At 37.4% G+C, this 57,671-nt stretch carries 36 protein-coding genes (1 of these 36 running past the window's edge); 22 read left to right on the top strand and 14 right to left on the bottom strand.

Annotated elements, in window-relative coordinates; genetic code table 11:
• On the top strand, window positions 1-1,946 hold the 3' portion of the coding sequence (locus tag BM084_RS05135; RefSeq protein WP_093303519.1) for a carboxy terminal-processing peptidase. Its footprint begins 190 nt before the window's first position; the window shows 1,946 of its 2,136 coding nt (coding positions 191-2,136); its start codon lies beyond the left edge, outside the window; its stop codon occupies window positions 1,944-1,946.
• Window positions 1,947-2,137: 191 nt separating this feature from the next.
• Here the strand turns inward: BM084_RS05135 and rodA are convergent, their stop codons facing one another.
• The 5 genes from rodA to purH all read right to left on the bottom strand — a co-directional run bounded on the left by rodA (window position 2,138) and on the right by purH (window position 9,187).
• A complete protein-coding gene (rodA, locus tag BM084_RS05130) occupies window positions 2,138-3,388 on the bottom strand; it encodes a rod shape-determining protein RodA (protein ID WP_075325852.1) in 1,251 nt (416 codons plus the stop codon).
• A complete protein-coding gene (gene mrdA, locus BM084_RS05125) occupies window positions 3,389-5,257 on the bottom strand; it encodes a penicillin-binding protein 2 (protein WP_075325853.1) in 1,869 nt (622 codons plus the stop codon).
• Between the two features lie 492 nt (window positions 5,258-5,749).
• Window positions 5,750-6,574 (bottom strand): rod shape-determining protein MreC, encoded by an 825-nt coding sequence (mreC, locus tag BM084_RS05115; protein ID WP_075325855.1) that lies wholly within the window; start codon window positions 6,572-6,574, stop codon window positions 5,750-5,752.
• A 13-nt stretch (window positions 6,575-6,587) separates the two neighbouring features.
• Entirely contained in the window at window positions 6,588-7,616 is a 1,029-nt protein-coding gene (locus BM084_RS05110) for a rod shape-determining protein (protein ID WP_057482684.1), read from the bottom strand.
• 38 nt (window positions 7,617-7,654) lie between these two features.
• Entirely contained in the window at window positions 7,655-9,187 is a 1,533-nt protein-coding gene (purH, locus tag BM084_RS05105; protein ID WP_075325856.1) for a bifunctional phosphoribosylaminoimidazolecarboxamide formyltransferase/IMP cyclohydrolase, read from the bottom strand.
• 237 nt (window positions 9,188-9,424) lie between these two features.
• On the opposite strand from purH, the gene BM084_RS05100 reads away from it, so the two are divergent.
• Complete coding sequence (locus tag BM084_RS05100; protein ID WP_093303359.1) at window positions 9,425-10,678, top strand: ABC transporter permease; 1,254 nt, start codon at window positions 9,425-9,427, stop codon at window positions 10,676-10,678.
• A 10-nt stretch (window positions 10,679-10,688) separates the two neighbouring features.
• Window positions 10,689-11,222 carry a hypothetical protein gene (locus BM084_RS05095; RefSeq protein WP_093303356.1) on the top strand — a complete coding sequence of 178 codons (534 nt, stop codon included), beginning with the start codon at window positions 10,689-10,691 and terminating at the stop codon, window positions 11,220-11,222.
• 3 nt (window positions 11,223-11,225) lie between these two features.
• Here BM084_RS05095 and BM084_RS05090 read toward each other — a convergent pair whose 3' ends face one another.
• Window positions 11,226-11,684, bottom strand: coding sequence for a GAF domain-containing protein (locus BM084_RS05090; RefSeq protein ID WP_075325859.1), 459 nt, complete (start codon window positions 11,682-11,684; stop codon window positions 11,226-11,228).
• A gap of 87 nt (window positions 11,685-11,771) precedes the next feature.
• Here BM084_RS05090 and xrtF point away from each other — a divergent pair, with 87 nt between their 5' ends.
• From xrtF to BM084_RS05040, 10 genes are all read left to right on the top strand, one after another.
• Complete coding sequence (xrtF, locus tag BM084_RS05085; protein WP_093303354.1) at window positions 11,772-12,317, top strand: exosortase family protein XrtF; 546 nt, start codon at window positions 11,772-11,774, stop codon at window positions 12,315-12,317.
• The gene (locus tag BM084_RS05080; protein ID WP_075325861.1) at window positions 12,314-12,757 is read left to right on the top strand and encodes an exosortase F system-associated membrane protein; all 444 of its coding nucleotides are present in this window, start codon (window positions 12,314-12,316) and stop codon (window positions 12,755-12,757) included. Before xrtF ends, BM084_RS05080 begins: the two co-directional genes overlap by 4 nt.
• 66 nt (window positions 12,758-12,823) lie before the next feature.
• Entirely contained in the window at window positions 12,824-13,216 is a 393-nt protein-coding gene (locus BM084_RS05075) for an HYC_CC_PP family protein (protein ID WP_075325862.1), read from the top strand.
• Between the two features lie 194 nt (window positions 13,217-13,410).
• Window positions 13,411-17,259 (top strand): efflux RND transporter permease subunit, encoded by a 3,849-nt coding sequence (locus tag BM084_RS05070; protein WP_093303350.1) that lies wholly within the window; start codon window positions 13,411-13,413, stop codon window positions 17,257-17,259.
• Between the two features lie 28 nt (window positions 17,260-17,287).
• A complete protein-coding gene (locus tag BM084_RS05065) occupies window positions 17,288-18,556 on the top strand; it encodes a TolC family protein (RefSeq protein ID WP_093303346.1) in 1,269 nt (422 codons plus the stop codon).
• Window positions 18,543-20,264: an efflux RND transporter periplasmic adaptor subunit gene (locus tag BM084_RS05060; protein WP_075325864.1), complete on the top strand. Its 1,722-nt coding sequence runs from the start codon at window positions 18,543-18,545 to the stop codon at window positions 20,262-20,264. The genes BM084_RS05065 and BM084_RS05060 overlap by 14 nt, the downstream gene beginning before the upstream one ends.
• Window positions 20,265-20,386: 122 nt before the next feature.
• Window positions 20,387-20,956: a DUF3347 domain-containing protein gene (locus tag BM084_RS05055; protein ID WP_075325865.1), complete on the top strand. Its 570-nt coding sequence runs from the start codon at window positions 20,387-20,389 to the stop codon at window positions 20,954-20,956.
• 136 nt (window positions 20,957-21,092) lie between these two features.
• Window positions 21,093-23,240, top strand: coding sequence for a thioredoxin domain-containing protein (locus BM084_RS05050; RefSeq protein WP_093303344.1), 2,148 nt, complete (start codon window positions 21,093-21,095; stop codon window positions 23,238-23,240).
• A gap of 357 nt (window positions 23,241-23,597) precedes the next feature.
• Entirely contained in the window at window positions 23,598-26,123 is a 2,526-nt protein-coding gene (locus tag BM084_RS05045; protein ID WP_093303341.1) for a glycoside hydrolase family 9 protein, read from the top strand.
• 382 nt (window positions 26,124-26,505) lie between these two features.
• Window positions 26,506-27,546, top strand: coding sequence for an IS5 family transposase (locus tag BM084_RS05040; RefSeq protein WP_093303339.1), 1,041 nt, complete (start codon window positions 26,506-26,508; stop codon window positions 27,544-27,546).
• Between the two features lie 385 nt (window positions 27,547-27,931).
• Here BM084_RS05040 and BM084_RS05035 read toward each other — a convergent pair whose 3' ends face one another.
• The 4 genes from BM084_RS05035 to BM084_RS05020 form a co-directional block, all read right to left on the bottom strand.
• A complete protein-coding gene (locus BM084_RS05035) occupies window positions 27,932-29,398 on the bottom strand; it encodes a RagB/SusD family nutrient uptake outer membrane protein (RefSeq protein ID WP_075325866.1) in 1,467 nt (488 codons plus the stop codon).
• A gap of 12 nt (window positions 29,399-29,410) precedes the next feature.
• Window positions 29,411-32,431: a SusC/RagA family TonB-linked outer membrane protein gene (locus BM084_RS05030; RefSeq protein ID WP_093303337.1), complete on the bottom strand. Its 3,021-nt coding sequence runs from the start codon at window positions 32,429-32,431 to the stop codon at window positions 29,411-29,413.
• A gap of 157 nt (window positions 32,432-32,588) precedes the next feature.
• Window positions 32,589-35,924, bottom strand: coding sequence for a CRTAC1 family protein (locus tag BM084_RS05025; protein ID WP_093303335.1), 3,336 nt, complete (start codon window positions 35,922-35,924; stop codon window positions 32,589-32,591).
• A 71-nt stretch (window positions 35,925-35,995) separates the two neighbouring features.
• On the bottom strand, window positions 35,996-37,465 hold the full coding sequence (locus BM084_RS05020) for a vanadium-dependent haloperoxidase (RefSeq protein WP_093303514.1): 1,470 nt from the start codon (window positions 37,463-37,465) through the stop codon (window positions 35,996-35,998).
• Between the two features lie 419 nt (window positions 37,466-37,884).
• Here BM084_RS05020 and BM084_RS05015 point away from each other — a divergent pair, with 419 nt between their 5' ends.
• The 4 genes from BM084_RS05015 to BM084_RS05000 all read left to right on the top strand — a co-directional run bounded on the left by BM084_RS05015 (window position 37,885) and on the right by BM084_RS05000 (window position 43,046).
• Entirely contained in the window at window positions 37,885-38,448 is a 564-nt protein-coding gene (locus BM084_RS05015; RefSeq protein ID WP_075325868.1) for a helix-turn-helix transcriptional regulator, read from the top strand.
• Between the two features lie 158 nt (window positions 38,449-38,606).
• Window positions 38,607-38,927 (top strand): four-helix bundle copper-binding protein, encoded by a 321-nt coding sequence (locus tag BM084_RS05010; RefSeq protein ID WP_075325869.1) that lies wholly within the window; start codon window positions 38,607-38,609, stop codon window positions 38,925-38,927.
• 169 nt (window positions 38,928-39,096) lie between these two features.
• Window positions 39,097-41,799, top strand: coding sequence for a heavy metal translocating P-type ATPase (locus tag BM084_RS05005; protein WP_075325870.1), 2,703 nt, complete (start codon window positions 39,097-39,099; stop codon window positions 41,797-41,799).
• A gap of 26 nt (window positions 41,800-41,825) precedes the next feature.
• On the top strand, window positions 41,826-43,046 hold the full coding sequence (locus tag BM084_RS05000; RefSeq protein ID WP_075325871.1) for a permease: 1,221 nt from the start codon (window positions 41,826-41,828) through the stop codon (window positions 43,044-43,046).
• A gap of 284 nt (window positions 43,047-43,330) precedes the next feature.
• Here the strand turns inward: BM084_RS05000 and BM084_RS04995 are convergent, their stop codons facing one another.
• Window positions 43,331-45,820 (bottom strand): zinc-dependent metalloprotease, encoded by a 2,490-nt coding sequence (locus BM084_RS04995; protein WP_075325872.1) that lies wholly within the window; start codon window positions 45,818-45,820, stop codon window positions 43,331-43,333.
• 186 nt (window positions 45,821-46,006) lie between these two features.
• The gene (gene lysS / locus BM084_RS04990) at window positions 46,007-47,698 is read right to left on the bottom strand and encodes a lysine--tRNA ligase (RefSeq protein WP_093303333.1); all 1,692 of its coding nucleotides are present in this window, start codon (window positions 47,696-47,698) and stop codon (window positions 46,007-46,009) included.
• A gap of 192 nt (window positions 47,699-47,890) precedes the next feature.
• Between lysS and BM084_RS04985 the strand changes: the two genes are divergently transcribed.
• Window positions 47,891-48,055, top strand: a complete 165-nt coding sequence (locus tag BM084_RS04985) for a YqaE/Pmp3 family membrane protein (RefSeq protein WP_075327910.1) — start codon at window positions 47,891-47,893, stop codon at window positions 48,053-48,055.
• Window positions 48,052-48,750: a lipoyl(octanoyl) transferase LipB gene (gene lipB / locus BM084_RS04980; protein WP_093303330.1), complete on the top strand. Its 699-nt coding sequence runs from the start codon at window positions 48,052-48,054 to the stop codon at window positions 48,748-48,750. Before BM084_RS04985 ends, lipB begins: the two co-directional genes overlap by 4 nt.
• Here lipB and BM084_RS04975 read toward each other — a convergent pair.
• Together BM084_RS04975 and BM084_RS04970 are read right to left on the bottom strand one after the other, a co-directional pair.
• Window positions 48,747-51,200 carry a hypothetical protein gene (locus BM084_RS04975; protein ID WP_093303328.1) on the bottom strand — a complete coding sequence of 818 codons (2,454 nt, stop codon included), beginning with the start codon at window positions 51,198-51,200 and terminating at the stop codon, window positions 48,747-48,749. The genes lipB and BM084_RS04975 overlap by 4 nt on opposite strands.
• 30 nt (window positions 51,201-51,230) lie before the next feature.
• Entirely contained in the window at window positions 51,231-51,827 is a 597-nt protein-coding gene (locus BM084_RS04970; RefSeq protein WP_093303326.1) for a ribonuclease HII, read from the bottom strand.
• 343 nt (window positions 51,828-52,170) lie between these two features.
• Between BM084_RS04970 and BM084_RS04965 the strand changes: the two genes are divergently transcribed.
• The 3 genes from BM084_RS04965 to BM084_RS04955 all read left to right on the top strand — a co-directional run bounded on the left by BM084_RS04965 (window position 52,171) and on the right by BM084_RS04955 (window position 57,637).
• Window positions 52,171-55,422, top strand: a complete 3,252-nt coding sequence (locus BM084_RS04965) for a SusC/RagA family TonB-linked outer membrane protein (RefSeq protein WP_093303323.1) — start codon at window positions 52,171-52,173, stop codon at window positions 55,420-55,422.
• Between the two features lie 14 nt (window positions 55,423-55,436).
• Window positions 55,437-56,936 carry a RagB/SusD family nutrient uptake outer membrane protein gene (locus BM084_RS04960; RefSeq protein ID WP_245764336.1) on the top strand — a complete coding sequence of 500 codons (1,500 nt, stop codon included), beginning with the start codon at window positions 55,437-55,439 and terminating at the stop codon, window positions 56,934-56,936.
• Window positions 56,937-57,025: 89 nt separating this feature from the next.
• Complete coding sequence (locus BM084_RS04955) at window positions 57,026-57,637, top strand: transposase (protein WP_143083624.1); 612 nt, start codon at window positions 57,026-57,028, stop codon at window positions 57,635-57,637.
• The last annotated feature ends 34 nt before the right edge of the window (window positions 57,638-57,671 follow it).

The raw sequence follows: 57,671 nt of genomic DNA, 5'->3' as shown, positions 1-57,671 counted from the left end.
AGTACCTTGGTGGCCTGGATGGTTCTAAGCGCTTCTTCTATGCCAGTGATGTTGAAGAGTTTAATGAATACAGGGATAAAATAGACGACCAGATTAAGAAAAAGGAAATTGGCTTTTTTGATCTTACTTATAATAGACTTCAAAAACGGTCTGAAGAGGCACGAAAAATCTACAAAGAAATCCTTGAAAAACCTTTCGATTTTTCTGAAGCTGAAGATATAAATACAGACTTTTCTGAAGCTGAGTATGTATCTTCAAAAAAAGAACTAAAGGAGCGTTGGAGAAAACAACTTAAATTTTCTACTCTTATCACTTATCACGATAAAGTTGAGGAAGAGGAAATGAAAAAAGAAGAAGACTCTGAATATGAAATGAAATCTAAAGAAGAACTTGAAAAAGAAGCCAGGGAGGTGACTTTAAGTTCTTTAGACGAATATTACGATTTCACAGATGATTTGGAGCGTAAAGATTACTTTTCAGTTTATTTAAATGCTATTGTAGAATCTTTTGATCCTCATACACTATATTTCGCACCACAGGATAAGGACAGGTTTGATATTGCAATGTCTGGAAAACTGGAAGGAATTGGCGCCCGTCTTCAAAAGAAAAGCGACAATATTACCGTAACCGAAGTTATATCTGGTGGTCCTGCCTGGAGAAGTGAAGAACTTTCTGAAGGAGATGAGATATTAAAAGTACAGCAGGAAGATGAAGAAGACCCTGTGAGTATTGTAGGAATGCGCCTGGAAGATGCGGTGGATCTGATTAAAGGCCCAAAAGATTCTAAAGTTACCCTAACAGTTCGTAAAAAGTTAATGGGTAATATTGAAGAAATCACTTTAACGCGTGACATTGTTGAAATTGAAGAAACCTATGCTAAAACTGCTATGGTTGAGCAGGAAGGGAAGAATTTTGGGATAATAAATTTGCCGAAATTCTACTTTAATATGGAAGATTATGAAGAGCGAAATGCTGCTTCAGATATCAAAAAGGATATCATTCGTTTAAAAGAAAAAAATATGGACGGCCTTGTGCTGGACCTTAGAAATAACGGTGGAGGCTCTTTAAAAACAGTAGTAGATATTGCCGGACTTTTTATTGAAGAAGGGCCAATTGTTCAGGTTAAATCTAACGGACAGAGAAAAGATGTACTTTCAGATGAAGATCCGTCTGTACTGTGGGATGGTCCTTTAGTTATTCTTGTAAACGAACTTTCAGCTTCGGCTTCAGAAATTCTGGCGGCTGCAATGCAAGACTATAAGCGTGCAATTATTATAGGAAGTAAACAAACCTATGGTAAGGGAACCGTACAAAATGTGATAGATCTTAACCGTTGGTTAAGAAGTAATGAATTTGGAGATGTTGGTGCACTTAAACTTACTACTCAAAAGTTTTATAGAGTTAATGGTGGTTCTACCCAGTTAGAAGGGGTGAAAAGTGATGTGGTGGTGCCAGATCGTTATAGTTTTGTAGATATTGGCGAGAAAGACCAGGATAATCCATTACCGTGGGATAAAATAGATCCTGCTAAATATGAAGTTTGGGATGGTTATGTAGATTTTGAAAAAACTATTGCAAACAGTAAAGACCGAATGAACGCTAATGAGCAGTTAAAGCGTATTGAACAACATGCTAAATGGATTAAAGACCAAAGTGAAAATAGTGCACATTCCCTTAATTTTGAAGAATACGCGGCAACCGCTGAAAGAAATCAGGAAATGGCAAAAAGCTTTGATTCTATAAATGATTATAAAACCAATCTGACATTTACTTCTTTACCCTATGAAGAAAAGATGTTTGAAAACGATACTATTCTAAAAGAAAAGAGAGATCGTTGGCATAAGAATTTAAGTAGGGATGTTTACGTTGAAGAAGCAATTCACGTACTATCTGATATGCGAAAAAATAATATTAGAGAAGATAAATTAGCGAAAGTAAGAGACTAGTTTTCTTCTAAAAAGGTAAAAGCGCTTCAGCAATGAGGCGCTTTTTTTATGTGATAATTAATTAACTGAAGAAATCTGAGTAAGCTTTATTACCAAAAAGTTTAAATTTGCTGTATGCTGAAAAGAAAATATATTTATCCGCTAATCATTCTGGCAGTTGCCGCTGCTTTATTGTTAGCAGAGCGATGTAATTAGAAAGACATCCTGTCTGAATCCAGTTTGACAAAAATAAATAGGAGAATTGTAAATGCCCAAAGTCCTGAACCTCCATAACTTAAAAATGGTAAGGGAATTCCAACTGTAGGAAAAATGCCTATAACCATGCCAATATTTACAAGGAAGTGCATAAAGATTATTCCTATTACCCCATAACCGTAAACCCGGTTAAAAGTTGAACGCTGTCGCTCTGCCATATAAAGTAGACGCAACATAAGCAGTATAAACAGGGCAAGAATAAACGTGCTTCCTAAAAAGCCCCATTCTTCACCTACCGTGCTAAAAATATAATCGGTATGTTGTTCAGGCACAAAATGACCTTTGGTTTGAGTTCCTTCTGTCCAGCCTTTTCCGAATAATCCGCCGCTGCCTATTGCAATTTCACTTTGGTTAGTATTATAACCAATACCACGAGAATCTACTTCTTTGCCTAATACAATATTAAATCTATCCCGGTGATGCTGTTTAAAAACATTCTCAAATACATAATTTACTGAAAGCGAAAATCCAACTGCAACCGCTGCAAAAAATAAATATTTTAAAATGTTAGGTCTTCTTTTTCGGTTTTTAAGATAAACCAGTATTGCAATTAGTAATATTCCGCCAATTACCCACAAGGGGCCGAATGCCAGTGTGGCTACAAAAAGAATAGCAGCGAAAAACCCGAGTAACAAATAAGCAAAATGCAGTCCCTCCCTGTACAGTGCAAATGCAAATGAAAAATAGACCATTGCACTACCTGCATCGGGCTGTAAGAGCACTAAGATCATTGGCAGGGCAATAATTAAAAATACTCGTAATTGATGCTTAAAATCTTTAATATTGGTTTGTATACCACTTAGATATTTTGCTACGGCCAAAGCGGTGGCTGCTTTTGCAAATTCTGCAGGTTGAATACTAACTGAGCCAATTTGGTACCATGCAGTCTGCCCGGCAATGGTGCTTCCAAAAACAAATAATCCTGCTAAGCTTAAAAGGCTTGTGGCATAAATTACACTAGAAAACCGCTGGTAAAATTTTGCTTCAATTGAAAGGATTAGAATAATAAGGAAGATGCTTAATGCTATAAAAAGGGCCTGCCTGCTATAAGGAGCGTCCATATTAAAAAAATCAATAGGGCTGCCGGAGCCCAGAGACGCCGAGTAAATATTGGCCCATCCAAAGCCTACTAATAAAAGGTAAATTAATATAGTAATCCAATCAAATCCTGCTACGCTTTTACTCATTTACCTATTTATTATAAAAGGTTCTCCACTTAATGGTTTTGCGTACTCTTCTTCAAGACTGTGGCTTAAAATCCAGTCTTCCATATCTGTTCTGGTAATTTCTTTTTTAATATATTTTTCAACCATTAAGCTAGCAATTCTTCCGGCATAACGGCTTCCCCAATATCCGTTTTCCACAAATACTGCAATAGCTATCTTTGGATTGTCTACCGGTGCAAAAGCTACAAAAATAGAGTGGTCTGTAAGTTGGGTGCGTTTCCCATCAATTTTTGTAAAGTTTTCTGCGGTACCTGTTTTACCAGCGATTTCAATTCCGGGGATTTGCAGACTTCTAGCAGTACCATTTTTGTAAACCTGGTGCATACCTTCAACTACAGGGTCGAAATGTTTGGAGTCTACCGTTGTGATGTTTTTTACTGTAAATTTCTCTTCTTTTATAGGATCACCTTCTACAGCTTTTAAAATATGGGGAGTGTAGTACCATCCACGGTTTGCAATAGTAGCCGTCATATTTGCGAGTTGAATGGGCGTCATTAAAACTTCTCCCTGGCCAATGGCATTAGATATTGTTGCCGTAGAATACCATTTGTATGTTGGGTAATTATAAATTCGGTTATAATAATCGGCATCAGGAATTTTACCCGGTCTCCCTGTACTAAGATCATTTCCCATAAACTGACCAAGGCCAAAACTTTTTAAATGTGCATTCCAGGTATCAATCCCTTCTTGTGGGGTGGGAAATTTTTCTATTGTTTTTCTATAAACCTGTGCGAAATAAGAATTACAGGAGTTTGCGATACCCGGCACTAGATCCAGGGGGCTGGGATGAGCATGGCAACCCAAAGGACGCCTGGCTCCGTAATTATAACCGTTGTTGCATGAAAACCTGTCTTCGGTATCTATTACCCCTTCCTGCAGCCCAATTAAACCGGTTAAAGCTTTAAAAGGAGATCCGGGAGGGTATTCTGCCAAAAGTCCGCGATCATAAAGTGGTTGTGCAATAGAATCATAATATAGCCTGGTGTAATTTGGAGATCTTTTTCGGCCAACTAATAAAGCAGGGTCGTAATTAGGCGCAGTTACCAGGGAAAGAATTTCGCCACTTGCCGGCTCTATAGCTACAATTCCACCTCGTTTGTTTTCCATTAGTTTTTCGCCATACGCCTGTAATTCGGCATCTAAAGTGATATGTATATCTTTTCCTTTAGTGGGAAGCGTATCGTAAATACCGTCTTTATAAGGGCCAATGTCCCTGTTAAACCTATCTTTTTGAATGTATTTTACACCCTTTTCCCCACGCAGTAATTCTTCGTAAACTTTTTCTACGCCGCTTCTTCCAATAAGGTCACCAGAAATATAATACGGATCTTCATTAACTTTTTTCTGATTCACCTGCGCGATATAGCCTAAAACATTGGCACTATGATCTACCTGGTAATCTCTTAACGAACGTTTTTGAATATAAAAACCTTCATATTTTCGCATTTTTTCCTGTAAATAAGCGTATTCCGATTTTGTTAATTGCGGAATAATTACTGACGGAAGAATAGGAGAGTAGATTTTGGCCTTATCTAAACGGCGCCCTAATTCCTTTGGATCTATACTTAGAATTTCGCAGAATTCAGTAGTATCAAAAGGTTTAAGATTGCGTGGAATGGCCATCACATCGTAAGATGGTTGGTTAGAAACCATCAACTTCCCATTTCGGTCTGAAATATAACCTCGCTGCGGATAATCGTACACCACTTCAATAGCATTATCCTGAGATCTTACCGCAAAAGAATCGTCCATTATTTGCAAATAGAACAACCGGGCAAGAAAAATAATGCCGGTGGTAAGAATAATAATGTAAAGAAGTAATTTTCTCATCTATATTTTTTACTGAAAACAATAAGGCTTAGCATAATAGTAATAACACTGAAGATCCCTGAAAATAACGTTTTTTTGAGGACTATTATTATATGACTAAAGCTGAACATTTCCAAGAAAAACAAGATAAAATGATGAATTATAATACTGATAAAAATATAGCTTAATCTGGCTCCAAAAGGTGTTGTGGAAAGCCTTAAATTTTGATGATCATAGCTTATTCCAAAAGAAAATCGAAGCAAATTTGGCCTAATAAAAGCAATAACCACACAAGCTGCCGCATGAACGCCGCCGCTGTCTTCAAAAAGATCTATACTAAAGCCTAATAAAAAAGACAGTATTAAAAATAAACTCTGATTTGCATTAAATGGATAAAGTAAAATAAATAATACATAAAGGTAAGGATTTATATAGCCCAGGAAATTAATATTGTTAAGTATTAGTACCTGTATAAATACTAATCCTACAAACCTGATTATATTTTTTAAAATACTATTGTTCATCTTCCTTCTCTAATTCCAGTATTTCTTCCCGGTCCAGGTTTTCAATTACATATACATAACCAATGTTGGTCATATCATTAAAAAGCCTAACATTAATATTGTAATAACTCTGGCTTTGGTCCAGTTTAAAATTTTCTACACTACCAATGGGAATCCCTTCAGGAAAAATTAAAGATTTTCCCCCAGTGACTATGGTATCTCCTTCTTTTACGGGTGCCTGTCGTGGCACATCTACCAGCTGAACGATATTAGGATTTTTACCATCCCAGATTAAACTCCCAAAATGATTGGTTTTATTTAACTGTGCGTTAATTTGAGAATCTGAATTTAATATGGAAATTACTCGCGAGAATCTGCTGTTCACACGGTCTACAATTCCAATTACTCCCTTACTTGTTATAACCCCGAACTCAGATTTTATACCGGCTTCTTTTCCCTGGTTTAAGGTTAGAAAATTGTTGGGTTTGGCATAGTTGTTATTAATAACCCTCGCGGTTCTAAAATAGTACGTGCCATCAAAACTGGTGGTATCGGTATAATTTTCTACCGAAATGGTATCGTTTAAATTGGTCAATACGTTACGCAGCTGCTTATTTTCTTCCATTAAGCGCTCGTTGTACTCGTCTAAATGCATGTACTTGTCAAAATCGTTGGCCCAGGAATAGATGCCGCCGGTAAGTACGTTTGCCGAGCTTATAAAACTACTTTTATGAAAAGAATGGGTTTGAATGGTAAAGAATACAGCTAATGCAAGCAGAAACAGGAATAGGATATTATTCTTATTCCGAATAAGAAAATTAAAAATTTGCTGCATAAAACTACTTCTCCTACTTTATCAAAATTCCCTTATAACGATTAAGGGTCTTTAAGCATATTCCGGTTCCTCTTACTACGGCTCTTAATGGATCTTCGGCGATATAAACCGGAAGATCGGTTTTTTGAGATAGCCTTTTATCCAATCCTCTAAGCATAGATCCACCACCGGCAAGATAAATACCGGTATTGTAAATATCGGCTGCAAGCTCTGGAGGGGTTTGAGATAAGGTTTCCATTACCGCGTCTTCAATCCTTAAAATAGACTTATCTAAGGCTTTGGCAATTTCACGATAAGAAATGTTTACCTGCTTGGGTTTTCCTGTTAAAAGGTCACGTCCCTGCACGCTCATTTCTTCTGGCGGAACTTCTAAATCTTCAGTCGCTGCACCAATCTGTATTTTTATTTTTTCAGCAGTACGCTCTCCAACATATAAGTTGTGCTGCGTACGCATATAATAAACAATATCATTAGTAAATACATCACCGGCAATTTTAACCGATTTATCACAAACAATTCCACCAAGGGCAATTACCGCGATTTCAGTAGTACCACCACCTATATCTACGATCATATTTCCTTTAGGCTGCATAATATCTACGCCAATACCAATGGCAGCAGCCATAGGCTCGTGAATAAGGTAAACCTCTTTCCCATTCACACGCTCTGCACTTTCTTTTACCGCACGCATTTCAACTTCTGTAATTCCAGATGGAATACAAATCACCATTCTAAGGGCCGGTGTGAACATTTTCTTTTTAAGCGCCGGAATTTCTTTAATGAACATAGTGAGCATTTTCTCACTGGCATCAAAATCTGCAATTACCCCATCTTTTAATGGGCGAATGGTTTTTATGTTTTCATGGGTTTTTCCCTGCATCATTGCAGCTTCTTTCCCTACTGCGGTTATTTTTCCCGTAGTACGGTCTCGTGCAACAATAGAGGGGCTGTCTACCACCACTTTATCATTATGAATAATAAGGGTGTTGGCAGTTCCTAAATCTATCGCTATTTCTTCAATGAGAAAGTCAAAAAATCCCATGCTTTGTTTGGTATTGAGGTTTGGTAAATGTAATAAAATTAATGTTTAAAATGGCGTGTTCCCGTCATCACCATAGCTATATTATTTTCGTTGCAATAATCTATACTTAACTGATCTTTTATAGATCCCCCGGGCTGGATTACTGCTGAAATTCCTGCGTTACCTGCAATCTCTACACAATCTGGAAACGGGAAAAACGCGTCGCTAGCCATAACCGCTCCCTTTAAATCGAATTTAAAAGATCTCGCTTTCTCTATGCTGTGTGTTAAAGCATCCACACGAGAAGTTTGCCCGGTGCCGCTGGCGCATAATTGTTTGTTTTTTGCTAAAACGATGGTATTCGATTTTGTATGCTTGCAAATTTTTGAAGCAAACAACAAGTCAGATAACTCGGCATCTGTTGGTTTATTGTTTGTAGCCTCTTTTAAATCTTCAAGCGCATCAGTTTTGTTGTCTTTATCCTGTACCAAAACACCGTTCAAACAAGTTCTAACCTGTTTCTGCGGAAGTTCAGTTTCTTTCTGAGTCAATAAAATCCTGTTCTTTTTTCCTTTCAGAATTTCTTCGGCCTCCTTAGAGAAAGAAGGGGCGATAACCACTTCACAGAATAATTTATGAATTTCTTCAGCTGTAGTTTTATCAATTTCAACATTGCTAATTAAAACTCCTCCAAAAGCAGAAACAGGATCACCCGCCAACGCATCTACATAAGCCTGGTGAACCGTGTCGCGTTGAGCTAGACCACAAGCATTATTGTGCTTTAAAATCGCAAAAGTTGGTGCTTCGCCTTTAAATTCGTTGATGAGGTTTACCGCAGCATCAACATCTAATAAGTTGTTGTAAGAGAGTTCTTTTCCGTGCAGTTTTTCAAACATCGCATCAAAATCTCCGTAAAAAGTTCCCTGCTGATGTGGGTTTTCACCATAGCGTAATTCTTTTCCGGTTTGGATACTTGTTTTATAAGCTTTTACTTCGCCTTCAGCATTAAAATAGTTGAAGATTGCCGTATCATAGTGTGAGGAAATATTAAAAGCTTTTCCGGCAAAAAGTTTACGATCTGCAAGGCTGGTATCTCCATTTTTTTCGTCCAGTAAATTTTCAAAATCCTTATAATCTTCTACCGAAGAAACACAAAGCACATCTTTAAAGTTCTTTGCAGCGGCGCGAATAAGCGAAATGCCGCCAATATCTATTTTTTCAATAATATCCTGTTCTGAAGCTCCCGAAGCAACGGTTTTTTCAAATGGATAAAGGTCTACAATCACAATGTCTATCTGCGGAATTTCGTATTCTGCAAGTTCTTTTACGTCACCTTCATTATCCTGCCTGTTCAAAATTCCTCCAAAAACTTTTGGGTGGAGCGTTTTTACCCTTCCGCCTAAAATTGAAGGATAAGAAGTTACATCTTCTACAGGTACAACTTCAATTCCAAGATCTTTTATAAATTTTTCGGTGCCACCAGTAGAGTAAATGGTGATTCCCAGGTTGTTAAGTTTTTTTACAATAGGTTCCAGGCCTTCTTTGCTGAATACAGATATTAAAGCAGATTTTGCTTTTTTTAAGTCGCTCATTGTGTTGTGTTTGTTAAAGTGGCAAAAGTAAGTATTTAACCCAAAAACATAAAAGGCATTTACTTTATTTATCCAGAAATTTTGTAACGAAATTTAAACCCGGGCGTCATACCACTAAGCACATAAAAATCCGGGCTTTATTTACTCGATATCCTGGTATTTATATGTGCCCGGCTGGCAGAATGTTTTAATTTACAATTTAATGCTCCGTGGTTCTGTCCCCGAGCTTTATTTATTATGCTGATATATCTACGCGTACTTAGGGAAAGTTTTAATTTTGCGATAAACGCGCTAAAAAATAATAAGCTAAGAACATTTCTTTCTTTGCTGGGGGTTACTATTGGAATTTTTTCCATTATAGGCGTTCTTGCTGCAGTAGATTCTTTAGAACGTGAAATTAAAGGAAGTTTAAGCGCTTTAGATAACAGCACCATTGTGGTAATGCGTTTTTCTTTTGGCCCCACCGATGTGCCGCAATGGAAACGCCAGCAGTTTCCAGATGTTTCTTACGATGAATATCAATACCTGAAACGAAATCTTCCCAATACCGAATCTATAAGTTTTACAATTGGCGTTCCCGATGAATCTATAAAATATCAGGATGTTACCAGTACCGGTGTTGGAGTTGGCGCTATTACCCACGAATATTACGATATTGAAGCCCTGGAACTGGAAGAAGGTAGGTTTTTTAACGAATCTGAGTCAGTAAGTGGTTCTCCGGTAATTGTGTTAGGGCACGAAATAGCAAATAATCTTTTTGGTGGACTTAATCCTCTTGGTAAGGAAGTGCGTTTATATGGCAGAAAGCTTACCGTTATTGGTGTGCTTAAAAAGCAAGGAGCTAGCTTATTTGGTGGCTCCAGGGATGGCCAGGTGTTCGTTCCTGCAAATATTGTGAGAAGAGTTTATGGAGATAATAATAAGGGTGTTTTCCCGCAATTAATTTTAAAGCCAGAAGATGATGTTGATAATGCCGAATATATGGCAGTCTTAGAACAACAGCTTAGAAATTACCGCGGAATAAAACCTGGCGATATCAATAACTTTTTTATAAATCAACTTCAGGGTTTTGCCGATTTAATAGATAATATTACCGGTCAGCTGAATTTTATAGGATTAATAATTAGCGGATTTTCATTACTCGTGGGCGGTTTTGGAATAGCCAATATTATGTTTGTAAGCGTAAAAGAGCGAACCAATTTAATTGGAATTCAGAAATCTTTGGGAGCCAAAAATAAATTTATTCTCTTTCAATTTTTATTTGAAGCGGTAATCCTGGCTGTTATTGGCGGTCTGGTAGGATTGGGATTGGTTTGGTTGGTTTCTATCGCGGCTTCGCAATTTACCGGCGACTTTGAGTTTGTGCTTTCTTCCTGGAATATGTTTGTTGGCTTTGCAGTCTCAGCAGTAATCGGGTTAATTTCGGGAATAATTCCGGCAATTTCGGCTTCAAAATTAGATCCGGTAGAAGCTATTAGAACAGGAATGTAAAATTCAAGAAATGAAATTAAAATTTAAAGTATTCTATGTTTTAATCTGTCTTTTTACCGCATCAGTTGCCGTTGCCCAAGACGGTTTGATTCTTACTGCTGAAGAAAATAAGGAATGGATAGAAAGTCTTAAAGCTGAAGAAAAACTCAAACAACAATTAAATTCCTTGCAAAAGCGAATAATGGCAGATACAGCCGTAAACTCATCCTCGCATTTTATATGCTTCACAGGCCTTTCTTCCGAAAGGCGAAAAGAAATAGAAGCTAAAACAAAAGCTGAAAAACCAGGTAAAGACTTACATTCTCGTCACCGGCCTATATATCAATTCGTCAATAACGAAGAAGTAATTTATCTTAGCTCCATAAAAGGAAAAACAGCAGAAAATCTGCAAGAATTTCTTACAACCAAAAAGGTTTCTGCTTTGGAAATATATTATGATCAGCCCGAGAACGTTCTATATGGCGTGCGCGGTGAAAGTGGGGCGATTTTAATTAAAATAAAAGAGCAAAAAACTTTTGATTGTTTACAACAATTACTGCTTTAAGTTTTAACTTAAAACTTCAGCCACTTTCTCATTAACCCATTCCAAAAATTCTTCATCTTCCTTAGAAAATGGATCTGGAGTGTGAGAATCTATATCAATCTGGCCAATGTTCTCGCCGTTTAAGAAAAGCGGGACAACAATTTCAGCTTTCACGTTAATGCTACAGGCTATATAATTAGTTTGTGCTTTTACATCTGGCACTACAAAGTTTTCATTAGAAACCGCTACCTGCCCGCAAATCCCTTTTCCAAAAGGAATAATAGTATGGTCTGTAGGTTCGCCTGCGAAAGAACGCAATTTCAATTCGTCTTTATCGCCATTTTTAAAATAAAAACCTACCCAATCATAATATGGGATATTTTCTTTTAAAACCTCACAAACCTGCGATAATCGGTGGTCTACCGATAGATTATCGTTTTCAAGAATAGTTTTAATTTCTGGTTTTAATTTCTGAAATGGCATAGTTGATATTTTGGTGCAAAAGTATTCAAAAATTATAGCAAGCACAGGCTCTTATTTATATAAATTTGTTAAAAACACTCTCTAAAATTGATCAGGTTATTTATTAAATATAAATCGGTTCTTCGTTTCATTTTTATGTTTTTGGGAAGTTACCTGGTGCTCACCCTTATTTATAATCTTTATTTAGAATTCTTTAGGTCGCCTATTTATTTTCCAGATTACATTACTCATCTTGTGGCAAAACAAAGTGAAATCTTAATTAGTAGTTTTGGTTATAACGCGCAAATTTTACCGCACCAGTCAGAACTTTCAATGAAGCTTATTGTTAATGAGGTCTATTTGGCCAGAATCGTGGAAGGCTGCAATGCAGTTAGTATCATTATTTTATTTATCGCTTTTGTACTTTCCTTTTTTGGCCGATTGAAACTCACACTACTTTATCTTTTAGCGGGTAGTGTAATAATTTATGCAATGAATATTATTAGAATTGGTATTCTCGCTGTGGGAATTTACGAGTATCCGCAACATACCGAATTTCTACACAGCATTATATTCCCATTAATTATCTACGGCACCGTATTTTTACTGTGGGTTATCTGGGTGCGTATTTATAGCCAAAAACAGAAATTATGAAACAATTTTTAAGGCTATCAGGCATTGGGGTTTTAGTTATTTTGCTGATTTTGGTGAGGTTTTTTGAGCATCAGTTATTTTACGATCCGCTAATAGATTTTTACCGTTATGGCGGTTATTTAGCAATGGAAGTACCCGAAATTAATTTCCCTAAATTATTGCTTAACCTTAGTTTACGCTACTGGCTAAATACTGCTATTTCCCTGGTAATCCTTTTTGTTAGTTTTCGCGATAAAAATATTGTGAAATTTGCCGCCTTGCTTTTTACCTTACTTTTTGGAATTGGTCTGGCAACATTCAGTGTACTTTATTTTAATTTGAATTTAGAAAATGTAATGGGTTTATTTTATGTACGCCGATTTTTAATTCACCCAGTATTTATCCTTATTTTATTGCCTGCTTTTTATTATTACAGATTAAAAAAACGGGAAAACCTATAATATTGAAAGTTATTCCCAAAAATCTGGAAAGACTTTATTTCAAAATTTTACCTATTTTTGTAGCTGATGAAAAAAGCTTTTCAACATAGCATTTCTATAGCAATGGCATTTTTAGTGCTGTTTTCAACCTTTTCTTTTACGGTTGATAAACATTTCTGCGGAAGCTTTTTAGTAGATAAAGCAATTTTTTCTGAAGCCAAAACCTGCGGGATGGAAATGGAAACTTCAACTGAAGATTCCTGCTGTACCAATGAAAAAGTTGCGGTAGAAGGCCAGGACGAGTTAAAACACCAGTTTGATTCGCTAGATCTAAATCAACAGCTTTTCCTCACAGGCTTTGCTTATTCCTACATTTTTATTTTTGAAGATTTTTCAAAAGAAAATATTCCTTTTAAAGATTATTCTCCACCACTTCTGGTCAAAGACATACATCTCGAAGACCAGGTTTTCCTTATTTGATATACATTTTTGTAAATGTCATCCTGTTTCAAAATGATAAAATCGTCATTGCGAAGCACGACGCGATCTGTTAATATCAGCAGATTACTTCTCCCGATAAACATCGGTATCATAATGACGTTTACAGTTTCATTTTGAGCTATTTCTCATTTGTTTATAGCGCTTAGTTGTTTTATTAATGTATATCCACATTCATGTTTAATAAGATTATAAAATATTTTCTTTATAACCGACTGGTTTCTGTCCTGCTGTTAGTATTTCTAATCGGCTGGGGATTGGTAACTGCGCCTTTTAATTGGGACACCGGGTTCTTGCCAAGTGATCCAGTTCCTGTAGATGCCATTCCAGATATTGGAGAAAATCAGCAAATTGTTTTTACCGATTGGCCCGGGCGTTCTCCCCAGGATATAGAAGATCAAATTACTTATCCGCTTACCAGTTCACTTTTGGGAATTCCGGGAGTGAAATCTATTCGTAGTTCTTCCATGTTTGGTTTTTCCAGTATTTATATCATTTTTGAAGAAGATGTAGAGTTTTACTGGTCAAGAAGCCGGGTGTTAGAAAAGTTGAATTCTCTTCCTGCAGGTTTATTACCCGATGATGTTCAACCAACATTGGGTCCTGATGCTACAGGTTTAGGCCAGGTTTTTTGGTACACTTTAGAAGGTCGGGATAAAGACGGAAATGTAACCGGTGGCTGGGACCTTCACGAATTGCGTAAAGTTCAGGATTATTATGTGAAACTTGGACTAAGCGGCGCAAAAGGAGTTTCAGAAGTAGCTTCTATTGGTGGTTTTGTACAGGAATATCAAATTGATGTAAACCCCGATGCGCTTAAAGCCTACGGAATTGGCATCAACCAGGTAATGATGGCGGTAAAGAATTCTAACCGCGATGCCGGGGCGAAAACTTTAGAGGTAAACAAGGTGGAATACCTGGTTCGTGGTCTCGGTTATATTGAATCTATTGAAGATATTGAAAATACCGTGGTTGCCGAAAATGATAACACCCCGGTACTTATTAAAGACCTTGGCCGGGTAAGTTTGGGCCCTGCCGAACGCCGCGGAGTTTTAGATAAGGGAGGAGCTGAAGTTGTTGGCGGTGTGGTTGTAGCGCGCTATGGCTCAAATCCGCTGGCGGTAATTCAAAACACGAAAGATAAAATCCAGGAAATATCTACCGGATTACCATCTAAAACGCTTTCTGATGGTACCGAAAGTCAGTTAACTATCGTCCCTTTTTACGATAGAACACAACTTATTAATGAAACTATAAACACCCTGGAGCGAGCACTTTCCCACGAGGTACTAATTAGCATTATCGTAATTATTGTACTCGTTTTAAACCTACGGGCTTCCATTTTAATTTCCAGTTTATTGCCGGTTGCGGTGCTTATGACTTTTATCGCGATGCGCTATTTAGGGGTAGATGCCAATGTGGTAGCCCTTTCCGGGATTGCCATAGCCATTGGAGTGATGGTAGATGTTGGGATTGTTTTTGTTGAAAATACCATTCGCTGGCTGGAAATGCCCGAAAATAAAGATCTCCGCGGAAATAAACTCGCCGGAGTAATCTACAAAGCTACCGCTGAAGTAGCTCCAGCGGTAACAACAGCACTGGCCACCACAATTGTGAGTTTTATCCCGGTGTTCTTTATGGAAAATGCTGAAGGAAAATTATTCCGTCCCCTGGCTTTTACCAAAACCTTTGCCTTGGTTGCGGCTTTCCTTATCGGGGTTTTTGTGTTGCCAATGCTTTCGTATTTCTTTTTCAACATTAAAATCAATAAAAAGAAGACCCAGCAAATTTGGAATATCGTTTTAATCGTTTCAGGAATCGCTCTGGCTATTATTTTTAGTTTCTGGTTGCCTTTAGCTCTAACGTTAATTGGAATCGTAAAAATTCTTGAAGAAAGGAATCCACAGTTTTTTGGAAAATATACAAATTTGGTTATTCCCGGTTTAATCCTGGCGGTTACCGTATTCTTTCTGGCTGAAGAGTGGATGCCGCTTGGCTTTCAGAAATCGGCTTTTGCCAATTATATCTTTGTAATTCTTTTACTAAGTATCACCTTGGTGGTATTAATGATGGTGGTGAAGTTTTACGAACCGATCTTAAACTGGTGTTTAACCAATAAAGGGAAGTTTTTAACGCTCCCTATTATTACCATCTTTTTTGGGACGATGATCTGGTTTGGTTTTCCAAAATTATTTGGATTTGTAGCAGGCGGATTTGATAAAGTAGGTTGGAATGTGAGAACAACCCAGGTTTGGAGTGGAATGGCTCACACTTTCCCTGGGGTGGGCAAGGAATTTATGCCATCGTTAAGTGAAGGCAGCTTTTTACTGATGCCAACTACCATGCCGCACGCCGGGATGGAAGAAACCACCAAAACCTTGAAACAGTTGGATATGGCGGTAACCAGTATTCCTGAAGTTGAGGTTGCGGTTGGTAAATTAGGTCGGGCAGAAACCGCTCTGGATCCCGCGCCAATTTCTATGTTTGAAAATATCATTAATTATAAACCGGAATATATTCATGCTGAAGACGGCTCGATGCAGCGTTTTAAAGTTGATGATGAAAACCGTTTTATTCTCAAATCAGGGGACACTTTAACTAATGCTGAAGCTATCCAGCGAGATGTAATCGCTTCAAATTTAATTGAAGATGAAGATGGAAGGTTCTACCGAAACTGGCGTGAACATATTAATAGTCCCGACGACATTTGGAATGAAATTACAAAACGCACCAAACTTCCCGGGGTTACTTCGGCGCCAAAATTACAACCCATAGAAACCCGTCTGGTAATGTTGCAAACCGGGATGCGGGCACCGATGGGAATTAAAGTTTATGGACCAGATTTGAGGACTATTCAAGATTTTGGAATGGAACTGGAGGAATTGCTAAAGGAAGTACCTTCATTAAAATCTGAAGCTGTTTTTGCCGATCGTGTAGTTGGAAAACCTTATCTGGAAATAGATATAGATCGAAATGCGATTGCCCGTTACGGACTTAGTATTGAAGACGTTCAGCAAACCATTGAAACTGCGATTGGGGGGATGGAAATCACTTCTACGGTAGAAGGCAGGGAACGCTTTCCGGTTAGGGTGCGATATCCCCGCGAATTAAGGAATGATCCTGAAAGTATTAAAAACATTCTGATACCGACTTCGGATGGGGCTCAAATCCCGTTAGGAGAGCTTGCTGAACTTAAGTATGAGCGCGGGCCGCAAATGATAAAAAGTGAAGAAACTTTTTTAACCGGCTATGTCCTTTTTGATAAACGCGACGGTTTTGCCGAAGTAAACGTGGTGAATGATGCCCAGCAGCATATTCAGGATAAAATTGATGCTGGCGAACTGCAAGTGCCGCAAGGGATTAGTTATAAATTCTCCGGAAATTATGAAAACCAGGTACGGGCTGTAAAACGTTTGGCAATCTTAATTCCTATTTGTTTGCTTATCATTTTCCTGTTGCTCTATTTTCAGTTTAAAAGCATTATTGCTTCAACAATCCATTTTTCAGGAGTATTTGTGGCCTTTGCCGGCGGCTTTATTATGATCTGGCTTTACGGGCAGGGCTGGTTTATGGACTTTGATATGTTCGGCACCAATATGCGTAGCCTTTTTCAAATGCAGGAGGTCAATTTAAGCGTAGCAGTATGGGTTGGATTCATCGCTTTGTTTGGTATTGCAACCGATGATGGCGTATTGATGGGAACTTATATTCACCAGGTTTTTGAAAGAAAAAATCCAAAAACAGTTTCAGAAGTTCGGGAAGCGGTGATGGAAGCCGGTTTAAAACGGGTACGCCCTGCAATGATGACCACGGCAGTAACAATCATTGCGCTTTTCCCGGTACTCACTTCAACCGGGAAAGGATCTGATATTATGGTTCCAATGGCCATTCCAATTGTAGGTGGGATGTTGATCCAGATTATGACAATTTTCGTAGTGCCGGTTTTACAGGCCATATGGCGGGAGAATGCTTCTTCCAATTCCACAGAAGAAAATGGAGAACAACCAGCAACAATTCAGTCATAGAATTTCTGAAAGAAATAAGAATTAGATAATGAAAATAGACACAAAAAAAATTTTTATAAGCTTGCTTCTTATCTCTCTTTGGGGAGGAGTGGGAATTGCGCAGGAGTTGGAAGATTATCTCAAAATCGCAGCAGAAAATAATCCTAAGCTACAATCTGCTTATACGCAATTTGAAGCTGCATTGCAGCAATCGCCGCAAGTTTCTTCTTTACCAGATCCCACGCTAACGGTTAGCGCATTTGGCAGAATGGTTGAAACACGTTTGGGCGCCCAGGAAGCCCGGTTTAGCCTTATGCAGATGTTTCCCTGGTTTGGAACTTTAAAAACAAAAAAAGAAGCAGCAGATTTACTGGCAGAAGCAAGATTTCAGGAGTATTTGGCAATGCGAGCCGACTTATTTTTCGAAATAAAAAAAGCATATGCCCAACTTTTTGCTATTGAGAAAACTATTGCTCTAAAGGAGGAAAACCTGGACATTCTGGATTCCTATCGTGAGCTTTCCCTTAGTAAGTTTAGAAGCGGAAGTTCAAAAATGGTAAATGTGGTTCGGGTAGATATTAAACGGGACGAAGCCTTAACAGAAATTGAGCTTGAAAAAGAACAACTGGAAAGTTTAAAAAAGCAGTTTAATCTTTTACTGAATAGAGATAGGCAAGCTGATGTTGCAATTCAGGATACCCTGATTTTTAATCCTGAAATACAGAACGAAATAATTAATCCTGAAGAAGCTTTTAAAATGCATCCAGAACTTGCCAAATTCGATAGGGAGCGGGAGGCATATGAAAGTCGTGCAGAAACAGCGCAAAAATCGGGCTTACCTAATTTCGGGATTGGCGTGGATTATTCGATTATTTCAAAACGAAGAGATGCAAATCCGCCAATGAACGGGCAGGACGCAATAATGCCTATGTTTTCGGTGAGTTTACCAATTTTTAGAAAAAAATATAAAGCCGCAGAAAAAGAAGCCGAACTAATGCAGGAGGCTGCCATTCAAAATAAAGAAGCGAGAGAGAACCAGTTACTAAGTGAATTTGAGCAAACGGTCTACGATTTAAATAAAGCCGATAAATTACTAAAGCTTTATGAACGGCAAATTGAAAGTTCTAACCAGGCAAATAGGCTTTTGGTTTCGGCTTTTAGTAATAACGATGGCGATTTTGAGGAAGTGCTTCAAATGAATCAGGATATTTTAATGCTGAAAACTCAGCAAATAGAAGCCTTGAAAACCGGATTTACGGCTCAGGCAAAAATGGATTATTTATCAGCTAAAACTGAAAATTACGATGAAAAGAATTAATAATATATGGAAAGCTGCGGGGATTCTTATCCTTGGACTTTTACTCGGATACCTGCTTTTTGGTGGAGGGAATGATGCTGAACAAGTTGAAGAGCACGATCACTCTGAAAGGAGCGAAGATCAAACCTGGACCTGTTCTATGCACCCTTCGATAAGGCAAAACGAACCGGGAGATTGCCCAATTTGTGGAATGGATCTAATTCCGGTTTCAGAAGATGAAAACGAACTGGATTCAGACATGTTTGTGATGAGTGAAAATGCACTGAAACTTGCAAATGTTGAAACCATGCTGGTTGGAGCAGGTGAAACTTCAAAAGAAATTAGACTTAATGGAAAAGTTGAGGTAGACGAGCGTAACACTTACACGCAATCTACCCATATTCCTGGGAGAATTGAGCAATTGCAAGTGAATTTTACGGGTGAAAAAGTGAATCGTGGACAGGTTCTGGCCAGCGTTTATTCGCCAGATTTAGTAACTGCCCAGGAAGAATTATTACAGGCAGCCGAGATAAAGGAAAGTCAGCCAGAACTTTTTGAAGCCGCAAAACAAAAGCTTAGAAACTGGAAAATTAGTGAGGCGCAAATTAATAAAATGTTGAGTAGAGGTGAGGCTATGGAGAGGTTTTCAATTATTGCCGATGTTGGTGGCGTAGTGACCGAACTTATGGCTGAACAGGGTGATTACCTGGAGCGGGGAATGCCTATTTATAAAATTGCTAATCTTGATAAACTTTGGGTGCTTTTTGATGTTTACGAGAGCAATATGTCCTGGATTAAAGAAGGCAGCACCATAAAATATACTATACAATCAATTCCCGGGGAAACCTTTGAGGGTGAGGTAAAGTTTGTAGATCCGTTGCTAAATAATAATACCCGGGTGGCTACTGCCCGGGTAGAAATTAATAATGAGAATAGACGAATTAAACCAGGAATGTTTGCAACAGGAATTATAGAAAATAACCTTAGTGCCGAAAACGAAGAAATTGTAATTCCAAAATCTGCAGTTTTGTGGACGGGGAAACGTTCTGTGGTATATGTGAAGGAAAATGTAGAAAATGGCGCCGGATTTAAACATCGGGAAGTGGTTTTAGGTTCTTCTTTAGGGGATTCTTATGTTGTGGAAAAAGGTTTAAATGAAGGCGAGGAAATTGTGGTAAATGGTACTTTTACCGTAGATGCGGCAGTGCAATTAGCCGGAAAATCCAGTATGATGAATCCGCAGGAAAATGGTACAGGCCATATTGAAGAGATAGAATTATCTGCAGCCGGGAAAAACGAAATTCAGGAGGTATTTAATTCTTATTTGGCATTAAAAAATGCCCTGGTAGAAGATGATTTTGAAGCTGCAAAAAAACACTTGAAGACAGTAGAAAGTAAAATTGAGGCTGTGGATGTTTCGGCTATTCCGACTTCAGCGGCAGGTGCTGTTGAAAATTATAAAACCCAGCTTCAGGCTAAACTATCTATCATGAAAGCTTCTGAAGATATTTCAGCATTAAGAACCGGTTTTATTGATTTTTCCGCAGAAATGATCAGGATGGCAAAAAGTTTAAAACCATTTAATGAGCAGATTTACATACAGCATTGTCCTATGGCGAATAACGATGAAGGCGCCGATTGGTTAAGCCTTTCAGAAGAAATAAGGAATCCATATTACGGTAGTGCTATGCTGAATTGTGGGGAAGTAACGGGTGTTATTGAGCAATAAGAAAAGAGTAAGTGAAAAGAATTAAGGAGGAATCGAAAAATAAATTTATATAAGTTTGCTGAATCAAAAGCCTTAAAGTGGTTAAACAAGAATAAATACAAATTAAATTAAAAACAGAAACGATGAAAAAAAATCTAAGAAACTTAATGATGCTTAGCCTGGTAGCAGGAGCCATATCACTAACCTCCTGCCGCGATGCCGAAGAAAAGAAGAATGAAGCGGCAGAGCCTATGCAAAATGAAATGCACCAGGGTGACGAGCAGGCCAGCATGGACACTTATGAAGGAGAAGCCTTAAATGCTGAATTTAAGAATGAAAATACTGCCGAAATCTATAATTTATATGTAGAAATTAAGGATGCTTTTGTAAATACAGATGCTGAAACTGCCAGTGATAAAGCTGCAAAACTTGCTGAAAAAGCTGGTGAAAACCAAGAAATAGCTTCTGCGGCAACGCAAATAGCTGAAAGTGAGGATGTAAATAGACAACGGGAAGATTTTTCTAAACTTACTGCAGCTATGGAGCCTGTGTTGCAGGATGCTTTAGAATCGGGTGAGATTTATAAGCAATACTGTCCCATGGCTTTTGAAGGAAAAGGTGATTATTGGTATTCTAATTCAAAAGATATTTTTAATCCTTATTATGGCGATAAGATGCTGAAATGCGGTAGGGTAGAAGCTACTCTAAATTAAGATATACTAAATAACAAATAGAGCCTGCCTACTAAGCGTTGGTGGGCTTTTTTATACGTAGTTTTTCGAAAAATTGAAGGTTTTATTTGAAAAGTTCGATTAGGAAGTTATCTTACAAAGATTTAATAATAAGAACATGAAATTGTCTTCCCTTGCCAGTATATTACTGGCTATTTTTCTTTCCATATCTTGTGTAGATGAAGCTAAAAATAATTCCTCGAGTGAAAATCAATTAGATAAAGAGCCTGAAGAGCACGAGTTTACCAATATGCTTGTGAATGAGAGCAGTCCGTATTTATTACAGCACGCCCATAATCCTGTTAACTGGCATCCCTGGAGCGAGGAAACTATAAATAAAGCTAAGAAAGAAAATAAATTACTGGTAATTAGCATTGGTTATGCTGCCTGCCATTGGTGCCACGTAATGGAAGAGGAAAGTTTTGAAGACCCCGAGGTGGCCGAACTTATGAACGAGAATTTTATTTCGGTAAAAGTAGACAGGGAAGAGCGGCCAGATGTAGACAATTTATATATGAATGCTGCACAGCTCATGACGGGTAGCGGAGGTTGGCCGTTAAATGTTTTAGCACTGCCAGACGGGAAGCCATTTTATGCCGGTACATATTATCCTAAGGAAGACTGGTTAAAAATTCTTAAGCATTTTGTAAAACTCAATAAAGAAGATCCTGAAGCTATACTTGAACAAGCCGAGAAAATAACCGATGGTATTCAATCTTTAGAGCAAATGCCAATTGTTGATAAGGAGAAAGCTTTTTCTTTAGATGAACTTGAAACGGTGTACACTCAATTAAAATCTAAAATAGATTTTGAAAAAGGGGGGAAAGTAGAAACTCAAAAGTTTCCGGTGCCGGTTTTATGGAAATTTCTTCTTCACTATAATTATTTAACCGACGACCCCAGTGCTTTGGAGGCCGTAGATGTTACGCTTGAAAATATGGCTTTTGGAGGTATTTACGATCAGCTTGGTGGTGGTTTTGCCAGGTATTCTACAGATGAAGATTGGTTTGCACCTCACTTTGAAAAAATGCTTTACGATAATGCCCAACTTATTGGGCTTTATTCCCAGGCCTGGCAAAAAACCAGGAATCCGCTGTATAAAGATGTAGTTTACGAAAGTCTTGAATTTGTTGAACGCGAACTTACCGCTAAAAATGGGGCGTTCTATTCCTCCCTAGATGCCGATACCGATGGGGAAGAAGGGAAATTTTACGTTTGGACCGCCGATGAAATTGATGAACATTTAGGTGGAGATTCTTCCATTTTTAAAGCCTATTACAATGTAGAAGAAAACGGTAATTGGGAAGATGAAAAAAATATCTTACACAGGGAAAAATCTGATAAAGCTTTTGCTGAAGAAAAGTCCCTTTCTGTTAAAGAATTAAAAGAAATACTTTCTGAAGGGAAACAAAAATTGTTGAATGAAAGGCAAAAGAGAACCTTACCTGCTCTTGATGATAAAGTACTTACTTCCTGGAATGCATTAATGATAAAGGCTTACCTGAATGCCTATAAGACTTTTGATGAAAAACGATTTTTAGAGGCCGCACTAAAAAATGCCCGTTTCCTTAATGAAAATGTTATTGCTGAAAATGGTGCTTTAACCAGAAATTATAAAGACGGAAAAACCAGCATTCCTGGCTTTTTAGATGATTATGCCTTTGTAATTTCTGCATTTATCGATCTTTACCAGGCTACATTTGATGAAAAATGGTTGTTTAAAGCGCAAGATCTTGCAAATTATACGAAAGAACATTTCTTCGATTCTACTTCCGGGATGTTCTTCTACACCCATGATGACCATTCTGGTCTAATTTCACGGCAAAAGGAAATTCTGGATAATGTTATTCCTTCTTCTAATTCAGAAATGGCGAAAAACCTCTTAATCCTGGGGCATTATTTTTACGATAGCGAAAAGAAAGCTCTGGCAGAACAAATGTTATTAAACGTACAAAAGGATTTAAAGGAATATCCAGATTTCTATGCAAATTGGGCTATAGTTGAAGTACTCCTGGTAAAACCTCCTTTTGAGGTAGCCATAGTAGGAAAAGAGCACCACAGGGTGAAAAAAGAAATCAATCATAATTATCTCCCGAATGTCCTGTTAATGGGCGGGGAAAAAGAAGGAAATTTAGAGTTATTGAAAGGTAAATTTATTGAAGGGCAAACCACCATTTATGTGTGTAAAGATCACGTATGCAAGTTTCCTGTAACCACAGCCAGAGAAGCTTTGGAGCAAATCAATGAATCTGGAGGTTTTTGGTAAGATTAGCACCACCTGAATTTTTGTTTAATTGTATTTTTGCAATCGAATTCCCTGCGGAAACGATTTTTCAGCATACATCGTCTTTTTTAGTTTATTTCTTCATCTAAAACCCCAAAATATTTAGATTCAGTTTTAGGATTTCTTGCTTTGCTGAATAGAAAGGTATATTTTTAAGAAATAATACTGCTTTTCAGTATTCTATATTATATAAAACAGGAAATTTCCCCTTAAAATGCTTTTCCGGGGATTTATTTAACTGCATTACGCAACCGATTGATTTAAGTGGTATAAGCAGTTTATAGAGGTTCCCTTTTTTAAAATAATAACCTATTAAAGCTTTTAAAATCAATAAGAATTATGAAAAATATTACACAAAAACTTTATTTAAAATATACTTATATCTTTCAAAAGTACGGGGTAAAGTCCGTTTGTTTTGGCCTTTTTTTAATGATGGGTAGTGTCTTTGCCCAAACTTCGCCGTTAACGCTTAATAAAGAAGAGTATTTTGAAAAAACCGGAGTAAACATTTTGGCATTTAGTAATTGGTATGATGGGTTATTTAGTGATTCAAAAATAAGTGGAATAGAAGTAATTCATCATGGAGTGAGAACAGTGACTAATGGTGATGTGAGGTTAAACGCCACCCCAGAACAATGGGATGCGATTCCCACCTTTGTTAGAAGAGAAGTGGACAGGGAAAATAATCGTATTGATACATATGAAAAATATCCCGATTACGATTTTGAATATATGATACGGGCAGAACGAGATGAAGATGAAGTGATTTTAAGTGTACACTTAGATGAGCCAATTCCCGAAGAATTAAAGGGAAAGGCCGGGTTTAATCTGGAATTTATACCCTCGGCCTATGCTGAGAAAACTTATTATATGGACGGTGAAGGAGGTAATTTCCCCCTATACCCGCACAGTAGCATGGATAAAGATACTTCAGGATATACGGCACCGAAACCTTTTGCTGAAGGAAAGACCCTGGTAGTTGCGCCCGGAGATCCTAAACGAAAAATTACAATTATTTCAGATGAAGCAAAATTAATGTTGCACGATGGGAGAGATAAAGCCCAGAATGGTTGGTTTGTAGTTAGAAGTTTACTTCCTGAAAATAAAACCGGTAAGGTTCTACAATGGCGTTTAAATGTAAATTCTACCCCAGGCTGGTCGCGTAAGCCGGTTATTGGTCATTCACAGGTTGGCTATCACCCTAATCAGGAAAAAGTTGCGGTTATTGAGTTAGATAAAAATGATTCTCCTGCTTCCCGGGCCACGCTTTATAAGTTAAATGAAATGGGAGAAAAGGTGGAAAAACATACAGCTGCCTTATCTAATTGGGGGCAATATACCAGGTATAAGTATTTATATTTCGATTTTTCTGAAGTAAAAGAAGAAGGCTTATATGTTATCTCTTATAAAGACGAAACTACGGCACCTTTTAAAATTAATGAAGATGTGTATGAAAAAGCCTGGCACCCCACGAATGATGTTTTTTTCCCGGTGCAGATGGATCATATGTTGGTAAACGAAGCTTATAGGGTTTGGCATGGCGCTTCCCACCTGGATGATGCGCTGCAGGCACCTGTTAATCATGAGCATTTTGATCTTTATGCCCAGGGTCCCACAACAGATACCGAATATGAACCGGGAGAACACATACCGGGACTTAATATTGGTGGTTGGTATGATGCCGGAGATTATGATATTAGAACTCAAACCCAATATTATGTAGTTTCTCATCTTGCTCATGCATACGAAGATTTTAATTTACAACGAGACCAGACCCTTGTAGATTACGATGCTAAATATGTAGATTTACATAACCCAGATGGAAAACCAGATATTCTTCAGCAAATAGAACACGGTACCCTGGGGTTAATTGCCCAGCACCGAACTTTGGGAAGGGCGATTCCTGGGATTATCGTGCCCGATATTTCTCAGTATACCCATTTAGGAGATGGTCTAACTATGACAGATAACCTGATTTATGATAAAGAAATGGATCCTCTGGAAACTGATGGATACAAAAGTGGAAAATTTGATGACAGATGGGCCTTTACAAGTAAAAGCACACCTTTAAATTATGGTTCTATTGCTGCATTAGCGGCTGCCAGTCGTGTTCTTAAAGGATATAATGATGAATTAGCTGAAGAGTGTATAAACACCGCTATAAATGTATGGAAAGAAGAACACTCAAAAGAGCCAGATCTTTTTCATCACGGAAATACTACCGGAGGCACTTTAGAAGATGAAGAATTAAAAGCCGCCGTAGAATTATTACTTTCTACAAAAGATGAAATGTACGCCACTCGCATAAAGGAGATGTGGCCTACTATAGATAAAAACTTTAACCTTCATGCAGGTCGGGTTATGAAGATCTTAACCTATATGGATGAAGATTTTAAGCAGAAGTTAAAAAATAGGGTAAAAGACTATAAGAATGAAATTGCTGAGCATAGGAAAGAAAATCCGTATGGTGTTCCTATTGGTAGAAGGGGTTGGGCTGGCAATAGTCAAATTGTATCCTATGCAATTAATAATTACCATTTACATAAGGCGTTTCCCGATCTTATTGATAAGGAAGAAGTTTTTAAAGGTCTTAATTATCTTTACGGAACGCATCCTGATTCTGATATATCCTTTGTTTCTGGAGTGGGGACAAAATCTAAGAAAGTAGCTTATGGAATGAACCGTGCAGATTTTTCATTTATCGCCGGTGGGGTAGTACCAGGAGTTTTAATCTTAAAACCAGATTTTCCTGAAAATAAGGAAGATTGGCCGTTTTTATGGGGAGAAAATGAGTACGTGGTGAATGTTGGTGCATCTTATATTTATCTCGTGAATGCCGTTCGTGATCTACTCAATAACCAATAGTGAAATGCTACTCCTCGGGTTTATCTTCTCATATAATTTAAGTTGAGATCTTTCCCAAAGCTGATGATTTTTCTGAGAGCCAAAAAATAATAGTTTATACGTTAATAAATAGTTTTAGATAAAACCACTACTGAAATAAAATAATCTGGTCTTATGGCCAGATTATTTTATAAGCTCAAATAAGTATTTCCAATGGAAGTGTTTACTATTACATTTTCTTTCTGTAAATGCTCCTGCAATTCCCTGTTTAATAATTTAGGCTAAGGAAAATAGGTTAATTTGATGTGTGGATTAATCTATTAACTGCTTATAATTAAAGACCGTTGCACGGTAGGTTTAAAAAATATTATGATAATTACGATATTTAGATTAATTTCATGGAATGGAAAAGCAACAACACCCAAGCCTTGCAGACAGCATCTGCGACCTACGTTCTCGAAAGATAAAACGTACTTTTTTCACTCAGATAGGCGTTCTTATAGATTGGGGACCTATTGAAGTGGTCATTAAAAAATATTATACCAAAGGTAAAAGTGCTACCGGTAAGCCAAGCTATAGCGGGCTGTTGCTTTTTAAAATGAGTTTGTTACAGACCTGGTATGGCCTTAGTGATTATGAAGTTGAAGACCGTGTAAACGATAGTATCTCTTTTAGTTATTTTTGTGGGCTGCACATCGATGAAATAGCCCCAGATCACAGTACTCTTTCCCGTTTCAGGACGATTATGACCAAAGCAAAGGCTTACCAGTCGTTATTTGAAGAGATCAATAAGCAATTGGAATCTCACGGTATTATCGTAAAGACAGGAGCCCTTATAGATGCCAGTGTTGTGGACACCCCTTTAAAGCCCAAAGGAAAGCCCAAGCATAAAGTTACAGAGGACAGAAAGGACGAAGAGGAAGTTGAAGTTACCAAAGATTATTCGGACAGCGTAGATAAGGATGCAGCTTGGCTAAAGAAAGGGGGCAAGTACAGGTTTGGTTACAAAAAACACCACCTTACAGATGAAGAGGGCTTGGTCCTGGGGGTATTGACCACAAAGGCAAGTACCAATGAGATTGCCAATTTAGAAGAAGTACTCAATACTGCCGATTTACCCAAGGATATCCCCCTAAAGGCCGATAAAGGCTACCAATCCAAGAAAAACACGGAGCTACTTAAAAAAAGAAAATTGAAGGACCATATTTTAAAGAAAGCCTATAAAAACAAACCATTAACCAAATGGGAAAAGAAGTTCAACAAACTTATCGGTAAAACCAGATTTAAGGTAGAGCGCACCTTTGGCAGTATAAAGCGATGGTTTTCTGGAGGGATAGCGCGTTATAAGGGAATAGAAAAAATGCATACTCAAAACCTAATGGAAGCTTTAAGCTATAATTTATACAGGAGTCCAGGGATACTTGCGTCCAAATCTGAAAATTAAGAGGAATTGAACCTATAAAAGCAGCGTGTAAGTGCTAAATGGAGGATTAAATGCAAAATTAAGCGAACATAAAACCGAAAAAAATAATTCTCAAAAAAGAAAACCTATTTCAAGGAGGTTTTGCAACGGTCTTAATTAGTCTATTTATAACGATGGAGATTCCTTTCCTTATTACCGAAAAACTAGACCTGATAATTCTTTCTCAACTAATTAATTTACTTGATAATTGAGATTTCAATGTTGCATTCTTGTTGAGGGAATTAAATTAATGAGGCTCATCAGGATACGCAGAGTTAGTTTACTTTTTTATTTTCTGAAGAAATTTCACATAAAAAAGCCCTTTCATTTATTTGAAAGGGCTTTAAGTTTAAGGGTTGAATACTTATTAGTATCCTGGATTCTGATCTTCCTGACTTATACCCTCATTTGCTGATATTTCATCATTAGGAATAGGCCAGATTTCGTGTTTTCCTGCCTGGAAACCAAATTCAGAAAGATAATCGGCAGCAAGTCCCCATCTTACAAGATCTGGGAAACGTACTTGTTCGCCGGCTAATTCTACCATTCTTTCGTGTACTATGGCATCAAAAACTTCATCTTGAGAAAGACCGTCAGAAAGAGGGGCTAATTCTGCTCTCTCTCTTACTTCGTTAATATAATCTATAGCATCAGCCTGGTTGCCTAAAGCATTTTCAGCTTCGGCCATCATTAAAAGAACATCAGCATATCGAATAACTTTCATGTTTATTCCTGAAGCCTGATCTTCATTTACATCTTTGTAGTAATTCTGGTACTTTCTCCAGGCTGCATCTCTTTCCAGAGGTAATTCTTCAATTAAACCACCAGCAAAAGTATCACCGTTGAAATAGAAAGATTCATCAAGTCTAATATCACCTTCTTCGTATTCAGCTATAAGAGCGGGATTAGGATATACGTTAAACCAGTCGTTAAAGCCATACTCCTGGCCACGGAAGGTTACTTCATTAGCATCTTCACCGGCTGCATTAGAGTTCCATACGGCAGAGTTCCCCATATCATCATCATACTGAATTTCGAAAATTGATTCAGGACCAAATTCTTCTTCTTCTCTAAAGTTTGCAAAATAATCGTCTTCTAAAGAATATTGCCCGTAAATATTTTCGAAAGCAGCTAAAGCCTCATCGTATTCTTCAAGATAAAGGTGTGTTTTTCCTAAAAGGGCAAAAGCAGCACCTTGAGTAGCTCTACCATTTTCAGTACGTCCTTTATCCCATAAAGACTGGCTGGCATCATTTAAGTCTGCTATTATCTGGTCGTAAACCTGATCTGCAGGGGTACGTGGAAAACCAGAACCATCTTCAGGCACGGTTGTAATTAAAGGAACATCGCCAAAACGGGTTACCAATAAGAAATAGTAAAAAGCTCTCATATACTTCGCTTCACCAATAAATCTTGCTTTTTTCTCATCACTCAATAATGAAGATGGAATTTCATTAATTCTATCGGCATTATCAATTACAAAATTTGCTTTGTTTATTCCTCTAAAACAGGCATCCCAGTACCACGCGATTGGTGGGTGGCTGGCATCAAAAGACCATTCCTGGTAAACTCTTTTATCTGCTTCTAATTGCGGATTCCCAAGGGCTTCACGAGACATAATGTCCATTGCAAAGAACAAAGTTCTGGTGTATAATCCAATAGTTTGCGTATTGGCATATACAGCATTCACTGCCGATTGCACCTGGGCTTCTGTCCTAAAATAGGTTTCAGGAGAAAGACCACTAGGGTTTGTTAGTTCAAAATCTTCTTCCTCACATCCGTTAACTACGAACAATGTGGCAAAGACCATTAATATTATTCTTATTTTTTTCATAATTGTATTTTTTTAAAATCCTAATTGTAGACCAAATGTTAATGAAGTAGGCTGAGGATATAAACCTCTATCAATACCTATAGCTCCCGTACCCTGTTGCAATACGTTGTCAACACCAATTTCAGGATCAAGTCCGGAATAATCGGTTAGGGTAATCAGGTTTTGTCCACTTATGTATATTCTTAAATTGGCAAGAGATTCACCAAATATATCTTCATCAAAAGTATATCCAATATTTAAATTCTTAAGCCTGGTATAAGATCCATCTTCTATAAAACGATCCGAAGCATTAAGGTTTTGTGGAGCTCCTAAAGCACGTGGTATCGTATTTGAAGTTCCTTCTCCTGTCCATCTATTTAAAACAGCTACACCGCTATTAAATAGTCTTGGCATTCCTTCAAGGTCATATAAGTTAGTATTATAAATTTCGTGACCATACGCACCCTGAATAAACATTGAAACATCAAAGTTCTTATACTGGGCACTTAAATTAAGTCCCATTGTAAGTGTTGGATATGGATTTCCTATTACAGTTTTATCTGCAGCAGTAATATCCCCGTCTCCGTTAAGATCTAAAAAGCGAATATCTCCAGGTTGCACAGCTGTTTGATCTGGATTTGCAGTGAATACCTCATCTACTTCTGCCTGATTTTGGTAGATACCATCGGTTTTTAAGCCATAGAAATGGAATAATGGTTCTCCCGGAGCAATTCTTGTAAGATATTCATTCTCAAAAAATCCTCCCTGAACCTGATCCAGGCTACCTATAGAAAGAACTTCGTTTTTACTGGTTCCCAGGTTTAAATTGGCAGACCAGGTAAATTCACCTTCGTAATCGTTATATCCAAGATCAGCTTCAAAACCTGTTGTTTTTACGGACCCAACGTTAGAAGCTATAGTTGGTACATTGTAACCTAAACTAAGCGGAAGTGGTAATTCGTAAAGAAGATCATCACTTTGGTTACTATAATATTCCATGGATAGAGTTAAGGCATTATTAAACATACCCAAATCTAAACCAATGTTCTTCATAGTAACTTCCTCCCATTTAAGGTTTTGATTGGGAAGTCCTTCAGCAGTAGTACCCTGTACAGCTGCACCTCCAATTGGGTAAATAAAGCTTGTAACAAGTGTAGAAGCATAACGATAGTTACCAATCTGGTCGTTACCGGTTGTACCCCAACTACCTCTAATTTTGAAGTTATTAAAGTCTGTATCTTGCATAAAGCTTTCTTTAGCTACGTTCCAACCTGCAGAAACAGACCAGAAAGTACCCCAACGGTTATTTGCTCCAAAACGGCTGGAAGCATCTTGACGATAAGATCCAGACAAAAGATATTTTTGATCAAAATTATAATTTAATCGTCCTAAATAACCAACTCTTCTATATTCTGAAGAAGCTGAAGACAGGCCTGCTTGATTAAGAGATAGTTCTTCTACATCATCTGTAATTGGATTCTGGCTACTTGCATTCAGGCTTTCACTATCAATAGTTTGATCTTCTGCTAAAACTAAAACTTCGAAGTTGTGAAAATCTGCTACCTCAAATTTATAGTTTAAGCTATTGGTAAGTGTAAGCGATTGATTGGTACCACTGTTTTTTGTGATTTGAGCAAAACCAAATTGATGGGTTCCACCATTACTATCATCGTTATAAGAAGGAATAAAATTATTGTTATTATACTTATAATAATCTATACCTGCCTGGCTCTTAAAAGTAAGGCCATCAATTATTTCGTATTCAGCAAAAAGGCTACCTAAAATAGTAAGTCCTTTATTCTCGGCGCTTCCTAAGGTTTGAACTCTAACCGGGTTGGCCGCATCCTGGCCATCTAGTGCAGAGTTTGGTCCCTGGAAACCACCTCTATTGTCTGGGTTATAAACGCTTAAATATGGCGCTGATTTTATTGCGTGTTCTATTATTGATCTACCTCCGTCTTCTCTTTCAGGATTCTGTAAAGTGAAAGCTACGTTTAATGTTTGACCAAAACTAAGTTTACCAAAATTAAAGTTACTATTAGATCTAAAGTTAAAACGTTCAAATTCTGTTTCTATAACCGCACCTTCCTGGTTTAGGTATCCTCCAGAAAACCTGTAATTACTGTTTTCATTACCACCTGAAAGTCCAAGGTTGATACTTTTCATCACCCCGGTTCTAAAAATTTCATCCTGCCAGTCTGTATTATTGTCAATAAAGTCTGCATACTCAGGATTGGTAAGGCGCTCTGGATCAGTATCTGTTACTTCTCTTGCGTATTGTATGTATTGCTCTCTATTTAATAAATCGTAACGATTACTATTAAATTGAACTCCCGTATAAGTATCAAGACTTAGTTGAGCTTTTTGTGAAGCCGTTCCAGATTTGGTAGTAACAAGTACAACCCCATTTGCACCTCTAGAACCGTAAACAGCAGTAGTAGACGCATCTTTAAGAACCTGTATGTTCTCAATATCATTAGGGTTTAAACTACCCAAACCACCGGCGATAACACCGTCTATAACATATAATGGGTCGTTATTGTTAGGTGAGGCCAAACCTCTAATTCTAACAGCAGGTGAGTTACCGGGAGAACCTGAGTTAATTACGGTAACACCAGAAGCTCTACCTTGTAAGGCCTGCTCTGCGGTAGATACCGGAAGACTATTAATCTCTTCTGTATCAATAGATGAAATAGCCCCTGTAACTTCTGCTCTACTTTGAGTACCATACCCTACCACAATAACATCGTCCAGGGATTCTGACCCGGCGACTAAGTTTACATCAATAACGCTTTGATCGTTAACGGCAATTTCCTGGGTTTGATAACTTATATAGCTGAAAACGAGAACTGCGCCTTCGCTTACCTCTATACTATAATTTCCATCAAAGTCTGTAGTTGTACCGTTGGAGGTTCCTCGCTCTATGACGTTCACTCCTGGTATAGGACCGGATTCGTCACTTACTGTTCCCGTAACGGTTTGCTGGGCTGTAATAAAGCCAAAACAAAAGAATGTTACAATGAAAAGCCCCCTTTTCAAGTAATTGTTTTTCATAATTATTTGTTAGTTAGTTTATTAATTCGGTTTAAATGTAATAAAAAATAATTTTACGCAATCGGTTTTCTAAAAAAAATCTCTAATTTTCGTAATTTTTTTTCATTATATCATTGATTATGTAATAATTATAAGTGTTATTATCACATCATTAACGTTATTGGTCTTTCATCTCAATATATTGAATAGGACTGTTGTTTTTTACTGCAATAATAACTTCCTGGTTTTCAACCTCAATGGTGGCCATATCTTTCACATCTCCTGGTACGAAGAAACCACTTTTAGAAGGTACAATTGGGTTAAAATTACCGGTTCCATCTCCTTTAAGGAGCATTCCATACCCGGCATCGTTTCTTGTGGTTTCTACTTCAGACCAGAAAAGGTTCCCGGCAATTAAAGCGTCAAGATGGCCGTCCTTATCATAATCTTTTACAAGAATTTGATTAATTGAAGATATTTGGGCCACGTTTGGTAGTTTGTGAATTTTAAATTTCCCTTCAGCATTTTCTAAATAGATGCTGGAAAAAGATTTTACCTGGTAATGGAGAGAATTCTCCAGTTCTTTTTCCGAATAAACGTCCTCCAGGGTAGCTGTTGAAAAAGATTCGTAATCTGGAAACTTCTCCTTTATACCGGGAATTTGTTGGGAGGAGCATTCTCTTCCTCTCAATGGAAACTTTTCTCCTTTGTTATAATAGCTTAAAACAATATCACTGTTATTATTTCCATCAAAATCTTTAAAATAGATGTCAAAGGTTTCGTCTTCGCTGGCTGTATATTTATAATTTTCACCTAGATTTCCTACTATAAAATCCTGGTCCCCGTCATTATCAAAATCACCTTTTTTAATACTCCACCACCAGCCGGCAGTATCATCGCTAATTCCCATATCTTCAGAAACATCCGTAAATGCTGTTTTATTATTCCTGAAAATTTTTATTGGCATCCATTCACCTACTATAATAATATCCTGCCAGCCGTCATTATCAAAATCAACAATTTCTGCACTGGTTGCCATCCCTAAAGATTGAAGAAATGGAGCAACCGATTGAGTTACATCTTTAAACGATACTTTTCCATTTTTGCTGTTATTTTTTAAAATATAACTGTTAGCGGGTTTTGGATAATTACCGGGAACTAATCTTCCCAAAACCAATAATTCTTCCTTTCCATCTTTATCAAAATCGGCTTTGTATACTTTAGAACCACTGTCGTGCATTTTTGGGAGAGCATTTAAGTCTCTTGTAAAATTCCCTTTTCCATCATTGATATATAACCTGTCCTGAAGCATTTCAGAATCTGGATCAAACTCATTGCCTCCACTAACTACATAGATATCGTTATGGCCATTTCCGTTAGCATCAAAAATTAACGCGTCAAGGTCTTCGTAAGCTTTATCCTTTCCAAAAGCAGCACTGGTTTGCTTTTTAAAGCCGTTCTCAGTCCAAAAATATAATCCTGCTTCATAAGTGGCTGCACCTCCTACAATAAAATCTTCTTTACCATCGCCGTTTAAATCTCCAACCGCGATACTGGGACCAAAGGTAGAGGTGCGGTGGGGAAGAAGTACTTCGTCTTTAAAATCGTCGTACTCATTTTCAATATGCTTATGATTAGGAAATGAAGTTGAATCTGTTATTGTTGAAAATAAGGTTTCAGGCTTTAGTTCATTAGAGGTTTCTATTGCTGAAGCATCTTCGTAATTAAAACTTAGAAACTGATTTGCTTCTACATCCTCCCTTATTTCAACTTTCCCATCTGGCCATTCAATTCTAATTTCGTCAATAAGATCTGCCTGCGCAAGTCCAAAATGAAGTTGAGGCGCCACAGAAGACTGAAAGCCACGGGACAAAGTTAATTCCTGCATCTGTTCAGTATCGTTTGCGGTAACATACGCCCTGCTGCCTATACCGAATTTATTTTTCTCGGGTCCTTGCAGTTTAATTTGCACATAATTATTTTTTGTGGAACTCTGGTTTTCAAAAACCGAAGCTGTGTCGTCTATATTGTTGGTGATAATTTCCAAATCACCATCATTGTCAAGATCTACATAAACTACTCCGTTAGAAAATCCTTCATATACAATTCCCCATTTTTCATTAGCTATATTAAAGGTAAGATCACCGTTATTTTCAAAAATAAAATTGTCTATTTTTTCTGAAGGAATATTTAAACTTTTTTCAAGACGGTCTTCTTTAGTAAGCGACTTGTTTTTAAGCTCGTTAAAATAATCGTTGTTGTTTATTTCTCTTCGTGTGCCGTTGGTTACAAAAAGATCTTTATGGCCGTCATTATCAAAATCGGCAAAAAGCGGGCCCCAGCTCCAATCTGTAGAAGCGGCACCGGCAATACGGGATTGATCTGCAAAAAACGGTGTGTTATTGTTAAAAACTCCCGTATTGGTTTGCAGCACGTTCTGCATGTATTGATAGTGAAAACCAGCTTCTACAGTACCCCAGAACAAATCGGGGTTCATACTGGCCATATTGGCTTTTTTTCTCCTATTATCTTTGGCAGACATATCTACCTGATAAATATCTAAAAGCCCATCGTTATTATAATCTGCTATATCTACACCCATTCCGTAAAATGAAGTGTGAGAGGTAGCATCTTTTACCACTTCTCTAAAACTGCCTTCCCCATTGTTTATATACATAAAATCTGGGGAACTAAAATCGTTAGAAATATAGAGGTCTGGCCAACCATCGTTATTTAAATCTCCAACTGTTGCAGAGAGCGTTAACCCGAAACTTCTAACCCCTGCTTCGTTAGTAACATCGGTAAATTTCCCACCGTCGTTACGCATTAAATGATCGGTTTGCAGATCGGTTACACTATTCATTTGGTATTCATATACAAAATTTGGAGCGTCAAAACGGGTTGGAGGGTAATTGGCTATGTAAACATCAAGGTCACCATCTTTGTCGTAATCAAAAAAGGTGGCCTGTACACTATTACCGGGATCGTCTAAACCATATTCTTTAGCTTTTTCACTAAAAGTTCCATCTCCATTATTTATAAAGAGCTGGTTGTTTTTAGGTTGAAATTTTCCTCCTACAGAAAGATAAATATCCAGAAAACCATCTGCATTAACATCGGCCATGGTGACTCCTGTGTACCATCTCTCATCTCCCGCAACCCCGGCAGATTCTGTAATATCTTCAAATTCCATATTTCCTTTATTCAAATAAAGTTTATTGGGAACCTGGTTTCCTGTAAAATAAAGATCTGGAAGGCCATCGTTATTAATGTCTCCGGTAGATACCCCTCCACCCATATAAATATAAGAGTAGGTAAAGTAATTTAAGGAATCGTTTTCGGTAAGGTTGTTACTAAAATTGATACCAGATTTTGCGGCAGAAACATTGCTGAAGATTTTAGTATTTTCAGTCGATTCTTTTTTCGCTAATTCCTTTTCCTCTGGGGCAGAATCCTTACACGAAATAATTAAAAAGAAAAAAATCAGGAAAAATGACTTATAAAGTATTTTCATTTTGGGATGATTATTTTGGAGGGTATTGTTTGAATTTAACCTGGTATGGCTATTTATTGAAATTCCAGGGATTAATTATTTGAAAGACTGGTGTGGTTGCTTATTACAGGTTCTCCTATGTGTTTTTTAAAGAAGATCCAGTTTTCCCGGGCTACCTTTCTTCCTAACTTTAGCCCTTCAATATTATCTGCCTGGATATGGTAACCGCCAAGAACCCGGGATAAACCGGCCATTTCTGCAGCTTCCGAGAAAGTAGGGAATTCTAAAGTGACTTCCTTACCAAGTCGGTTTGGCTCTGTTAGGATGCCGGGAGTTAATGTAACTTCAGACCCAAATTCGTCACTTCCGGTAAAAAGTTTTAAAGCTTCACCACAGGCACCACTAATGGCACTGTGGCCCGATACATAACCGGGAAAAGGAGGGCATAAGAAAGTTGAAGGAGAATATGGTCTCCAGTCCTGTCCTTTCATTTCTACCATTCCTTTTTCTGGGCCTCCCCAACCGTAAATATCTTCGTCTTTGAAAAATTCATGAACTAAAGCATAAGGCCGGGCGTAATCGTAATACATTTTACTATCCCAGCAGGCAATAAATGCATCCATTGCAGTGATCTGGTTGTAGAAATACATTTTTACATCTTTATCCAGGTTATGTTGATCCCGAACTGAAACTTCCTGGGCAAACTTTAGCCAATGGCCGGCCTGTTGTACCGATTGCGGGCCATCTCGCATAAATTCTACCAGGGCTCTTTGCTCATCGGTTAGATTTGCCTGTAATTCTACTACTTCTTTTACTTCTTCCTCTAATTGTTTTGAACCTACCATTGGTGGTGGTCCCGGCCTGAACTGGTCTGCCGATTGTAATCCAACTGGCTCCACCTTGTGCCAGTAGGGCGTTAAACATTTTGGAACGAATTGGCCTCCTTTTCCATCAGAGAAATATTTAGATTGCCACCTGTTAAGGTCTATATTCTCATCGGCAGAATTAACGGGTTTGTAACCCATATAATCAAAATAAGCCTTACCATTAGAGCCTTCTTCTTCTCCATATTGATTTGCGCCATCATTATGCCTGGCTTCTATTACGGCTTTTGCTGCCAGGTTACCTATTCCAACAGCGGTATTAGGATCTAAAGAGGTGTCATCTGGGTCTAATCCCAGTTCTACCATAAATTCCCGAAACATAGACTCATCGGTAAAGTAATATTCGTTCATAGTCCTAAAAGCCGCATAACTTATGGCAATTTCCTTATTTTTTAAATTCTGTTCTTGAAGTGGGCGTCGTTCAACGCCCTGCATATAAACTGGAATTGCTTTATCATCATACCGGGACCAGGCATCAAAAACTGCGGTGAAAATAAGCCCGAGGAAACGAGAACTTATCGTGGGTCTTGGATTAAATCTGTCGGTATCTTTTGCTGTAGCTTCTAAAGCTAATTTTCCCCATTTGTAAGCAAGATTATTTTCTCCCAGTTTTTCGTTAGGAGTAATTACTTCAATTTTATTGTCTGTAGTTGGAGGAGAGGTTGTAGTAACTTCCATTCCACCTTGAAAATTTAAAAAAAGCAATGTAATAAATCCCCACATAATTTTTTGTTTTTATTAACATATAAAATAAGTGAATTTTTTTTATACCTACTAAATTATTTCCGGCTTTTTTCGGGAGCAGATTGCCCTAAACACTTTTAAATTAGGGTGGTAGTGCCTCGTAGCCCAGTCTACGCAATGGATTGCCTAAAAATGTAGGTTTTAAAATTTTTTTAAATAATTTTTTTAAAAATCACTTTTATTCCCTTTTCCTGAAGTTTATTAAATAAAAACCCTCTTCAAGTTTAATTTGTAATTTTTCGGTACTCTTTAAGATTACAGAGGAAAGATTAATTCTTCGTAAATTTGCACTCACTATTTTTTATTTCAGCAAAGCATACCAGCTTAAAGAAATTCTAAAAACTAAATTATAAATGAATAGTATCTTACATATAAAAAACATGGTTTGTGACCGTTGCCTTATGAGTGTAGAAAACACTTTGGAGCAACAAAAACTTAAATATGTAGATATTAGTTTAGGCAGGATAGAGTTTGAGAAAGAGCTCTCTTTAGAGCAATTTAAGCTTTTTGAAGAAGCGCTTAAAGCAAACGGATTTGAAATTGTAGCTGAACGCCATGATAAAATTGTTACCGATATTAAATCTATAATTATTGAATGGGTTTACGAACGCAAAGATTTTAAAAACAAAAAGCTTTCTGAAGTTTTAAGTGAAGAACTACATTACGATTATAGTCATCTTACCAGTATTTTTAGTAAAGCCGAAGGACAAAGCATTCAAAGTTTTCAAAATAAAATTAAAGCTGAACGCATTAAAGAATTACTGGAATATGATGAATTAAATATTTCAGAAATTGCCGATAAATTGCAATTTGGTAGTGCAGCGTATCTTTCAACTTTTTTCAAAAAAGAAACCGGCTTAAACCCATCCCAATACAAACTTCACCACCAGGAGCGAAAATCTCTGGATAAATTGTAGCAAACAAATTTAGACCATAGTAATATTGTTTTATTAGTTAATTGGGAGTAAAATCCGTTTTAATCTTTTCAATTTTCTTATAACTTCTTACCATAATTTTAAAACTCATTGCGGTTAATAGTGCTTAACTTTGATTTAAACCATTAAAAACCAATATTATGAGAAATGAGAAATTGTTAAGCACCTTAGGGAATTGCATTAATCATTGTAACTATTGTGCTGATGCCTGTCTTGATGAAGACAATGTGAAAATGATGAAAGACTGCATTAGAACCGATCGTGTTTGTGCAGAGGTTTGTAGCACCCTTAACCAGGTGTTGGTCACCGGCTATAAAAATGTAGACGGACTTGTAAAATATTGCATTGAAATTTGTAATGCGTGTGCCGATGAATGCGGTAAACACGAACATCAACACTGTCAGGATTGCGCTAAAGCCTGCCGTGAATGTGCAAAAGCTTGTGAAGCTTACTTAGCATAAAATTTAATTTTAAAGGCTGTTTGATTTTTTACTAGTAGACGTTACCCTGAACTTGTTCCAGGGTCTAATTTCTTTCAATTTAGATGCTAAAATAATCCCGAAGCTTCGGGACAGCATGACGTAAGTAACAATAGAGGTTCAAACAGCCTTTTTTTCTCCAATAAAATCTATGAAACATACTTATCAAATTTCCGGGATGACCTGTATGGGTTGCAGGGCCCACGTTGAAAATACTTTAAAAAATGTTGAAGGGGTTATTGATGCCCGGGTAGATCTTGAAAAAGCTGCTGCGGAAATTGAAATGCAAAAACATATTGAAATTGAAAAATTTCAAAAAGCACTGGAAGACAGCAACTATCAAATTCATCCAAAAAACGAAAGCCTTAAAACATATCCGGTGAGTGGAATGACCTGTATGGGTTGTAGATCTCACGTAGAAAAAACGCTAAGTAAAGTTGAAGGGGTAAAAAGTGCTGAAGTAAATCTCGAAAAAGAGGAAGCAAAAATTGTTGCTAGACAGGATGTTTCTTTAGAAAAATTGCAGCAAGCCTTAAAGGAAGATGGGGGACATTATGAAATTCACGAACCCGGTAAAAAAGTAAAATCGAAAAAGAAAAAAACTTCTCAATCAGAGCAGGGAACAGGTGTTTATTATTGCCCTATGCATTGTGAAGGCGATAAAACTTATACTGAGCCCGGTGATTGCCCGGTGTGCGGAATGGACCTGGTAGAAGAAGCCAGCCTAAAACCACAAGCTACTACGTATACCTGCCCCATGCATCCTGAAGTGGAGCAGGATGGTCCCGGTTCCTGTCCCAAATGTGGAATGGACCTGGTGCCCAAAGAACCGGAAGAATCTTCAGAAAGTAAATCTTATAAAAAGTTACTCAAAAAGTTTAAAATAGCCGTAGCATTTACCCTTCCCATTTTTATTATCGCGATGTCTGAGATGATTTCAGGCAATCCGCTTTATGAAATTTTAGACCAACAATATTGGAATTGGATTCAGTTTGGTTTATCAATTCCTGTGGTCTTTTATGCTACCTGGATGTTTTTTGAACGTGCGTGGAAATCTATAAAAACCTGGAACCTCAATATGTTTACGCTAATTGGCATTGGCGCCGGGGTAGCCTGGGTTTTTAGTGTTTTCGGCTTATTATTTCCTGATTTTTTTCCACCGCAATTTAAGACTGAAACGGGCACTGTGCACGTTTATTTTGAAGCGGCAACGGTTATTCTCACACTTGTTTTACTTGGCCAGGTTTTAGAAGCCCGGGCTCATAGTAAGACAAATTCTGCGATAAAAGAACTGCTGAAACTTGCTCCAAACAAAGCGATAAAAGTAGTGAATGGCGAAGAAAAGGAAGTTGCTATAGACGAAATTGAAAAAGGAGATATTCTAAGAGTAAAACCGGGAGATAAAATTCCGGTAGACGGAACTATCGAAAACGGGAATTCCAGTATTGATGAATCAATGATTACCGGAGAACCAATTCCGGTGGATAAGGCTGAAGGTGATAAAGTAAGTTCAGGGACCATTAATGGAAACAGAAGTTTTACAATGAAAGCTGAAAAAGTGGGAGATGAAACCTTGCTTTCTCAAATTATAAAGATGGTAAATGATGCCAGCCGGTCCCAGGCACCCATTCAGAAATTAGCCGATAGAATTTCAGCTTATTTTGTGCCGGTGGTAGTAATTATTGCGATAATTACCTATATAGTTTGGGCCATTTATGGGCCAGAGCCGCAATATGTTTACGCTTTAGTGAATGCCATCGCAGTATTAATAATTGCCTGCCCCTGTGCGCTTGGCCTGGCCACACCAATGTCGGTTATGGTAGGAGTTGGAAAAGGTGCACAAAATGGGGTGCTTATTAAAAACGCCCGTGCGTTAGAGCAAATGGATGATATTGATACTTTGATTATCGATAAAACCGGAACCATTACTGAAGGTAAACCCAAAGTGGAAAAAGTTGAAGTGATTTCTGAAGAAAATAAAGATGAAATTATAAAACTTATCGCTTCGGTAAATTCTCAAAGTGAACATCCGCTCGCTAAAGCAACTGTAGATTTTGCAAAAGAAAATCAGCTGAAATATACAGAAGCTTCAGATTTCGATTCCGTTACCGGAAAAGGGGTTACAGGCATGGTAAATAACAAAAGGATTGCCATTGGGAATGATAAACTCATGAAGGCTGAAAATGTTGAAATTCCTTCAGAAATAAATAAAAAAGTAACGGCTGAACAGGAGAAAGGTAAAACCGTTTCTTTTGTAGCGGTAGATGGGAAAGTAACGGGATACTTTACAATTACCGATCCTATTAAAAAAACGAGTAGAGAAGCTCTAAAATCTTTAATGGATGATGGGGTTGAGGTTTATATGTTTACCGGCGATAATGAGAAAACTGCAAGATCTGTTGCTGAAGAACTCGGTTTAACCGGTTTTAAAGCTGGAATGCTGCCGGAGGATAAGCAAAATGAAGTAAAAAGACTTCAGGAAAAAGGTAAAAAAGTAGCAATGGCCGGTGATGGAATAAACGATGCACCCGCCTTGGCCCAGGCCGATATTGGTATTGCCATGGGAACGGGAACAGATGTGGCGATAGAAAGCGCAGAAATCACCCTGGTAAAAGGTGACCTTAAAGCAGTTAAAAAGGCCAAAATGCTAAGTAAAAAAGTGATGAAAAATATTAAGCAAAACCTGTTTTTTGCTTTAATCTATAACACACTTGGAGTACCAATTGCTGCCGGGGTTTTATACCCGGTCTTCGGACTTCTACTTTCACCAATGATTGCAGCTTTGGCGATGAGTTTTAGTTCGGTTTCAGTAATTGCAAATGCTTTAAGATTAAAAAGCGCGAAATTAGACTAGAATACTAACCACCAAAACTAATAGAAATGCAGGATTTTTTGAGTAAGTGGGGAGAAGCGGCCTATACCAGCGCCGGTTTTTTCTGGATGGCTTTATGGGCCTTTATTTTGGGTTATGTAATAAGTAGTTGTATCCAAATTTTTGTAACCGAAAAGCGTATGGAAAAGACTATGGGTAAAGACGAATCTAAAAGTATGTTACTCGGTACTTTCTTTGGTTTTATTAGTAGTTCGTGTAGTTTTTCTGCTTTAGCTTCAACTAAAAGCTTGTTTAAAAAAGGAGCCAGTTTTTCTTCTTCAATTGCTTTCTTACTGGCTTCTACTAACCTTGTTATTGAGTTAGGAATCTTAATTGCTATCTTTTTGGGTTGGCAATTTGTGGTAGGTGAATATGTTGGTGGAATATTGCTAATCCTTATCAGCTGGATACTCATTAGGCTAATTAATCCGAAGAAATTAATACAAAAGGCACGCGAACGCCTGGACGAAAAAGATGAAGATGATGAAGATTCCGAAAAATCCTGGAAGAAAAAGATAAAGTCAGAAACCGGTTGGGCTAAAGTGTCCAGACAGTATGCTATGGAGTGGAAAATGGTTTGGAAAGATGTGACTTTAGGTTTTACTATTGCCGGGGTTGTCGCAGCTTTTGTTCCCGATTCCTTTTTTCAAACTTTATTTATAAATACCGGAAATGGAAACACAGATTTCGGCTTTTTCACTATTCTTGAGCATATAATTGTTGGCCCAATTGCCGCATTTTTAACCTTTATAGGTTCTATGGGGAATATTCCTTTGGCAGCTTTGCTCTTTGGAAAAGGAGTAAGTTTTGCCGGGGTAATGGCTTTTATTTTTAGCGATTTGGTAGTCTTCCCGGTCTTGAGAATTAATGCCAAATATTATGGCTGGAAAATGTCTTTCTTTATACTTTTCCTTCTTTTTACCGCACTAATTGGTACTTCTCTATTATTGCATTACGGGTTTAATCTATTTAATTTATTACCAGATCCTTCTTCAGTAAAAATTACCGATGCCGAACATTTTAAAATAGATTATACTTTTTGGCTGAATATGCTCTTTTTAGCAATTTCTGGGGTGCTAATTTATCTAGGATTTTTTAAGCGAAAAGATGTGATGCATATGAAGGAAATGGCACCTAAAAGTCAGTTATTGGAAACGAGCTTAAAATATATTGCTTTTGTATGCTACCTATGGCTTGCGGGTGGACTTATTGCTAAGTTTTTACTTTAAATAAAAAAGAGAGCAGAAAGGAGGTAAATTTTACATGGGTATCATAAAATTTAGATTTTCGATTTTTCCCGATACTGCTCTCAATTCAAACAAACTAAACTAACTAATCTAAAAACTCACTTTTCACTTTTTGATAATTAAATCAAAAAATTCTTTTTCATAGCAATTTAAGTGGCTTTAATAGTAAGACTATAGAATTTAAAAAAGGTTTAATTTATTTATAAAAAAAACCACCGTGTAGGGACGGTGGCTTCCAAACTAATTAATCCAAAAAAATGTTGAGGTTATTTTATTGGGTTTAGAATTAAATCTATTCTTTCTAAAGCATCCTGAAGGTGGTACCTTGTTAAACGGTCTCCACGGTTAGCTGCTCTTCTAATTTGACTTTGAAGCGTTTTAAGCTCTCCTCTTACTACAGGACGAATATCGCTTTGAGCAACATCTATATTGCTTCGGCTAATCCAGCTTCTGTATCTTGAAGGAATTTCGCTCTGCTCTTCAGTCATTAAATGCTCCATACGCTCAATATAAGCACGCTGAAGATTTCTGCGGTACCGGTCTATCTTTTGTCCCGAAGAAAGTTCGCTCCAAATTCCGGTTCTTACATCAGTCATCATATCTATAAGACCGTAAGCTTCGTTGCCGTTTATTTCTTCATTTTCCATTAAACGCGCCATTCTTCCGAAGTCCAGTAGATTATTAAGGCTACGTTCCTGCATATTTCTAATGCGTTCAACCTGTCCGTCAAATTCAATCTTATTAAAAATTTCCTGGTCTATTAACCATTCTGGAGTTTCAAAAAGTTGTTTGTGCAAGAAATTCATCGCCTTCTTTTGATGAGCTGCATCTACATGAGAGTAAACGGCACCTTCCTGGTCGTAAGTTTTATAATATTCATAAACTCCACCAATATTAGCCGTAACGTGCCCCATATAACGGTTAAACTGACTTAATATCTGGCCGTACATATCGTCAAGATCATCGTAGTTTTTACCGTCTTCGGCAGTCCACTCGATCAATTTTGGCATTATGCGCTTCAGGTTTTTAATTCCGTATTCACTGGCCAAAACTGCATCGTCACCAAGATCTTCAGTTTGAGAACTCGGGTCTATAACTCCACCACTTTGCTGACTTCCGAAGCGATATAAAGGATCACCTGCTTTTTCAAGAATCCATTCATCAAGAATTTCCTTTTCTTCTTCTGCAGATTTATCTAAAATTGGTCGGTATCCCCATTCTATAGCATATTTATCATATGGTCCAATATCTGGCATTAAAGCCACATCTCCATCTTCTGGCTGGGCGATATAATTGAAACGTGCATAATCCATTATGGAAGGTGCAGTTCCATATTCAGCAGTAAATTCTGGATCACGAAGATCTTCTACGGCGTAAGCAACACTACTTCCCATATTATGCGGAAGACCTAAAGTGTGCCCAACCTCGTGAGAAGAAACAAACCGAATTAAACGACCCATTACTTCGTCTTCAAATTCTACACTACGAGCGTCTTCGTTAATTGCCGCAGTTTGTACAAAGAACCAGTTTCTAAGCAGGGTCATTACGTTGTGATACCAGTTGATATCTGATTCCAGGATCTCTCCAGAACGTGGGTCACTAACGTGAGGCCCGTTCGCGTTTGGAATTGGAGAAGCCAGGTAACGAACTACAGAATAGCGTACATCTTCCGGGCTCCAATCCGGGTCTTCTTCTTTAGTTGGAGGGTCTTTAGCAATAATTGCATTTTTAAATCCTGCAGCTTCAAAAGCTACCTGCCAGTCTTCAATACCTTGCTTTATATAGGGAATCCACTGCTTTGGAGTGGCGCGATCTACATAATATACTATTGGCTCTTTTGGTTCTACCAATTCGCCGTTTTCAAACTTTTCTTTGTCTTCTTCTTTAACTTCAAGTCTCCAGCGGTCAAGATATTTTACTTCTTTACTTTTTTGAGCATCAAGCCCATAATCTGTTTGTCCGCGGGCAAACCAACCAACACGCTGATCGAAATAACGACGTTTCATTGGTTCTTTTGGAAGCAAAATCATAGAATTACTAAATTCTAAAGAGATAGAACCAGTACTTGCATTTGAAGGCGGTTCGCCTGCATTATAGGTTTTTACGTGTCTAACCTCAATATTTTCAGGATAGCTACGAATAGTATCTATATAAGAACGGCTATCATCTAAACGCGAAACCTTATATTGTTTTCTTGTGCCGTCTCTTAAACCCAGCGCCTGAACATCTTTGGTATAAAGATCGGTTACCTCAATTACGGTTGTTTTATTTACGGAATCTTTCCCTACAGTTTTTATAGGAAAACGTTGTAAAACAGGCTCAAAATTAGAGTTTACCACCGCCTCATGAACCGGAAGTGAATCTGCTGCGTAGATTTCGTGAGAAACAACTCTTAAAAGAACGTGGCCGTCTTTTTTCTGCCAGCGGTGAACCTGGGTATTTTGCTTTCCGCCCCCAAAACCAATTCCGGTAGCTGTCTTTGCAATTCTTGTTACCGTAAGCATTTCCCGGTTAAAAAGACTATCTGGAATTTCGTAGAAATATTTATCGTCTACCCGGTGTACAGTAAATAAGCCTTCGTCGCTTTTAGCGTCTTTAGTAATTACCTTGGTGTAAGGTTCTAAGTCTCCCTTCTTTTTTGAGGCTTCTTCTTTGGAGGCATCAGCCGAAGATTTATTGGGCTGAAATACCGCGCAACTGGAAACCGATACCGATAAGGCTACTAAAAAGAGCTTATGCGTAAATCGTTTGGTCATAAAGTTTAATTTTGGTTTGTGTGATTAAATGGAAGTGATAAATTTTCTTTAGCGAAGGCTAAAAAACGAAAAAAGACCACCATTTGGTGATCTTTTGACTAATTTATCTTAAAAAGGTTTAAAAAGTGAAGTTAAAAAGTCTTATTTTAACTGTTGTTTATCTAAACTGGAAAAGGTTTCTGAATTTTAAACTGCTTTTATCTTCATAGTTTCATCATCTTTAAAAACATCTATCATCTTATGTTTTCTAAGTGATTTAAGGGTTTTGTCCCATTTTTTATTACTTAAACCAGATTTTGTTTTTATAGTTTCCAACTCCTGAATTTCATCACTTTTTAATAGCTGAAATACCGCTTTTTCGTCTTCGCTAAGTTCAACAGCTTTTCGTTCAGGTTTCATTTGTGGGAAGAATAATACTTCTTGGATTGATTGATTATTGGTTAAGAACATAATTAAACGATCCATCCCAATTCCTAATCCCGATGTTGGAGGCATTCCGTATTCTAAAGCTCTTAAGAAATCCTGGTCTATAAATTCTGTAGCCTCATCGTCTCCTTTTTTGGCCAGTTTTAGCTGCTCTTCAAAACGCTCACGTTGGTCTATAGGATCATTTAATTCAGAATATGCATTTGCGATTTCTTTTCCACAAACCATTAGTTCAAAACGTTCAGTTAATTCAGGGTTTTCGCGGTGCTCTTTACAAAGCGGACTCATTTCCTTCGGATAATCGGTAATAAAGGTTGGTTGAATATAATTTCCTTCACATTTTTCACCAAAAATCTCGTCTATGAGTTTTCCTTTCCCCATCGTCTCATCAACTTCAATTCCCATATCTTCAGCTGCTTTTCTAATTTCAGCTTCAGATTTTCCGGTAATATCGAATCCGGTGAATTCTTTAATGGAATCGGTCATGGTAACACGTTTGTAAGGCGCTTTAAAATCTATTTTATGCTGGCCAAAAACTGCTTCCGTAGTATTATTTACTGCAATTGCACAATGCTCCAGCAAAGTTTCTGTAAATTCCATCATCCAGTTGTAGTCTTTGTAGGCTACATAGATTTCCATCGCCGTAAATTCTGGATTATGCGTTCTATCCATTCCTTCATTTCTGAAGTTTTTTGAGAATTCGTAAACGCCATCAAATCCACCTACAATTAACCTTTTAAGATATAATTCATTGGCAATTCTTAAATAAAGCGGAATATCTAACGCATTGTGATGGGTAACAAATGGTCGTGCAGCAGCACCACCGGGAATAGATTGTAAAATTGGCGTTTCTACCTCAAAATATTCTCTTTCATTAAAGAAATTTCGCATAGCGTTGAACAACTTGGTACGCTTTACAAAGATTTCCTTAACCTTTGGATTCACGGCCAAATCGGCATAACGCTGGCGATAACGGTGCTCGGGATCGGTAAATCCGTCGTAAGTGTTTCCGTCTTTATCTGTTTTTGGAAGTGGTAAGGGGCGAATAGATTTGCTTAGCAAAATGAAATCTTTAACCATCACAGTCATTTCCCCAACCTGGGTTTTAAAAAGTTCGCCTTCAATTCCTATAAAATCGCCTATATCCAGCAATTTTTTATATACATCGTTATACTTGCTTTTATCTTCCCCGAGACAAATCTCGTCGCGGTTAAAATAAACCTGGATTTTACCTTTAGAATCCTGTATTTCGGCAAAAGAAGCTTTTCCCTGGATACGGCGGGACATTAACCTGCCGGCCAAAACCACTTTTTTTCCATCTTCAAAATTCTCCTTTATTCCCTTGCTGGTGTCCTTTACCGGGAATAAATCTGCCGGATAGGGGTTAATACCAGCTTTTCTCAGTGCAGAAAGCTTTTCTCTTCTTACTATTTCCTGTTCAGATAATTGCATACTCGTATTTAAATTAATTGCTTGCTTTGGCAAAACGAGTGCAAATATAGTGACTATGTGGCTACCAACCAATGCGATATAATCCTGAATTTTTGATAATATTTGGAAGATAAAAATGCAGTTCTTTATCAAATAAGTTTCTGTATTTATAATCTTATCTTTGCAACATACTTGATAAAAGTTTTAGATAATATGAGTGTTTGGCGGGTAATTCTTTCGGTTCTATTCCCACCCCTTGCGGTTTACGATAGGGGTTGTGGATCTATTTTAATTGTACTAATCCTTACTATTTTAGGTTGGATTCCGGGAGTGATCGCGGCACTTATTATTCTGAATAATCCGAGAAAAGGCGTATGAACAAGCAGATAAATTTACAGAAATTAGGATATAAGGATTATAAAGAAACCTGGGATTACCAGGAAAGTCTTTTTAAGGAAATTCTTGATCTTAAAATTAAAAACCGAAGACAAAATTTAAACGAAATTACGCCTAATTACCTTTTAATGGTAGAGCATCCGCACGTTTATACTTTGGGTAAAAGTGGTGATATTAAAAATCTGCTTATTTCTGAAACCGAACTTGAAAAAAGGCAAGCTAAATATTATAAAATTAACCGTGGTGGTGATATAACTTACCACGGGCCGGGGCAATTGGTTGGTTATCCCATTCTAGACCTTGATAATTTCTTTACCGATATACATAAATACCTGCGTTTCCTGGAAGAATGTATTATTCTCACTTTAAAAGATTATGGCTTAAAGGCCGAACGGAGTCCGGGTGAAACCGGGGTTTGGCTGGATGTGGGAACACCATTTGCCAGGAAGATTTGCGCAATGGGCGTTCGTGCCAGTCGCTGGGTCACTATGCACGGATTTGCGTTAAATGTAAATGCTGATTTAGGATATTTCGACCATATTATTCCTTGCGGAATTGAAGGGAAAGCAGTCACTTCTTTAAATGTGGAAATCGGGAAGAGGGAAGTTTCTCTTGCTGAAGTTCAGGAAAAAGTTTTGAAGCATTTTGCGGAATTGTTTGAAGCAGAATTTAATTAGAGTTTATACAACAAAACTTCTTTCTCCCCACCTTTTACTGCAAATTCCGGGCGGTTATCGATATCGGCATTGTTTAAATTGATTTTTGAAGTCCCATAAACCGGAAGGCCGGCAAGCAATTCTGCGTTGCTATCAAAGATGTAAACTTTTTGGGTTTGTAAATCGGTTAAGCTGATGTAATACTTGTCGTTTACGTAATGGATTTCCGGTTCAGTGTAAAGTCCGTAATCAAGGTTTAATTCTTTCTCCCTGATTTTCAAAATATTTTCTGAAAGGCTAACCAATAAATTTGGTCTTGCTGAAATCTTATGGTTTTCGCTGAAATTGGCATTTTGAGTAGTTACCTCTCCGGATTGTGTAACTTTAACCAGATTACCTTCAGCACTGGTTGAAACAAAATCGTTTTCAAATTCATACCATTGGTTATCTGAAAAATCTATATTTTCTTTTACGTTTACCCGATGTTCTCCCTGCCGACTCAAAATATTTAGTTTGCCAGATTTTTCAGGAAAAACGATATAATCTTTATTCTGAATTCTCAAATGTTTTGGTGCTTTTAAAATTTCAGAATTGGTTCTTCTAAAATCAAATCCTTTTACACTTTTTCCGTTTTTATCATACATAAACACTTCATCATTTTGAGTAATCAAAAAGCGATATTTTCGGTTATTATCATAATCAAATAGAGACAAAGGTTGTGTAATTTCATCTTTAAATTCTAATGGAAAAGGTTTTACGGTATTTCCGTTTCGGTCTAAAACCTCAATAGAATAGGGAGTTGCAAAAGCGAGCTGAAATCTTCCATTTTTAAAAAGATCTACCTGTTTAATTTCACCTAGGATAGGCCCGCTTAATTTTTTCTTCCAGAAAATCGTGCCTTTATTAGAAATTAGATAGAGCGTATTATTAATATCCTGAACCGCGATATCCATTTGATTATTTAAATGATTTTTTACCAAAACCGGTTGGTTTAGTAATTCAGCATCCAGGCTTACCGAAAGGATTTCTTCTGTTTTGGTGTTTGAATTACTTTCGTTGTTTTGCGTCTCGAAAGTACCGTGAATATGGGCAAAATCGCCTTCTTCTACCAATTGTAAAATCGCCAGTTTATAATCGCCGAAATCCAAATTGCTCATTTCTTCGCTTAATTCGTTGACTACCACCTCGGCCAGTTTAGTTTTTAATTTCTCGGTTTTTCCAACTATGAGAATAGAAGATTCCATAGCAAGTTTTTGCTGACTGTTTTTATAATAAGATTGATGCGCCAGTGTATTCTCGTTTACATAATTGGCAATTAATTCACGCAGTTGAGGTATTGAATTTGCGAAGATTAGATATTCATCAATTGCAAGGGCAAAATTGTTCTTTTTAGAAATAAATATCGGGCTAAAAATTGTCTCAAACATTTCTGGCTGGGAAACTTTATATATGGGAAAATCACGATAATTTTCTTCCAACTCGGCATAACCTGATATTAAGTCGGTTGCTTCAATATCTACCAGGGTTTTTATTCCAAAAAGGGTGTTTTCTTCAGTGTAAATAATTCCTGCTTCCTGGCTTTTTAGAATAATTTCATCAATAGGATTGGAAGTGGAATCGCCTCTAAAGGTTTTTAAATTCTGAAGAAATATTTTAGGATTTTTATAAGCCAGGGCAGTAAAACCAAGCGCATTTTCAGGAATTATGGAAGCAAATTCTTGAGAAACTGTTCCTGAATTTTGAAAAATCTTATGCAGATTAGAAGATTTTGCCGCAATGCTAAGTCCGTTAAAAGAAATGCCTTTATTTTCTATATCAAGATCTATTGCACTCCACGGCGCATAATTTTCTACATTTTGCAGCGCTAAATTTGGAAATAAATTTTGCTGAAAAACTTTAAAATTTTGATGATTAAAGATTATAGAAGTCTTCTTAAGATCTATAGCCGAATATACTCTTTGAAATTCTTCGGTTTTTAGTAATTTATCTTTACCTAGAATTTGTATCAGATTTTCTTCAGAATTTGAAGCTATAAAAGGAGCATTACCTGTTGAAATAAAAAAGGTATTATCTTCCAAAACCATTTTTTGATAGTCAATGCCTTCTGTTTTAATACTTTCTAACGATTTATTTTTGATAGAATCTAATTGAAATTTTGGTTTGTCTTTAAATATTAAAGAATAGGTCAATTTCTCGTTTTCAGAGATTGAAAACGCGATTATGGCCGAGGTAAGCGTATCGGCGTGTTTCAAATATCCTAATTCCTTTTTCAGATAATTCTTAGCAGTCAATTTATTTCCATTAAAAAAGCTAAAATTTTCTAAATCCTGCTGAAGATTTTTAAGGTTAGGAGTTTGGATAATTACAGCAGCATCCTTTGGAATAAACTTATAAACAGCAATATTTTTTTCCTGGTTTTGACAGGAAATAAGAAAGAAAACCAATAAAAATTTGAAGAGAATTTTCTTCATAAAAACTAAGAATTTCAACAAATATAGAAGTTATAGGGTAAGTTTTAATTGTTCGGGTAAAAGTTTGAAGCTTTTCCTGTGATATGGCGTACTGCCAAACTTCCTTATTGCCTGGCGATGTTCTTTTGTAGGGTAACCTTTATTTTGTTGCCAGTTATACATTGGGAATTCATGATGTACCTTTTGCATAAATTCGTCCCGGGCAGTTTTTGCTAAAATAGAAGCTGCAGCAATGCTCAAGAATTTCCCATCTCCCTTTATAATACAATCATAGGCAATATTGCGATAAGGTTTAAACTTATTCCCGTCTACTATAATATGCTCAGGTTCGCAGCTTAGTTGATCTATGGCTCTATGCATAGCCAGAATGGAAGCATTTAAAATATTGATTTCATCAATTTCTTCCATATATACGTGGGCTACCCCATAAGTAATAGCCTCACTCATAATAATTTCTTTTAGTTTATTACGATCGTCTAACTTAATTTGTTTAGAGTCGTTTAGTAACTTATTTTTAAATTTTTTGGGTAAAATAACAGCTGCAGCAGTTACCGGCCCCGCAAGGCAACCGCGCCCGGCTTCATCGGTGCCGGCTATTTGACAGGGGAGATTGAACATCTTTAACATGGTAGTGCAAAAATTGTAAGATTTTCGGGTATAAACAAAACTATTACTTCTTTTTGTTCGTATATAATATAGGGTAGAGAATAAAATAGGTCGCGCAAACGTATAAAAAACTATGTTATTGTCTTTTTTGTATTAAAATCCTCATAAAGTTTCACTTTGTTAAAAACCACTATATTAATGAGATTTTGCAGTATTCGTAAAAAAATAACCTTCAAAACCGGCTATATTTTATATCTTTTAAGGATGTTCTGATAATCGGAATGATAATTCAATTAAAAAATCATTTGGTTTATTAAGAATTTATTATGATTTTTGGCGTAGGCTAATTCAAATTTAAATAATAATGAAAAACAAATTACATGGAATTCTTACGCTACTGTTAGCGTTCGTAGTGCAATTTACTTTTGCACAGGAAATGACGGTGACCGGAACGGTTGTCGATGAAGATGGTTTACCTCTCCCCGGGGTGAACGTAATTGTGAAAGGGACCAATACAGGAGACCAAACCGATTTTGACGGTCAATACTCTGTTTCAACCTCAAGAGGTGAAACTTTAGTGTTTAGTTATGTTGGTTTTGGAACTGAAGAATTGCTCGTTGAAACTTCAGAAGTAATTGATGTTGTTTTAAGAGTGGATGCCGGTTCCCTTGATGAAGTGGTGGTTGTAGGATATGGTACATCTACGAGAGAATCTTTTACAGGTACAGCTAAAGTTGTAGATGGAGAGTTGTTAAACAGGAAGAACGTTTCTAACGTTTCTCAGGCTTTAGCCGGAGAATCTGCTGGGGTAAGGGTAATTAACAATTCCGGGCAGCCTGGATCATCAGCAAAAGTTAGGATCCGTGGTATTGGTTCGGTAAATGGAAATACAGATCCCTTATACGTAGTTGATGGGGTTCCTTTTACCTCTTCATCACCATCTGCTTTGGAAGGTGAGTCTGATACCTTTAATCTTAACTCAATTAACCCTGAGGATATCGAATCTACTACCATCCTTAAAGATGCTGCAGCAACCGCTATTTATGGGTCTCGTGGTGCGAATGGGGTGATAGTAATAAACACGAAAACAGGTAGAGCAGGCCAATCTAATATTGAAGTTTCTACCAAAACAGGTGTAAACTTTGCGTTGTTACCTAGATATAATACACTTAATTCACCGGAGCAGTATATCGCTTTAGGATGGGAAGGTATCTATAATGAAGGAGTGGCTAGCGGTGCTGAAGATCCTACTGCTTATGCTAACGAAAATCTTTTTGGCGATAGCGGTTTAGATCCTCGTTATAATATGTGGAACGTAGCCGATGGAGGGGAATTGATAAACCCAGATACTAGAATGGTACGTGACGGTGTTTCCAGACGATATAACCCAGAAGATTGGGAAGATTATGGTTTTCAATCCTCTATTAGAAATGAAGCTAATTTAAAGATTAGTGGAGGTAGTGAAAAAACAACTTATTATTCTTCCTTTGGATATTTAAAGGATGTGGGCTACATTATTGATTCAGATTTTGAAAGATATACCGGGCGTTTAAACTTGACGCACCAGGTAAAAGATTGGTTGTCTGGCTCTATGAATATGGGCTACTCGCTTTCAGAAACTAATAATAATGGTCAATCTGAAGATTCCGGTAGTATATTTTGGTTTGTAGATAATATTCCTCCAATTTATCCTTTATTTACAAGAGATGCTGAGGGTAATCGTATTCCTGAGCCTATTTATGGAGGTAGTCAGTATGACTACGGGGAAGGACGTGGCTTTGGAGGTTTAACTAACTCTATTGCAGATGCCAAATATAGCGGAAGCAATACGATGAGACATGATCTTAACACAAGCGCTAATCTTACAGCAGATATTACAGATTGGTTAAGTTTTGAAACTACTTTTGGTGCACAGTATTATAATAGTAGCTATAATAGCTTGCAAAATCCTTTTTATGGACCAAGTGCCAGCCAGGGTGGTTCTATTTATAAGACTAAAACCGAGTTATTTACCTATAACTTCTTACAGCTGTTAAGATTCCAGAAGGATTTTGGTGGTCATAGTTTTAATGCTTTGGCAGCACATGAGAGTAACTCCTGGGAACGTCAGTTTTTATTCGGTAATAAAAACCAGTTAATTAATCCTAATGGGACCGAGTGGAACAACGCTGTTGTGGTAAGCTCTCCTCCGGGATCTTATACTGAGGATTATACCTTGGAGAGTTATTTTGGCCAGCTTCAGTATAACTTCGATGATACTTATTTCCTTTCAGGAAGTGTTCGTAGAGATGGATCTTCAAGATTCGTTCAGGAAAAATGGGATACTTTTGGCTCTGTGAGTGGGGCCTGGGTACTTTCAAACGAAAGCTTTTTGCAGGATCAAAGCGTTTTTGACTTCCTGAAATTAAAAGCAAGTTATGGTACTCAAGGAGAGCAGGCAGGTGTAGGTTTTTATCCTGGCTATAACCGTTTTGATATTGGTTCTTTAAATGGTATGCCATCTTTCTCTTTTAATACTTTAGGGAATCCAGATCTGACCTGGGAAACATCTACAATGATGCAAGCTGGATTAGAATTTAGATTTGGTACCTGGTTAGACGCAACTTTTGATTATTATAGAAAGAATACTGATAACTTATTATTCGAAAGAAGAGTTGCGCCATCAACCGGTGTTGCTATTATTGATGTTAACGATGGGGAGTTGCTTAACGCTGGTTTCGAATTTGATCTAACTGCTCATATCATTAGTACTCAAGATGCATATTTTGATGTTACTTTAAATGGTGAGATTATTAAAAACGAACTTTTAACTATGCCTATAGCTCCTGAAACCGGTGAACCAAAAGTACTGGACCAACAAGGAATCTATGGTAGAGCTGAAGGAAAATCAATTTATGATTTTTACACAAGAGATTTTGTAGGAGTAGATCCTGAAGACGGGCAGTCTCAGTGGAGGGTGTTTTATAACGATGCTAACGGAGATGGTGCGTTCCAGCCTGGAGAGCAGGTTACAAACCTTACAGATTATCTGGCAACTACTCCAGATGTTAGTAGAGGTGATCTAGCGGAAGGAACCACTAAAAACTATGCTGAAGCAACTCAATATTTTACAGGAGAGTCTGCTATCCCAGATGTACGTGGTGCATTTAACCTCGCGGCTGGATATAAAGGATTTAGTTTAAGTGCTCAGTTCTTGTACCAAATTGGAGGTTACTCTTACGATGGTGCTTACGCAACCTTAATGAATAATGATGTTGTAGGTGGGAATAACTGGCATACAGATATTCTTGATAGATGGCAACAGCCAGGAGATATAACAAACGTTCCTCGTTTGTCTAACGATTATGATCCGAATACTAATGCTCAATCTACGAGATTTATTACCAAGGCCGATTTTCTTGCCTTGAACAATGTTAGACTGGGTTATTCTGTGCCACAAAGTTTTACAGAGAGTATAGGTGTTAACTCCTTGTCTTTATTTGTCTCAGGTGATAACTTATTTTTAATGTCAGAACGTGATGGGTTTAACCCATCTACTCATATTGCCGGTTCTTCCGATACATATAGGTATTCTCCGCTATCTACCGTTACCGGAGGAGTTAGAATTAATTTTTAAAAAATATTATGAAAATGAAATTTAAATATTATTTAGGACTTGCAGCGGCCGCGCTTACTATGGTTGGTTGTAGCGAGGAATTTTTGGATACTGAGCCAACAGAGTTCGTTTCCAGCTCACAAATTGCTGAATATTCAGAAGCTAATCCCGGCCTTCAAGCTGCGAACGTATCTGGTATCTATGCAACAATGTATGAAACAGGAACAGGTGGAACAACCGGTCATGACGATTACGGTCAAAAAGGTTACGATTTGTATTCTGATATGCTTTCTTCAGATGTAGTATTAGCCGGTTTAACTTACGGCTGGTATTCTGATATTTCACGTATGCAGGTAACCCAGGATTATACTATCCAGGATAATTACCAGGTTTGGAGATATTACTATAGAATTGTATTTGCTGCCAATAACGTAATTGATGGTTTAGGTGGTAATGATGCTATGCCAGAATCTGATGCAGGTAAATTATACCTTGGTCAGGCAAAAGCAATGAGAGCTTACGCATATTTCTATTTGTCGCAATTTTTTGCAGAAGAATATGATCCTGCTCAACCTATTTTGCCAATTTATACTGAACCTGTAACAGAAGCTAAAGGATTAAGCCCGACTTCTGAAGTTTTTGACTTAATGATTTCAGATTTGAATCAGGCTATAGAATTGCTTGATGGATCATCTGTTGCTGCTCTTCAGGAAGTTGATAAAGCTGTTGCTCAGGGATTATTAGCTTATGTATATGGAGCTATGGGTGAGTATGAAGAAGTTCAAACTATTACCGAAGATGTAATTAACACCAGTGGTCATTCTATTCTTTCTGCTGAAGAAGTTGTTTATGATATGGAAACCGGAACCGGTGGAGGTGGCTTGAATACGGTAAATAACAATAGCTGGATGTGGGGTGTAGACCTGACAAGTGACCAGGGTCTTAACTTAATTTCCTGGTGGGGTCAATTTGATATTTTCACCTATAGCTATGCATATGTTGGTGATCCTAAATCTATAGATTTAGGTCTTTATAATGCTATCCCTGATAATGACGTTCGTAAGAATCAATTTCAGGTTGTAGATGGTTTTGGTGAAAATCACCCATTGCCAATTAACAAATTCTATGCTACAGGAAGAACATTAGGAGGGCAACGTTATATTGATACCGATTATGTTTATATGAGAATAGAAGAAATGTACTTACTTCATGCTGAAGCGGCTGCAAAGAATGGTGATGAAGAAAGCGCTAAAAATGCGCTTACTACATTACTTTCTGAAAGAATGGATGATACTTCTTATTTAGATGGTCTTTCTGGACAGGCTTTAGAAGATGAAGTTTATCTTCAAACTCGTATCGAACTTTGGGGAGAAGGGAAGTCTTACCTGGCGATGAAACGTAATAAGGCAACTATTACAAGGGCATCAAATCACCTTACAGATGCTGGTGCAGAAATTCCTTATAATGATGACAGGTTAACTTTTGAAATTCCTTTAAGTGAAATTCAAAATAACCCAAATATTAATGAACAATAGTAATTCTTTTGTTCTTATAAATAAAGAGGCTGTCTGAAAAGGCAGCCTTTCTTGTTGGATTATTTTGAGGTTTTTATTATTTTCATGTAATGAAAGCTAAAGTTGTATTTAAGACCTATAACCAGTCGCAGTTAAGTCTTTTACCTCCCAGTTATGATGATTTGGTTCCTGTAAATCATCCCGTTAGAATCGTCAATACGATTATTGATCAAATCGACATCGCTGACCTGGAGCGAAGTTACAAAGGAGGTGGTACTTCCAGTTACCATCCTCGGATGCTTCTTAAGGTGATCATCTATGCGTACCTGCGCAATATGTATTCCTCTCGTAAGATTGAACAGGCTCTTCTGGAGAACATTCATTTTATGTGGCTCAGTGGTCAAAGTAAACCTGATCATAATACCATCAATGATTTTAGAGGAAAACGCTTAAAAGGGAAGTTTAAAAATATTTTCAATCAGGTGGTTCTTTTATTGGCCGACCAGGGTGTACTGTCCTTAAAGGAACTCTTTGTGGATGGCACTAAGATAGAGGCCAATGCCAATCGCTTTACTTTTGTATGGGGCAAATCGATCAAGAACAGCAAGGAGCGTATCAGAAACAGCTTCGGGAACTATGGTTTTATGTGGAACAGGTTTATGACCAGGAACAAATGCTTCCCAATGAACCTGATTTTGAGGCTATCGATCCGGCTGAAGTAGCCAAAACCATTGATGCCATTAATGACGCATTAAA

Origin of the sequence: Salegentibacter agarivorans (assembly GCF_900113135.1) — a bacterium.
GTDB lineage: Bacteria > Bacteroidota > Bacteroidia > Flavobacteriales > Flavobacteriaceae > Salegentibacter > Salegentibacter agarivorans.
This window is presented reverse-complemented; position numbering and strand designations above follow the sequence as displayed.

Coding starts and splice junctions, on each gene's coding strand:
- rodA (WP_075325852.1), bottom strand. CDS start 3,388: ATGAGTAAAAGCGTAGCAGGATTTGATTGGATTACTATATTAATTTAC.
- mrdA (WP_075325853.1), bottom strand. CDS start 5,257: ATGAGAAAATTACTTCTTTACATTATTATTCTTACCACCGGCATTATT.
- mreC (WP_075325855.1), bottom strand. CDS start 6,574: ATGCAGCAAATTTTTAATTTTCTTATTCGGAATAAGAATAATATCCTA.
- BM084_RS05110 (WP_057482684.1), bottom strand. CDS start 7,616: ATGGGATTTTTTGACTTTCTCATTGAAGAAATAGCGATAGATTTAGGA.
- purH (WP_075325856.1), bottom strand. CDS start 9,187: ATGAGCGACTTAAAAAAAGCAAAATCTGCTTTAATATCTGTATTCAGC.
- BM084_RS05100 (WP_093303359.1), top strand. CDS start 9,425: ATGCTGATATATCTACGCGTACTTAGGGAAAGTTTTAATTTTGCGATA.
- BM084_RS05095 (WP_093303356.1), top strand. CDS start 10,689: ATGAAATTAAAATTTAAAGTATTCTATGTTTTAATCTGTCTTTTTACC.
- BM084_RS05090 (WP_075325859.1), bottom strand. CDS start 11,684: ATGCCATTTCAGAAATTAAAACCAGAAATTAAAACTATTCTTGAAAAC.
- BM084_RS05080 (WP_075325861.1), top strand. CDS start 12,314: ATGAAACAATTTTTAAGGCTATCAGGCATTGGGGTTTTAGTTATTTTG.
- BM084_RS05075 (WP_075325862.1), top strand. CDS start 12,824: ATGAAAAAAGCTTTTCAACATAGCATTTCTATAGCAATGGCATTTTTA.
- BM084_RS05070 (WP_093303350.1), top strand. CDS start 13,411: ATGTTTAATAAGATTATAAAATATTTTCTTTATAACCGACTGGTTTCT.
- BM084_RS05065 (WP_093303346.1), top strand. CDS start 17,288: ATGAAAATAGACACAAAAAAAATTTTTATAAGCTTGCTTCTTATCTCT.
- BM084_RS05060 (WP_075325864.1), top strand. CDS start 18,543: ATGAAAAGAATTAATAATATATGGAAAGCTGCGGGGATTCTTATCCTT.
- BM084_RS05055 (WP_075325865.1), top strand. CDS start 20,387: ATGAAAAAAAATCTAAGAAACTTAATGATGCTTAGCCTGGTAGCAGGA.
- BM084_RS05050 (WP_093303344.1), top strand. CDS start 21,093: ATGAAATTGTCTTCCCTTGCCAGTATATTACTGGCTATTTTTCTTTCC.
- BM084_RS05045 (WP_093303341.1), top strand. CDS start 23,598: ATGAAAAATATTACACAAAAACTTTATTTAAAATATACTTATATCTTT.
- BM084_RS05040 (WP_093303339.1), top strand. CDS start 26,506: ATGGAAAAGCAACAACACCCAAGCCTTGCAGACAGCATCTGCGACCTA.
- BM084_RS05035 (WP_075325866.1), bottom strand. CDS start 29,398: ATGAAAAAAATAAGAATAATATTAATGGTCTTTGCCACATTGTTCGTA.
- BM084_RS05030 (WP_093303337.1), bottom strand. CDS start 32,431: ATGAAAAACAATTACTTGAAAAGGGGGCTTTTCATTGTAACATTCTTT.
- BM084_RS05025 (WP_093303335.1), bottom strand. CDS start 35,924: ATGAAAATACTTTATAAGTCATTTTTCCTGATTTTTTTCTTTTTAATT.
- BM084_RS05020 (WP_093303514.1), bottom strand. CDS start 37,465: ATGGAAGTTACTACAACCTCTCCTCCAACTACAGACAATAAAATTGAA.
- BM084_RS05015 (WP_075325868.1), top strand. CDS start 37,885: ATGAATAGTATCTTACATATAAAAAACATGGTTTGTGACCGTTGCCTT.
- BM084_RS05010 (WP_075325869.1), top strand. CDS start 38,607: ATGAGAAATGAGAAATTGTTAAGCACCTTAGGGAATTGCATTAATCAT.
- BM084_RS05005 (WP_075325870.1), top strand. CDS start 39,097: ATGAAACATACTTATCAAATTTCCGGGATGACCTGTATGGGTTGCAGG.
- BM084_RS05000 (WP_075325871.1), top strand. CDS start 41,826: ATGCAGGATTTTTTGAGTAAGTGGGGAGAAGCGGCCTATACCAGCGCC.
- BM084_RS04995 (WP_075325872.1), bottom strand. CDS start 45,820: ATGACCAAACGATTTACGCATAAGCTCTTTTTAGTAGCCTTATCGGTA.
- lysS (WP_093303333.1), bottom strand. CDS start 47,698: ATGCAATTATCTGAACAGGAAATAGTAAGAAGAGAAAAGCTTTCTGCA.
- BM084_RS04985 (WP_075327910.1), top strand. CDS start 47,891: ATGAGTGTTTGGCGGGTAATTCTTTCGGTTCTATTCCCACCCCTTGCG.
- lipB (WP_093303330.1), top strand. CDS start 48,052: ATGAACAAGCAGATAAATTTACAGAAATTAGGATATAAGGATTATAAA.
- BM084_RS04975 (WP_093303328.1), bottom strand. CDS start 51,200: ATGAAGAAAATTCTCTTCAAATTTTTATTGGTTTTCTTTCTTATTTCC.
- BM084_RS04970 (WP_093303326.1), bottom strand. CDS start 51,827: ATGTTAAAGATGTTCAATCTCCCCTGTCAAATAGCCGGCACCGATGAA.
- BM084_RS04965 (WP_093303323.1), top strand. CDS start 52,171: ATGAAAAACAAATTACATGGAATTCTTACGCTACTGTTAGCGTTCGTA.
- BM084_RS04960 (WP_245764336.1), top strand. CDS start 55,437: ATGAAATTTAAATATTATTTAGGACTTGCAGCGGCCGCGCTTACTATG.
- BM084_RS04955 (WP_143083624.1), top strand. CDS start 57,026: ATGAAAGCTAAAGTTGTATTTAAGACCTATAACCAGTCGCAGTTAAGT.